The following is a 57,671-nucleotide window of genomic DNA, read 5'->3' as shown; positions in this document are numbered from 1 at the left end:
GGCGGAAATAGGCTTCCCCACAGTCAGTTAGCGACATACCCTGACGGTGGCGCAGGAACAATCTCGCCCCGAGACACTCTTCCAATTCCTGAATCGACTTGGTCAGCGCCGGTTGTGAAATACTCAGCAACCGCGATGCCGCCCGAATACTGCCGTGTCGAGCCACCTCAACAAAGGTACGTAGCTGATTCAGTTTGACCTGCGACGCCATGACATTTCCTGATAACTAAAATCTATCACCAAAAAGATATTCGTATCTTATATGTACCGGTTGGTTTGTGTACATTGAAAAAAACACAGGAGCCGGATAGTGATTTATCCCGATCGTCAGCAGACGGCAGGCTCCCGGACAGGACAATCCTGAGCCCTTTTTGAAACGGCAACGATCGACGCGTCATGGACGTTATTTCTTCCCGTCGCTGGTGTAAGACACCAGCGACGGGAAGCGTAATAATTTTCTGCCAGCCAAGGCTTTATTCTGCTGGTGGCCGGGTTGTTTCTGTTTCAAAGAGAGAATTTATGTTTTTTATCTATCGTCAGTGTCTGCTTTTATTTTCTTTCTCCTTGATCGGATACCCAGGATGTCAGTATCCACGCCTCATGCCGCCATTTTTTAGCGTCCGGCCATTCCCAATGCTTATTTCCCGCTACTTCACATGGGTAGCCAGATGAAAACTGAGAGAACCGCTATGTATTCAGAGTTATCACAACGCGTTAATGAATTAGTCCCTTATTTAACCCGGCAACGTCGTGATCTGCATAAATATGCAGAATCTGGTTGGCTGGAGTTTCGAACCGCCACGTTGGTGGCGGAAGAACTGCATCGACTCGGTTATACCCTGAAGCTTGGCCGCGACGTGATTAAGGCCGAAGCCCGTATGGGACTGCCTTCAGAGCAAGTATTGAAGGAGCAGGAGCAACGAGCGATAGAACAAGGCGCCCTACCACAATGGATAGCGCATTTCTCCGGTGGCTTCACCGGCATCATGGCCGTGTTGGAAACCGGTCGGCCAGGGCCGGTGATGGGGTTCCGCGTAGATATGGATGCGCTGGATTTGAATGAGCAACTGGATGGCGAGCACCGTCCGTTCCGTGAGGGGTTCGCTTCCTGCAACGCCGGTATGATGCACGCCTGTGGTCATGATGGACATACCACCATCGGGTTGGGGCTGGCACAGGTGTTGATGGCCATGCGTGACCAACTGTGTGGCACCATCAAACTGTTATTTCAGCCAGCGGAAGAGGGGACTCGCGGCGGCAAATCAATGGCCGAGTCGGGCATTGTGGATGATGTCGACTATTTTACGGCTATCCATATCGGTATCGGCGTACCTGTCGGACACCTTGTGTGTGGCAATGACACCTTCATGGCTACCACCAAAATGGATGTTACCTATCGTGGTGTGGCCTCTCATGCTGGCGGTAAGCCTGAAGAGGGGCGTAATGCCTTGCTGGCGGCGGCGCAGGCCACCTTGGGACTACACGCTATTCCCCGTCACAGTGGCGGTATCTCCCGCGTTAACGTTGGGGTGTTGCAGGCGGGAACCGGGCGTAATGTCATCGCTTCCCACGCCATGATGAAAGTGGAAACCCGCGGTGCCACCAATCAGGTGAATGAATTTATCTATCAGCAGGCGTTGCAGGTTATTCATGGCGCGGCTGCCATGCATGGCGTGGAAGTCGATGTGGCACTGATGGGGGCGGCACAATCCAGTAAACCCAGTCAGGAATGGGTGACCTATATCCACCGTCAGGCCGAGGGGATTGCGGAACTTACACATATTGTCGATCGCCAGGAGGGTGCTGCCGGTTCCGAGGATGCCACGTATCTGATGGAGCGGGTGAAGGCGCACGGCGGTTTGGCGTCCTATGCTATTTTCGGCACCGAACTGAGTGCGGGTCATCACAATGAAAAATTCGATTTTGACGAAAGCGTTATTCCGGTCGCGGTGAAAACCCTGGCAGCATTAGCGCTGAATATCAAAACGTTCAAGGCATAGCATGAAACAAACACTGGTTGATTTTATCAATGACACGGTAGGTCTGCGACAATCACAGTTGGTCGCTATCGCCGATGATATTTGGGATCACCCTGAGGCCCGATTTGTGGAGAATTATTCAGCGGGGTTGTTGGCGGGGGTGCTCGAAGCTGAAGGTTTTCAGGTCGAACGCGGTATTGCAGGGATTGACACGGCATTTGTCGCCAGCGTTGGCAATGGAAAACCGGTAGTGGCCTTGCTGGGGGAGTTTGACGCACTGGCGGGGTTAAGCCAGCAGGCGGGTTGCACGTTCCAGTCGGCGGTGGAAGACGGCGCCAATGGTCATGGCTGCGGCCACAATCTGCTGGGAACCGCGGCGTTAGGCGGTGTGTTGGCGATAAAAGCCTGGCTGGAACAGCATCCGCAATCTGGCACGATACGCTTTTACGGCTGTCCCGGAGAGGAAGGCGGTTCAGGTAAGACCTTCATGGCCCGTGATGGTGTTTTTGATGATGTGGATGCGGCGCTGACCTGGCATCCCGAAACGTTCAGCGGCATGTTCTGCAATCAGACGCTGGCCAATATTCAGGTCTCATTCAGTTTCAAAGGTATTGCCGCCCATGCCGCCAGCGCGCCACATCTGGGACGTAGTGCACTGGATGCGGTAACGCTGATGAATACCGGTGCCAATTTTCTGCGCGAACACATTATTCCAGAAGCCCGTTTGCATTATGCGGTGACCAACTCGGGGGGCTCATCGCCCAATGTGGTGCAGGCCGATGCCGAGGTGCTGTATCTGATTCGCGCTCCACAGGTGGATGAAGCGCAAGCCATTTACGAACGGGTGGTGAAAATTGCTCAGGGCGCGGCGCTGATGACGGAAACCACATTGACGGTCCGTTTCGACAAAGCCTGTTCCAACTATGTGCCTAATCGCACGCTGGAGCAGACGATGTACGGTTTTGTGCAGGCGTTTGGTGTGCCGGAATATGACGCTCAGGAGCGTATTTTCGCACAGGAAATGTATCGCACGTTCAGTCGTGAAGATATCGCCAGCAATATGGCGAATATGGCACGTACCGGCGGAGAAGCAGGCACAGCATTCTGTCGATCACTGTCCGGAAAAGTGTTGACCGACTGCGTAGCGCCTTATACGCCCAGCCGTGAACTGCTTTCCGGTTCTACCGATGTGGGCGACGTTAGCTGGTTGGTGCCGACGGCGCAATGTTTCAGCCCCTGTTTTGTGGTGGGAACACCGCTGCATACCTGGCAGGCAGTGTCACAAGGGCGGACCTCTATTGCCCATAAAGGCATGTTTCTGGCCGCCAAAGTAATGTCCGCCACTGCGCTGACATTATTTACCGACAGTGGGTTATTACGGCAATGCCAGCAGGAATTGCAGCAACAGCGGCAGGATATTCCTTATCGTTGTCCTATCCCGGCAGAAATAACGCCGTCTGCGTTAAAAGACTGAAAATATTATTTATTGGTAAGGATTAAAGAATAAGAAATATATCCGCTATTTTTCATGTTGCAGGTACGTTGGCTGCCCCCGCTCACCCCAGCCATTTATGGGCGTGAGCGCCAGAGGATTTACCCGGTTGCCGCTTTCCCGCACGTCGAAATCTATCGGATATAAGCGAGTTCGCTCTCTAATGCTGTTCACTTAAGCCTGTTTTCAGAGGAGTACCACCACGGTTGGTTCCAGGAAGAACGTCGAACGTGGTGGTTTCTCGTGTAGCTCGGTTTATTAATTGACAAGCATTACGTTCGTTCTCGCGTTTATTTCTCTCAGGGAAAAGATAATAAAAATAGGTGCCGACACTAACAAGACACTTTATTCCATAAATATAACTTATAGCATGTAGAGGTAAATACTGAATGAGTATTGAAGCAGAAAATCATCAGTCTCAGCCAGTGGGATTTCTTCATTGGGTTGAGCGGGTGGGAAATAAAATTCCTAATCCGTTCCTGTTGTTTGTTTATTTAATCGTGATTTTAATGTTTGCCAGCGCCATTTTTTCCTGGCTGGGAATTACCGCTACCAATCCGGCCAATGGGGAAACCGTCCAGGTAAAAAATTTGCTTAGTGTGGAAGGACTGCAATGGATTTTACCGAACGTTATTAAAAACTTCAGTGGTTTTACCCCACTGGGTGCGATTCTGGCATTGGTATTAGGGGCGGGGCTGGCAGAGCGAGTCGGTCTGCTGCAAGCGCTGATGTATAAAATGGCATCACGAGTGAGTGCCCGCTATGCCAGCTATATGGTGTTGTTTATCGCTTTTTTCAGCCATATATCCTCTGATGCGGCGTTAGTGGTCATGCCACCGTTAGGTGCGTTGATTTTCCTGGCAGTGGGACGAAATCCGATTGCCGGATTACTGGCAGCCATTGCTGGCGTCGGTTCCGGCTTTACAGCCAATCTGCTGATTGTGACAACCGATGTCCTGCTCTCCGGGCTCAGTACCGAGGCGGCTAAAGCCATTAATCCAGCAGTCCATGTCAGTGTTATCGATAACTGGTTTTTTATGGCTGCTTCGGTTGTGGTGCTGACCGTGGTGGGGGCATTGATAACGGATAAGTTTGTCGAGCCCCGTTTGCCGCCGTATCAGGGAGAACGTAACGAAAGTCTGCACCAACTGACGCCAGAACAGCACCGGGGATTAAAAACCAGTGGTATTGCCGCACTGACGTTTCTGATTATTGTCGCCTTGTTGGTGGTGCCGCAATGGGGGCCGTTGCGTGATCCGGTGCACCATACGGTGATGCCATCCCCTTTTATCAAAGGTATTGTGCCGCTGATTATTCTGTTCTTCTTTGCGGTTTCCATTCCGTATGGTGTTGTTACCGGGCAGATCAAATCTCAGAATGACTTGCCGCAACTAATGATTGATCCAATGAAAGGCATGGCTGGATTTATTGTGATGGTGTTCCCGCTGTCACAGTTTGTCGCCTTCTTCAACTGGAGCAATATGGGCAAATTTATGGCGATTGGCCTGACGGATTTGCTGGAAGCATTGGGGATGACCGGAATACCGGCGTTTGTCGGCCTGATTTTCCTATCGGCACTATTGTGTATGTTTATCGCCAGCGGTTCGGCTATCTGGTCGATTCTGGCACCGATATTCGTGCCAATGTTTATGTTGCTAGGTTTCCACCCGGCATTTGCCCAGATTGTGTTCCGTGTCGCCGATTCTTCAGTCATTCCGTTAGCACCGGTATCACCGTTTGTGCCACTATTTTTGGGTTTCTTGCAACGTTACAACAAGGATGCCAAACTGGGGACCTACTATGCATTGATACTCCCCTTTCCGATTGTATTTTTCCTGGTCTGGCTGTTACTGTTGGTGGTGTGGTATCTGCTGGGACTACCGATTGGTCCGGGTATTTATCCGCATTTGCAATAAGTTGCGCTACCTTTTTCTGATGGCGGGGACCTCGTGCTCCCGCTATGGTATGTCGGAATAAAAAAAATCATATTAAATCGTTTGCTATTTAATTTTAAGCTATGTAAATTTGCGGCATGAACAGAAAAGACACCGATACCTTACAACACCCCATGAATGACAGTACTTACCAACTGGATGGTCAACTGTGTTTTGCGTTGTATTCAGCTAACTTGGCGATGAACAAAATCTATCGTCGTCTGTTGTCCGCGCTGAATTTAACCTATCCACAATATCTGGTGATGCTAGTGCTATGGGAGCGTGATGGTATAACGGTCTCTGAGCTGGGTGAACGTCTGTATTTGGATTCAGCCACACTGACGCCGCTACTTAAACGCCTGCAAAGCGCCGGGCTAGTGGTTCGTAATCGTGGTACTGAGGATGAGCGCCAGGTGCTGATTAACCTGACAGTGGCGGGCCGGGAATTACAACAAAAAGCCTACGCTGTGCCTGAAGGGGTATTTTGTGCCGCAGAGTGTGATATCGAGCAGTTACAGTCCATCAAAAAAGATTTGGAAGTGTTACGCACCAACCTGATCAAGCATATCTGACAGGAGGGCAAGAAGGTTTTTTTAGCTAGTTAAATAGCACACGATTTAATATTTCACTATTTAAAAAGCAGCGCGTTGTTTAACCTAAATATCTGGAGTCTATTATGTCTATTGAAAAAGTATTGTACGTTGCTCATGCCCAGGTGACTGGTGGTCGTGATGGTCGCGCAGTTTCTTCTGATAACCAGCTTGATATGAAGCTGACCACACCGCGTGAGCTGGGCGGAGCTGGCGGTGAAGGGACAAACCCTGAACAGCTGTTTGCAGCAGGTTATTCCGCTTGCTTCCTGGGGGCATTGAAGTTTGTGTTCGCTCGTGAAAAAATCGTGTTGCCAGCGGAAACGGCTATTAGTGGGAATGTCGGTATTGGTGCTATTCCCACCGGGTTCGGTATTGAAGTAGAACTGAAGATTTCACTGCCGGGGTTGGATCGGGCTGTAGCGGAAGATCTGGTGCAGAAGGCACATATTGTCTGCCCGTACTCCAACGCGACCCGTGGCAACATCGATGTGACTCTTAGTATCATTTAATGTGATGTGTACCAGTGCGGGTAAATGACATTATTACCCGCTATATGCTGGTAGCATTCGTCTGATCCCTGTCCGGTTATCGACTGGGTGATAAAAGGTATTTCTTACTCAACAAGGTCAACGTCGTTGGCGAGTTTGCCTTCCATGGTTGCAATCATCATTTCAAGTAGGCTGGGGAAATTAAACAGGCTTTCTCTGGAGAAGTCAGAGGAGTCCTGGTTAATTCTGGTTTGTAGCTCCGCTTCATAACCTACCGGATATTGCACCTGTTCAATGGTCGGAAGTGAATGGTAGTTATCAAGTAGGGCTTGCAAAAAATGGGTCTGTTTGCCGGTGTTGCTATATTCCTGACGAGCTTGAGTTACTATCGTTTCCCGCCATGCCTGCTCTTGGTCATAAGCTTCACTCCAGGCGGCACGACGTTCATTCATGGTAAAGGTGCCACTGTCATCGTAAGTGATTAAAGAAAGTTGGGTGTAAGAGAGTCCTTTAAACGGATTACTGTCTTTCCCGTTAATGAAATCAGTCGCCTGTTTAGCGCGGCTCAGTAAGTCCGGGTCTGTCGTATTGGGTGTTTCCGCATCATATTTTTTCTGATTGTAGTAGTACAACATACCGGTTATCTGATTGAGCGATTCATTGGCTTTTTGCTTCAATGCTTTGTGGCTCAGACCGGCATCTCTGGCATCCGCTCTCATTGATGCCTCATTTAACTGATGGGCTAATATGGGTGAGAGATGAAGTCCATTAATAGAGATACTCGTCCCAGAAGATATTGATGGTTCGGTAGTCGATATCGAAAGTGTCTGACCTACATTTTTTATTTCATTGATAGGGGCTGCGTCTATGATAGGTAGATTGATATTTTTTGTACTGAACATAATGGCCCTTATATACCCGTCATCTTTCAAGTTGCAAGTATGTTGTCTACCTTCAATTCCTTAGGCCGCTTACTAAAGTAAGCTCCTGGACGGCGCTCAATTGCCGCTTCTCTACAGCTCGAGATCTATTGGGTATAAATTTGGTTAACTTTTATTTTTCCAATATACAGATAACATTTATAGAAAATAATAAGACAGATGAATAAATAAACCGGGCGATTTAAATGGAATAGCCTCAGGGATGACAGTGGCTTATAACATATTTTATGTATGATTATTCTTGCTTTCAGGGTCTTTCATTAATTTCACCATAAAATTAATATAATTATCATGAGTCACGAATAGTAAATAAAAAATGCTCCCGGGACTCTATAACGGCGAAGTATACCAGTTATTTAATCCTTATTAACGAAATTATTGTGTTTGTTACAATTTTTTTTGAGCTAGAGCAAGTATAAGCAAAAGTGATTATGTTGCTTGGTAATACTAAGCATGAAAATTAATATGATGGGTATCCCATTAAATCGATTTTTATATTCAGCGGGATAGCGTGGCCAATAACATTGATGCCATGAAAATTGAACATGCCGGATGTTGAACATGCCGGATGAAGGTTCATCGAGTAAGCCGAAGATATTGAACAAGGTACTTTTATCTGCGTCCGGTGTTCCTGCCAGGGTGCAATGTTCGTCGTGATGAAGTGTTGGTGAAATATTAGTGAGTACGCATTGAAGATGTTCACCAAAGCCATGTTGGTTGATATTCGCCATGACGATGTGTGGGTACACGGGCAGAGCATCCATGTCACGTTCTCCTTGTCTTTTCTCCGGGAAACGACCTCTCCTGATATACCCATAAATATAACGACCACGACAGCCTATGTCTTTATGCGGTACGTGGAAATATGCCAGATAAAGCATTATTACTTTAATAAGTGCTCTTCTTTTGAACAATCGTAGGTTTTGCCGGGCGATGGTAAAAAATGGCTTGCCATATATATTAAATCAGTCCATAATTGCGCCCATTCCAAACGCCTTAAAGTGTTAAAGCCTTTTTAATCAAAGAGTTAAATGCTTGTAAGTCGTTTGAGAATACAGTTAGTCATGCGGGAATAGCTCAGTTGGTAGAGCACGACCTTGCCAAGGTCGGGGTCGCGAGTTCGAGTCTCGTTTCCCGCTCCAAATCTTCTTTTATATATGCCTAATAGTTTCTATAATTCGTTGATTCAACAGCGTTATGGATTTGTTGAGCATCATCCATCAATTCTGTTGAAAACCGTCATCGACCATCGAGCACGACTTTTAAGCCCGTCAATCCCCAACGTTTTTCGAACACTTGGTATCGGCACGTTAGTGTTGCCGGTGATGAAAACATCACCAACAACCTGGTCAAAACGGCAAGGCCCAAGAGCAAATCCAGCGGACTACCAACTTGATACTGTAGGGTCTGCGTTATCGCGGAATCTCTGGTCGGCCGGCGACACCTTTACCGACTACCGACAAGTGTGAAACCGTTCTAACGGGGAAACTTATCCTACATTTTGGAACCACTGTAGCTGGATGAATGAATCATTGTAGTCATAATCCGTGGCGTCCTCGCTGGCGAAGATATATTTGCCAAAGTAGACCGAGGAACCGCTGGTAATCACATCCTGCGACCACAAGATCTGAGAATAGGACTTTCCTCCGTTCGTCCCGATCCAAATCGAATAACTCCCCGATGTATCCGCCTGAAAAAAACCTGAACCAATTTGTGTTGGTATACCGCCGCTTGAACTCGCACCCTGAACCGTAAAGACGATGTTCGCGTTGCTGTCCTTTAATTGAATGAACTGGTTAGCTGAACTTTGTACCAACGCAGACCAGAACACTATTTTGTTGGCTGGGATACTGATGGCAATACCATTGCCACTTACAGGCCCTATCGTCATTATCTGTTCCTCAACCGATGCTGTTAAACCACGTTAACGTTAGACAAGAGTCATTAAAATCCTGATCTGCGCCGTCTTCGGTAATGAAGTTAAAGCAACTAGAAAATATTTGGCTACCTATAATTAGCGTCATTTCATCCCACATAACTTGTGACCAGGATTGCCCGTTGTTATAGCCGAGGAAAATGGTATAAACGCCAGTCCCCGCTGTAACAAATGAACCTTGACCGATCTGTGTGGGTGAATGCCCTCCGGTAGAAGCGCCGCTCGACTGTATCACCACCGTGTTTGTGGAATCCCGCACCTGGATAAATTGCGAATAAGAGGCCTGAACATCCGCTGTCCAGAATACGGTTTTCCCTACTGGTAAGGTGATGGGTATTCCATTTCCTGAAACGGGTCCGACACTCATAATCCTCTCCTGCTCTGAGCTGGTTTTTGGGGTGATGATAGCCTTGAATGTGATGGTGCCAACAAGGTGGTATTGGTGCCGCTGTCACAGACGAACATAGGTTGTTGTTGTTTTAAAGCAGTGCAGATTTGAGTGGCCATTTCAGTTTGTACCTGCTCTGTAAAGTTGTTGGGAAATGCCTGTGCAGTTGCAAATATGGGTTGAAGCTGCTGGTAATAAGCATTATCGGCAATCAGAGGTTGTTGCCAGAATTGTTGATTGGCAACCAATAGTGTGCGCCACGGGCTACCAGCCGGCAGATCTTTGGATTGTACAATGTAATTCTTCATCGCTACGCTGGTCATCAGTGTGGTAAATGCCTGAGCATCGGCAGCGCAATTGCTGCCTGGTGAGCAAGTTGCTGCACTGGAAACGAAACTGTCTTGAAACAGGAGCGGCTGAGGCTTTTCTCCCCAAGGCGTGGGGGTAACATAAAGCGGATCATGCGTTGACTGATAGAGCCGTATAAAGAAGGACTGTTCTGAAAATCCCATATCGGTACTGGCTTGCCCGGTAGCGAAAACCTGCTCGGTAGTCCCATTTGGGGCATGGTGATAAGTATTATTCGTGCATTTGTTGATACCGTTATGTTCACAGGTATCAGACAGGGTGACTAATTGCTTTACAACGGCCTCATCTGGGGGCATTTGCATCGATTGCTGTAGCGCCTCGAGGCCATAGGTTTGCACATAGGCGTTAATGTAGTCTGAGGGAATACTCCAACTGCCATTATAGCTGCCCACAAGTTCTGGAATGTCCGGTGAACGAGTGCCCAGATAAGTTATCAACTGTGTCAGGCTTTTCTGTGTTGTGATCTCTTGATTGTAATCGTAGATGAAATCCATGCATAACCAGCTTGGTATCCCCCACAACTGATCTTTATAGGTTGAACCGGCGAGAGCAACTGGCCATGGTGCATCACCGGTAATCTGTACGGGGTTAATCAGATGGTTGTCAGCCAGAAACCCAAGGTACAAAACATCAAGTTCTATAACATCAAAACCCTCGTGACCCAGCAATGTAGGCAGTGCGTCAAAGCTATAGATGTCCACCGCCTGGTTGAGTACGGCATTGAGTAAGACTTGTGGATGCTGTGCCTGGTACGTTTGTACAATATAGGCGACCAGATTTTCAAAATCATCGGTCGGCAAGGTTGGCAAGTAGGGGTAAAGCGATACATTGAGAACCCGTGTTTGCTGTCCGTTAAGCACCAGTGTCTGATTAGGACCCGATGGCGTCACAGTCATTGAGCGTGTTTGCAGGTTATTGCAGTTTGCCCAGTTGATAATAGGGGAATTGGGTCGGCTGGTATTCTGACCTACGTAAAAGGACTGGCCTGGTTGTACTTTAATATACCAATCGAAGCTGCTACCTGATGAGATAGTCCAGCCGTCAACAGTGCAAGTAATAGGGTTTGAGGACATATTTTTTAGTATTAACTGTCCGGCAAAAGCGACTGCATTACCGAGTGCTAGTATGCCAATGACGACTGTGTGCACCACTATCCGAGATAGAAAACTCATAGAAATCTCCTCTATGACTGAGGGAAAAAAACGCTATCCAGGCTATCTACCCGAATAAGGATTTTGCATGCTATCATCGAGCTTTATACCTGCCGCCTCTCAAGTCGCAGTCGCGTTAGCATCGTTCACTCACCTGAATCATTTACTGATGTAGGTTCATCGGAATCCATTTTCTCGCTGCCTTCCTGCGTCCTGAAATCTATCGGTGGCAATTAATTACCGCCTTTTTCTTGTTACACATTGTGGATACATTATTGAAGTATGGCGGGTATATACCCGTCATACTTCAAGTTGCAGGTGTGTTGGCTGCGTTCGTTCACCTGAATCACTTACCTGAGTAAGCTCATCGGGATTCGCTCACTTGCCGCCTTCCTGCAACTCGAATTATTTTGGGTATAGACAGGTAACCCTGACTTCAGCAACTTATCTACTGAGAATGTCTTATGGGTTTAATTAATCCGAGGTGGTTTTTGTGGGGCTGAATCAATTACACAGTTAGTTGTTATGATTTTATTTTTGGGTGTCATTCATATTCTACGTTCGAATGAATTCACTGTTTTATTCAAGATAGCATTATCCGTGCATTCTGCAATCGCTGATGTCTCAGATGATATCAGAATGCTGGCATTCCAGTTTTTAGCTGATGATAAATTAGGCTTTATTTTTTACTAAATGAAAAGTTAATTTCTATTTGTTTTTAAATTATTTTATTTTGAATAATTTCATGTTAATGATAATTAGTGTCTGATGTTATCGGGTGACTATCTTAATTTATTAAAAATAATAGAACTGTATATTTTTACTCATATTTGAATACCACCTCTGTGGCGGTGGTCAGCAAGTTGCTCTTCTTGTGTCGGATCTTATTTTACCTGTCCGCTATTTCCATTATTATCATCGTTTCGTTTTTGACTGATTGGTAGCTGATATGACTGCAATTCTCCTGCTTGATTCCCGTGCTGATGAAATTTGTTCTGTACTGCATGCTGTTGATCCTCATCTGGCACTGGTGGAAAGTACTGGCGATCCGCAGCAAGCCGCGCAATGCCCTATCTGGGTGGGAGAACCGGACAAAGCTGCTCATATGCTGGGGCTGGGAGTGAAGCCTCAGTGGTTGCAATCGACCTGGGCAGGATACAAACCGTTGTTGGAGGCCAGATTACCGCAGGATTATCGTCTGAGTCGTGCAGTAGGGGTGTTTGGTCAGCCGATCGCCGAATACATCATCGCCTATCTGTTGCAGCATGAGTTGCGAATGAGTATGCGTCAACAAAGTCAGCAACGATGTGAGTGGGATAAGTCACTACCGGGTTCATTGTATGGTCGTCAGGTATTGATTGTGGGCGCTGGCGATATTGGCCGGGAAGTCGCGGCCTTTTTACAGCCATTCGGTGTCACTTTACACGGTATTGTTAACGTGCCACGTCCTTTGCCGGGATTTGAACGGGTGGCTGGCATAACGGAATTGCCTCAGGCGGTACAGCACGCTGATTATGTTATCAATATTCTGCCTGATACCCCGGCAACAACAGGTATCTACAATGCGGCGCTGTTTGCTGCGATGAAACATTCTTCACTGTTTATCAACGTAGGGCGGGGTAGCGCTGTGGTGGATGACGATTTGCTGGCGGCACTGGCACATCAGCACATTGCGGGAGCGGTGCTGGATGTGTTCAGGCAAGAACCTCTGCCACAAGGTCATCCATTCTGGCGGGTGCCTAATCTTACAGTAACCGCACATATCGCCGGGCCATTGGTCCCGCAACGGTTAGGGCATCTGTTTTTGGAGAATTTACCCCGATTTATGCATGGGTTACCGTTGGTGGGAGAAGTCGATTTTTCTAGCGTTTATTAAGAAGAACCCGAGGATTCATCCGTTGTCCGTTGATTAAAAGTGCTTGCCAACATTATGTGATTGGTTCATAATTTCGCCCTCTTGAGATTTCATAGAAAATAACCAAATATTTCAGTATGTTATTTCTTGTCTTCTTTTGAGGGTCATCCGAGCCAATGTGTGATTTTGTCACAGGATGGAAGGTGATCAGGCATATCCGTGCGGGAATAGCTCAGTTGGTAGAGCACGACCTTGCCAAGGTCGGGGTCGCGAGTTCGAGTCTCGTTTCCCGCTCCAATTCTTCATCTATAGACATTCCTCAAGGTCTATAGTTTCTTGATTCAAAAGGGTTCTATCCCTGGAGAATGTCTGGCAAAAACTGCCATGCCACTGTTAACCATGCCCGAACGGTATATGCAATCCGGGTAGAGGATGTTTTAGCCTTTCCTTCGCTGTTTTTTCTGCATTTTTCGTTCGCAAGTTGATCAGTTGGCCGGTACCTGAATATAGCCGGCTTGCAGCCCTTGCACCTCAATGCCTTGGGCGATAGCCTGGCCCGGCGTGACCCGTATTTTTGACGGCGCTGCGTCAAGCGTAGCGCGATACCGTACATAGGTAGAGCCGTCATCGTCCGTGCCCAGTGCCTGGGGTGGCACCACAATACCCTGCTCGTTGCGGTAGGTGGTGATGGCCAGTCGGGCACTCATGCCCAGCCTGACCTGCTGCGCGGCCTCGGCATGAGGTCTATCGACTGAAATCACTACGTCGTAATGGGCGGCTGCACCAGGCGCGTCTGCTGCGTTGCCTTGTACCGCGATGGTGGCAATCCGGCCGGTCAGTGTTTGTCCGGTAAAACCATCCCCAGTGATTTGTACCGGCATACCTTCGCGCAGTTGGTGCAGATCAGCTTCTTCCACTCGGGTGAGTACCTGAATGCGTTCCAGCCCTATTACGATCAGAAGAGGCGCTCCTTGCATGACCTGTACCCCTGCTTGAGCGATGATGGCTTTGCCGCCCTCAGGCATCGACGGACGTAAAACCACGCCTGAAAACGGCGCTTTGAGAACCTGACGTTCGCTTTGTGCTGTTACGGCCTGATGACGCGCTTGCGCGTTGACTAGTTCCATTTCAGCAATCTTGCGCTCTTCACCCTGGCCGCGTGCTTTGACGGCGAGCAGTTCATCCTGCGCGGAGAGTAAGTCTTGCTGCTGCGTGCGCACTTGTTGCACAAGCGTATCGACTTCCATGCGGGCGACGATACCGCGCTCAAACAGAGCCCGTGTATCGCGCAGGTTTGTTTGCGTAACTTCCAGGGTTGAGCGGGCTGTCTGCACGGCGCGTCGGGCACGGGAAACCTCGGGGCTACTGTCCCAGTTACGTAGTTGATGGACTTCACGCTGAGCTTTGAGCAGTTCTGCCTGCGCCTGGCGTAGCTGGATTTCGATTTGCCCTGGGTCAAGTCGCAGCAGCGTCTGACCCGCTTTAACAGTCTGTCCTTCCTGTACCAACACTTCACGGATAATGCCCTCGAACGGCGCTGACAGGGTTTCTTGCCGGGTAGCCTGAATGCGGCCCATCAGGCCTAACTGCTGTTCGATCAACTGGGGTTGCACCTGCAACCACTGTACTTGCGTGTCCTGCGCCGGGCTGGCGTCGTCGGGTTCCCAGGGTTTCCAGAAAACGGCGGCAGTCACTACCATCAGAAACGCCAATAGCACCGATAAGATCGGGCGGCGACGGATAAGCGTGATCAGTTGGTTCGTCAGGCGGTATCTAGTCATTAAGCGCTATATCCCAGCTTTTCAATGTGGTGCCCAGCGTCTGATCCAGTTCGGCTTGTGCGTTCAGGTAGCTGATCAATGCGTTGAGGCGCGCATTCTCGGCATTACGCAAATCGTTCTCGAAACTCAGCACCTGGAAGTTGCTGGATCGACCCACTGTAAGTTTTTCCCGTTCAATTTCCAGCTTGCGGCGGGTGAGGTTGCGCGCGCGCTGGGCGATTTCGTACTGCCGCCAGCGGGTGCCAATATCGCGTACTGCATTCGTGACATCGCGCTCCAGTTGCTGGTGGGCTTCCGCCAACTTAATCTCCTGGTTGCGCACATTGACCCGGGCCTGTACTTCTGCCTGGCGTGTGCTGAGGTCGCCAATGGGAATTTCGACCTGTATCCCGACATAGTTTTCCCAGGTGCGTGCGGAGCCGCTCAGAGTATTGCGGTCACGTATCTGGCTGGCACCGCCCACAATCGAAACATCCCAGAGACGGTCGTTACGCGCCACCGCGAGATTGATGGCCTCCTGCTCGCTATAGATAACCTGAGAGAGCCAGGCTGGCTGTGATGCTTCGGCTTGGTGTAGTGCCTGGGCTGCATCGACATCCACACGTCGGGCCTGTAGCGCCTCGGTTGCAACAATAGGTGTGTTCAGATTCAAGGCTAGTAGCTGCAACAGGGCAAGCCGTGCCGTGTCCACCTGATTGCGGGCCTCTTCGTAGGCCAGCTCTTGCGAGGCGACTTCGGCTTCTGTCTGCACAATCTCGAACTCGGCCATGCGCCCGGTTGCGATCATGGCTCGGTTGACCTCGATCAGTTGACGGGCGCGCTCCAGCGAGTCCCGAGAGATCTTCAATTGCTCCTGTACCTGCAATAGCGTGCGATAGGACTCGATCACCTGTGTGATGGTCTGCGAGACAGTGGATTTCAGGTTGAGTCGGTTGGTCTGCTCGGTTAGCCGCGCAAGGCGCACCGGCGCTGTCGCAATTTCCTTGCCCGCACCGCGTAGCAACGGCTGGATCAGCGATATATTGGCACCGTCATTGAGTGATAGTCCGGCCTGATCGGCCTGTGTATGACGATACGTCCATCCCAGGCTCACGCGGGTGCCATACGGCGTCAGCAAGGTGGTTGCAGGTGTTACGGAGCTCTGTCGATAACGGTCATCCTGATTCCGATTGGAAAGGTAGCTGCCACTGAGCATCAGCTTCGGCGTGAAGCGGTCTTCGGCCACGCGCAGATCGAACTTCTGGGCTATGCGATCCAGATAGGCGCTGCGGATAGAACGGTTGTCGCGCAGCCCTAGATAGATCGCATCGCTCAGTGTCAGCCCGATGGTCTGGGCATTGAGTGAAATACTGACAGCAGAGGGTGGCGGCTGGCCCTGGCGGGTTGCCTGGGCCGGGCGCAATGGCTCATCAGTTCCCGCTTGGACAGCAATAGGGGCCATCAGCGTGAGTGCGATGAGGATAGGCACATTACACATCGCGCAACGCCTGTTCAGGAGTCAGCCGTGCCGCCGCCATGGCTGGCGACAAGCCAAAAAACAGGCCGGTTGCAATGGCGCTGCCGATACCGAGCGGCAACGCTGCCGACGATAGTGAAAAGGGCGACCAGCCAGAGTAGTAAACGAAAGCCCAAGCCATGGCCAGGCCGACTACTGCGCCGGCCAGCGCGCCCGTAGCGGCCAGCATGATCGCTTCCAGCAGAAAGAGCCTGGCAATGTCTTGGGGCCGGGCGCCGAGCGCCATTCGCACACCGATCTCGCGGCGTCGCTCAGCGACATTCATCACCATGACGTTCATGACGCCGATGCCACCGACCAGTAGGGCGATACCACCCAATCCAGCCAGCAGCCAGGAGAACAGGCGTGATTGCTGGGCCATACCCTCAAGCAGCAGCCGGGGAATTTGCACGTTGACCTCATACCCAGGCATTTTATCTCCCAGCCACTGCTGCAAACGGGGAGAAGTCCATGCCAGCGTAGTGCCGTTAGGGTTGCGGGCCAGTACGCTGGTTATCTGTGGGCTAGGGATGATACGCCGCATACCCTCCAGAGGCAGCAGAATAGCGTCATCCAAGGAGACGGGAAGCAGAGGGTTCTGGCCTTTGGGCTGTAGGATGCCGATGATCTGAAACAGGTAGCCACCAATTTGTACATGGTCGCCGGGCAGGGCATGGATACCTGCGTTTTTCCATTCGGCCGCTATATTTGCACCTAACACCGCATGGGTGCTGTGTGCATCGAACCTGCTCAAGAAGCGCCCTTGTGCCAGTCGGAGATCCAGCACTTTAGGGAGGTCTGCATTACTACCCAGCGTGGTTGTACTCAGCAAGTGGCCTTTAAGTCGGGCATCCGTACTCGTAAGGATCAGGGGGGCTGCCGCTGCAATGTCGGGGACGGCTTTACGAAGCGCGGCGGTATCCAGTGTGGCAATGTTGGGGAGCGCCTCGCTGCGGCCGCCGGTGGGAATTTGCACGTTCGCCACGAGCAGGTCACTGCCCATCCCTTTGAAAACGCTCATGGTTTCTCGTTCGGCGTTGTGCCCGATGTTCAGTAGAGCTACCACAGCCATGCAGCCCACTGCGATCCCCAAGAGGGCCAAGACGGCTCGGCGGCCAAGTTGGCGCAGATTCTCTACCGGTTCGCGCAACTGTTGTAGCCATGAGGGACCGTAGCCATGCGATAAGTCTGAAGCGCTTGCGGTATGACCGGGTTGTCTAGGCATGTCCAGCTTCCTCTACCCGGCCATCGTGGACTTGAATACAGCGCGCCATGCGATCAGCAATCCCGGTGTCGTGAGTCACCACTACCAATGTCGTGCCACATTCGCGGTTCAGGGACAGCAGCAGTTCGATGATGTCCTGCGCGGTCTGGCTATCGAGATTGCCAGTAGGCTCATCGGCCAGCAGTAGCGACGGTTCGCCGACAAGGGCGCGGGCTATTGCAACGCGCTGGCGTTGCCCGCCTGACATATCGGCTGGGCGATGGTGACGGTGATTGGTCAGGCCAACTCGCTCCAGTTGCATCAGAGCGGCTTGTCGGGCTTGTGGCTGGGGTATGCCGCGATACAGCAGAGGTAGTGCTACGTTGTCCAGCGCATTGAGCCGTGGTAGCAGGTTGAAACTCTGGAATACGAAGCCAATAATCCGGTTACGCGCTATAGCGCGTGATTCAGCATCGGCGCTGGTCATGTCTTCACCTGCGAGCAGCACACGGCCCAAAGTGGGTTCGTCCAGTAACCCGATGAGGTTGAGCAGCGTGCTTTTGCCAGATCCAGATGCTCCGACAATGGCGCAGCTTTGGCCCGTAGGGACGGAAAACGACACATTATGCAGAACGGTCTGATTGGACGCGCCCGTAGCGTAAGCGTGCGTAATATTTTCCAGGCGAATCAAATCGGTATCGTGAACCCTCTGCATCCTTTCTCCAGAATATTTGTCGTCCTCTTGACAGTGTTGTTGCCGCCGACTGCTTTTAACTACGCGCCTTATGCTTGCTTGTTACCGCCCACTCGTTGGGCCAGTAGCTCCAGCAAAGATTCCAGTTCGTTTTTGTGCTGGGATGATTCAGCGCTATTTGCCGGTTGTATCCTGGTCTGCAATTGAGTGTCGTAACCCTTTGGCAGTTGGGCTTCCTCGATGGCTGGGAGCGACTGATAGTAGTCCAATATTTCTTGATAGGTTTTCGAGGAAACCTCGGCACTTCGGTTGTATTCGTCCATTATTTTTTGAGAAATGGCTCGGCTCCATGCCTCGTGTTGATCGTAGGCTTCCAGCCATGCGGTCCGGCGTTCATTGATGGTAAATGCGCCACTGTCATCGTAAGTAATCAATGCTAGTTGATCGCGTGACATCCCTTTGAAGGGGTTTACTCCCTTGCCATTGGTAAAATCGGTTGCTTGCCGGGCTTGGGCAAGACGTTGTGGGTCGTCAGAGGCTGGCACTTCCGCATCATAAACAGCCTTGTTGTTCCGATAGCTGTCTCCCAGCAGCTTATTGACGGTAGACTGTGCAATAGCGGCCAACCCGTCGCGGCTGGTGTTGGCATCGCGCGCGGTCGCACGGTTCGCAGCATTACTAAGCAGGTGGGAAAGCGACGAAACCTGCGTTTTGGCGCTGGCCTGTGCGTCGATTGTACCGTTAGTTTTCTCAGATGTTGTAGCGCTGGTCTTGTTGATAGTGCCTTGTGCACTAACCTGTGTTTGTTGCACCGTAGAGGTGCCAAACTGATTGATACCGTTCATACTGGGATTCCGCAATTTCCATATCTACAGAAGAAGTGCGGCCACGCTGTTGGCTTGGGCCGCACTTTGCCAATTACTTCATCGTGAATTCAACGGTCCATGAATAGTTCGACAGATTCTGCGACCTAATGGTGGCGTTGCAGACTGCGCCACCACTGGCAGTTGCGGTTTTGTTCCATTTCGGAACTTTGGTAGGACCGCCAGGAAGCAGACCGCCACCAATGATCTGGTTCACGAAGGTCGTGCCGAAGACGCAGGTCTTTCTGCCCATGGTGTAGCGCACAATTGCTACGTTGGCATCAGGGCTGATCGGGTTCTGTACTGTGTAAGTATTGGTTCCTTGAGGCGCAACAGTCTTTGCAGGTTTGGGACTGGCATTGACGTTGGTACTGACCTCATTATTGGTCACAATCTTATAGGTCGCCTCTTGGGTACCCAGGTTCTTGAATGTGATCTGTACTGGTGGGCCAGCAAATGCCGCGCCAGCAGTGCACATCGTAGCAGCGGCAAGAGTAGCCGACAGTATGGTTTGTTTGATCTTCATACATGATTTCCTTCAATGGTATTGAACAATGTAACCGTGCAGGGCTTGTCTTTGCCCGTCCGGTATTGCAGCACTTCGCTGTGCGATCTCATGCGGCAATTCTGCCTTGTCCAACCTACATTGAAGCAAATCCATGTGGGTGATTCTGTTCAATGCAAGTTGGCAAAATTTGCGTATAAATTCATCTATGGGATAACGGATCGAAACAAGAAAACTTTAGTGGCGTTTGATATATATTTTGTGCAGTCCTGGTTCTTGCTGAATAAGCGGTGCAGAAGGAAGTCCCGCGTGGCAAGCGTCATCGTTCATGGCCGTGCTAGCGAAGGTTCATACGCCGCACAAGGCTGACAGTCGCATCGTTTAGCGCCGTCCCTCTGCGACTTTGCCTGGTTCACGTTTCAGAATGTTGTCGTTGCCCAAACCCAAAGAGGTGCGCTGGTTGCGGTCATGGTCGCGCCATGCTGATGCAGAGTGCATAACGTTCGTGACGTGACAGAACTAACCTGTCCAGGAGCAATAGACCGAGGAAGGAGCGCGTTTCGGAGGATTGAGTCCTATTGATCAAAAAAACACTTGAAGGGATGTCGTGGAAAATCGCTTGCTAAGCTCTTCCAGGTAAGACAGAATACGGTCCCTCAAACAGAAGGGTGTACCAAAAACTTTTGTTGAATCAAGGAAGCAGGTGGGAATCCGTTGTCTCGTTTCCTGTTCCGGATTTTCAACATTTTATCCATTTCTTTCAGGAATTTCCTCCCTCCTTTTTTTGAAAAAATAATTCTTTTGAACAGACTTATCCACAGATAATGCGCTTTAGTTTATATCTGTCAGTTTGTCATCTAAAAAAAAATTTTTTATTTATATATCTGAAATAAAAAGATAAATTTATAATAAAAAACGTTATCAAGATCACTTGTACTTTTTGTTACGATTGATTGACAACGATTTTTTATAATTATCCACAGATAATATAAAGCTTCAATGACAAATTTTTTTTCACCAAATACAATGTCAGCCGTCTCTGGGTAATCCTTTCTCAATAGCTCGAATAAGCCGTTTTTTCTGGGCTGGCAAGATGTCAAGTGCTGACTGTTCCCGGCGGGACAGTTGTTGAGCAATGGCCCATTGGATATGTTCATCCAGCACGTTGTTTTCCCCAAGTCGAGATCGCAAGGCCAGTACGATATGATCTTCATAAGGTGCATTACCCAGGGCGACTGCAATATTGCGTAACCAGCGTAAATGACCAATGCGGCGAATAGATGAACCTTCGGTGATCCGTAGAAATCTGTCTTCATCCCAGCCAAATAGATCTAACAGCTCTGGCGCGTGTAAAGCGGCACGTGGACTGAAATCCACTTCATCCGTCAGTTGCGAGAAACGGTTCCACGGGCAAATTAACTGACAGTCATCACATCCATAGATACGGTTACCTATCAAGGGTCGTAGGGCTTCCGGGATAACGCCTTCCAGTTCGATAGTCAGGTAGGAAATGCAGCGTCGCGCATCAACGGTATAAGGCTCGACAATCGCCCCTGTTGGGCAGATTGTCATGCAGGCGACGCACTTTCCACACGCTTCCTTAACCGGATTATCCAATGGAAGGGGTAAATCAATGAGCAGCTCCCCCAGAAAAAACCAAGATCCCGCAGAACGATTAAGTATCAGTGAGTGTTTGCCAACCCAGCCTAGTCCGGCTTTGGCGGCTAACGGCCTTTCCATAATCGGCGCAGAATCAACGAAGGGGCGGAACTGCAACTTTCCACAGTAGGCCTGAATCATGTCTCCCAGCTTTTTCAAACGCTGGCGCAGTAATTTGTGATAATCGCGGCCCAATGCATAACGACTGACATAACCCAGGCGAGGATTTTTTAAGGTATTAGCAAAAGCCGCCTTAGCAGGAAGATAATTCATGCGTACACTTATAACGCGCAATGTCCCGGGCAACAGTTCGTGTGGGCGGGTTCGCAACATACCATGTCGGGCCATCCATGCCATTTCGCCGTGATATTGCTTATCTAGCCATGCCTGCAACCGGGGTTCTTCGTGAGAAAGGTTGGTATCACAAATTCCCACCTGCTGGAAACCCAGCGATTGACCCCATTGCTTGATAAGTTGTGCTAATTCATTGAGATCGTAGGGGTATGTCATGATGGGCCATAGAAAGAATCAAGTCTCTTCCACTTTACCATATTCTGTATTCAGGGCCGACTGGATCCGTAATGAGGAAGCTGAAGCAGCAGAGATGTCGGGGGTGTCGTTGTATACCCTGATGCAACGTGCCGGTGATGCGGCCTTCAATCTCATCCGACGGTATTACCCAAACGCTCGCCACTGGTTGGTGCTGGCAGGACATGGCAATAATGGTGGTGATGGTTATATTGTCGCCAGTCTGGCTCGACAGGCTGGAATGCAAGTCTCGGTTATTGCCATCCCAGGAACCCGGTCTTTACCCGCAGAAGCAACACAAGCCCGGCAGGCCTGGCTGGAACAGGGTGGTACGGAGCTGGATACTGAAGCTCTGTGGCCGGAGCATATTGATATTATTGTTGATGGTTTGTTAGGTACGGGGCTTTTATCGGCACCCAAAATGCCTTATGACGAGCTGATTGAGCGAGTAAACCATTGCCCGGCACCTGTAATGGCATTAGATATTCCTTCAGGATTAAACGCTGAAACCGGTCATCATGAAGGAGCAGTGATTCAGGCTGACCACACGGTGACTTTTATTGTCCTGAAACCGGGATTACTTACCGGGGCAGCCCGTGACTGCGTTGGTCATCTTCATCTTGATGATCTGGGGCTTTCCGAATGGATAACGCGACAAGTGGCCCCGATACAGCGTCTTACTGCGGCATCGTTGATGCACTGGTTAAAACCACGTCGACCTGTAGCCCATAAGGGCGAGCACGGTAGATTGCTGATTGTTGGTGGTGACGAGGGAACCGGCGGCGCTGTTTTTATGGCTGGCGAGGCCGCATTACGCAGTGGAGCCGGATTGGTGCGAGTGCTTACTAACAAGCAGTATGTTGCAGCGTTGGTGGCCTTTCGTCCTGAGTTGATGGTACAAGAGCTTACTGCGGTAACTCTGCGTCAGGGAATGGAGTGGGCGGATGTCGTTGTGATTGGCCCGGGGTTGGGGCAGCGGGATTGGGGAAAAAATGCACTGCGAATAGCGGAAAATTGTAACAAATCCATGTTATGGGATGCTGATGCTCTCAACCTGCTGGCAATCAATCCGCATAAACGTCAGAATCGCATCCTGACTCCTCATCCTGGTGAGGCGGCCCGGTTGTTAAACTGCCGCGTATCAGATATTGAGAGTGACCGCTTACTAGCTGCTCGGAAACTGGTGAAGCGTTATGGCGGTGTTGTCGTGCTGAAAGGTGCCGGGACAGTGATCGCTAATGAGCAAGAAGAGTTGGCGATAGCCGATGTCGGTAATCCTGGTATGGCAAGTGGCGGTATGGGTGATGTGCTTTCCGGTATTATCGGGGCGTTTCTGGCACAAAAACTGGCATTGTATGATGCTGCCTGTGCGGGATGTGTTGTTCATGGTGCAGCAGCAGATAAGTTGGCGAAGCAACGGGGCACGCGGGGGATGTTGGCAACCGATTTGATGCCAGTGTTGTCGCAATATGTAAATCCTGAGTGGATATCCTTAGAAAAGACAGAATGAAGAAACTCTTGTTACCTCTGCCGAACGAGGCAGCAACCATCGCACTAGGTGCCGCACTGGCCAAGGCGTTTGACTGTGCTGGTATTATTTATCTTTTGGGTGACCTGGGGGCGGGGAAAACCACGTTGAGTCGTGGTTTTCTACAGGCGCTTGGTCATAAGGGAAACGTAAAAAGTCCAACTTATACGTTGGTTGAGCCTTATGAATTGTCACCTCGTCCGGTTTATCACTTTGATCTTTATCGGCTAGCCGACCCTGAAGAACTGGAGTTTATGGGAATCCGTGATTATCTGTCACAAGATGCTATCTGTCTGATTGAGTGGCCGCAGCAGGGTGTCGGGATATTACCTCCGGCCGATATTGAACTGCATTTGCATTATCAGGGTACGGGACGGCAGGCAGAGGTTATCGCGCTGTCGCCAGTGGGAGAAAAATTACTGGTATGTCTGGCCGGATTATTGAGGTTGAAAACGTCATGATAAACCGGTTGATTAAAGTCTTATTCTGCGTGTCATTGATGTTTGTCAACCCGTTATGGGCGGCTAACCTTTCGGATATCAAGGTCAATAATGCCTCAGGGCAGGCGACGGTGAGCCTCAGGTTCAGTGGGCAGCCTATTTATGCTTTTTTCTCGTTACACAATCCGGACCGGGTAGTGATTGATATACGTCAGTCTGGCCTTATTCAAGGGTTGCCGCTGAAATTCAGCGGTCAGAACATGATTTCCCGTATTCGTAGTAGCAAGGCGAAGGATGCGCAAAGTCTCCGGTTGGTGCTTGAATTGACTGGTCGGGCTAAAACGCGAGCGGTTACGCAAAAAACCGGTTCAGACTATACCGTGGTTTTCACCGTGACTGGCGAGAGAAAAGCTGTTGTCAATAATCCAATAACCTCGATATCGCGTAGTGAACCCCAAACTGATCGCAGACGTGTTCCATTCAATGCTAAACCGACGACGACGGCGGACAGGAACACGACGTCGGCCCGGGTTCCTGCCCGTCGTGTGGGCGATGAAAAAATTGTGGTTGCGATTGATGCCGGGCATGGTGGTCAGGATCCAGGTGCGACAGGGCCGGACGGCTTGCATGAAAAAAACGTCACCATAGCGATTGCCCGAAAACTAAAGGCTATCATGGAGAAGGACCCGATGTTTAAACCGGTACTGACTCGTGATGGCGACTACTTTATTTCTGTGATGGGGCGTTCCGAAGTAGCCCGTAAGCAAGGGGCCAACTTGTTGGTGTCTATCCATGCGGATGCGGCGCCAAACCATAATGCTACCGGTGCCTCGGTCTGGGTATTGTCAAACCGACGAGCTAACAGCGAGATGGCCAATTGGCTCGAACAGCATGAAAAACAGTCTGAGCTATTGGGCGGTGCCGGCGATCTATTGGCAAACAGTAAAGCTGATCCCTATCTGAGTCAGGCAGTACTGGATTTGCAGTTTGGTCATTCACAACGTGTTGGCTATGACGTTGCCGTCAAAGTATTGCGTGAATTGCACCGCATTGGCCGTTTGCATAAACAACGTCCGGAATACGCGAGTCTCGGTGTATTACGATCGCCGGATATCCCTTCACTTCTGGTGGAGACCGGTTTTATTTCCAATGCGGCTGAAGAACGATTATTGGGTAGCGATGCCTATCAGGAAAAAATCGCTAATGCCATCTATCGGGGACTGCGCAGTTATTTCCTGGCACATCCATTACAATCGGCTCCAAAGTCGGAAAAACGACCATCCATACTGCCGACAGTGAAGTCTTCCGTTTCTGCGACGTCCGGCAGATACCCCAGCCGCAATACAGTGCGTCATACGGTGTCAAGGGGGGAAACGTTATCCGGGATTGCTGTTCGTTATGGTGTCAGTATGTCGGCGATACGTGATACCAATCACCTGAAGAAAGATGTGGTCTGGGTTGGGCAGCGATTAACAATCCCGGTGGCTGACAGCCGTGTCGCCAATGTAAAGTCTGCCACCAAAAAAGTGGCAACTGTGGTAAAACACAAAGTAGAAAGAGGGGATAGCCTGAGTTCTATCGCCACCCGTTATGGTGTCAGCATGAAAGAAATTCAGCAGGCTAATGATATGGCATCAAACAGGGTATTACTGGGCCAGACGCTAATTATTCCTTCCGTCTGACGTAAACGAAAAGAGGTAAGTTCATGCCGATTCAGGTTCTGCCACCACAATTGGCCAATCAGATCGCCGCCGGAGAGGTAGTGGAGCGACCTGCGTCTGTGGTGAAGGAACTGGTCGAGAATAGCCTGGATGCTGGTGCCACACGCATTGATATTGACATTGAACGGGGAGGATCCAAGTTGATCCGTATCCGAGATAACGGTTCGGGTATCAGCAAAGAGGATCTGACATTGGCACTGGCTCGCCATGCGACCAGTAAAATTGCGACTCTTGACGATCTGGAAGCGATTATCAGTTTGGGATTTCGCGGCGAGGCTTTGGCCAGTATCAGCTCAGTGTCGCGTTTAACGCTGACCTCACGCACTGTGCAGCAGAGTGAAGCATGGCAGGCCTATGCGGAAGGCCGCGATATGGATGTTACGGTAAAACCGGCTGCCCATCCGGTAGGGACGACACTGGAAGTCCTGGATCTGTTTTACAATACACCTGCCCGTCGTAAGTTTATGCGCGCAGAAAAAACCGAATTTACTCATATTGATGAGGTAGTTCGGCGCATTGCGTTAGCCCGGTTCGATATTGCGATCAATCTGAATCATAATGGTAAACTGATCCGTCAATATCGGGCTGTCAGTGATGCCTCGCAATATGAGCGTCGACTAGGTAATATCTGTGGCGCGGCTTTTCTGCAACATGCGCTGGCGGTTTCCTGGCAACATGGCGACCTGAAAATTCATGGCTGGGTGGCGGATCCTGCCGGCGCGCGACAACTGCCGGAAATGCAATACTGCTATGTCAATCAGCGTATGATGCGCGATCGTCTGATTAATCATGCAATCCGTCAGGCATATCAGGATCAGCTCAAAGATGAGCAGCAACCCGCTTATGTCCTTTATCTGGAAGTGGATCCCCATCAGGTGGATGTCAATGTGCATCCTGCCAAACATGAAGTCCGTTTTCATCAGGCTCGGCTGGTACATGATTTTATTTATCAGGCGGTGATGACGGTATTACAGCAGTCGGCGGCACCGATATTGCCCATCACCGAGCCGGGCGTTGAACCTACGCCAGTATGGCAGCAGGAAAACCGTACTGCATCGGGAGGAAATCATTTTGCCCGGACGATTTCTTCATCGGTGGAAAAAGCGGTTCCCGAACCTGACAGCACAACGGCTCGTGAACGTCAGCCCGCGCCTTATCTCAGCGGCTCGGGTTATCAGAAAAAACAAGGAGAGCTGTACCAGAAATTGCTACAGCCGAAACAGCCATTATCAGGTACGCCCGGCTCTTCACCAGTAGAAACGGTGCTGAAGCCTCCGTCACCGGCGGTATCTCAGGTGATGAGTACGGCTCCATTGGCAAGCAACGACCAGGGATTAGGAAGGGTATTAACCGTTTATCCGCCATGCTATGCGTTGGTGGAGTACCAGCAAGGGCTAGCGATATTGTCACTCACTGTTGCAGAGCGCCATCTGAAACAGGCTCAGCTTACTCCCACAACAGTAGGGTTGCGTCCGCAGCCACTACTGATCCCACAGCGCTTGACGCTGGATAAAAAGGAGTTGAGTGTGCTTTCGCAGCATCAGGCACTACTGACGCAATTTGGTATTGATGTCGCGGTTGAACAACAGCGAGCTACACTGCGAGCAGTACCTTTACCATTGAGACAACAAAATTTACAAAACTTGATTTCTTACCTGTTAGGTTATCTGGCCGATTATCCCATGGCAGAGTCTGAACAGATCGCTGTGTGGATGGCACATCAGTTGATCAGTGAGCATGAAAACTGGACACATGCCCAGGCAATACAGTTGTTAACGGAAGTGGAGCGTCTGTGCCCACAGTGGGTGAGAAATCCGCCACCTGAATTTTTATGTGTGATGGATATTGACGCTGCCATCAAGGCTTTGAAGCATGACTGAATTTGAAAAGGAACCGTATCTGCCGGCCATTTTTATCATGGGACCGACAGCGTCCGGAAAAACAGCGTTGGCGATGGCGTTACATCAGCATCTTCCGGTTGAGTTGATCAGCGTCGATTCTGCTCTGGTGTATCGTGGCATGGATATCGGTACAGCAAAGCCCGGTGCGGATGAGCTATCCCAAGTACCACATCGCCTGATCGATATCCGTGACCCGGCTGAATCTTATTCTGCCGCTGATTTTCGCCGTGATGCGCTACAGTCGATGGCAGAAATCAGTGCCGCTGGTCGTATCCCTCTGCTGGTGGGGGGAACTATGCTGTATTTTAAGGCGTTGCTTGAAGGACTTTCTCCTTTGCCATCGGCCGATTCCCTGGTGCGTCGGCAAATAGAAGAAAGGGCACAGAAAGAGGGATGGGAAGCGCTGCATCGCCAGTTATGTGAGATAGATCCAGTTGCGGCGGCTCGGATTCATCCAAATGATCCACAGAGACTGTCGCGGGCACTGGAAGTTTTTTTCGTTTCAGGTAACACTTTAACCGAGCTGACAAAAATATCTGGTGAAGCGTTGCCTTATCGTGTGTATCAGTTTGCTATTGCTCCTGTTACGCGCGAATTGCTTCATCAGCGGATTGCGCTACGTTTTCAGCAGATGTTACAGATGGGTTTTGAAACGGAGGCCAGAGCATTATTTGACCGAACTGATCTACACACCGATTTGCCTTCTATCCGTTGTGTTGGTTATCGCCAGATGTGGTCGTATTTATCTGGCGAAATTGGTTACGATGAAATGGTTTATCGCGGTATTTGTGCTACCCGGCAATTGGCCAAGCGCCAGATGACCTGGTTACGTGGTTGGGACGACGTTTGCTGGTTAGACAGCGACAAGCCGCGGGAAGCGATAGATAAGGTAATACAGGTTGTTAGTGCATAGGTTGGGTGATTGTGTACAATTAGCTGATTCTCAGCACAAAAATTTTATACCGTTATTTTAGGGCCATAGGGTTCTTTGTTACAAACAACAAGCAAATAAGGAAAATATAGAATGGCTAAGGGGCAATCTTTACAAGATCCGTTCTTGAACGCATTGCGTCGCGAACGTGTTCCGGTTTCGATCTATTTGGTGAATGGTATCAAGTTGCAAGGTCAGATTGAGTCTTTTGACCAGTTTGTCATTTTGTTGAAAAATACGGTTAGCCAGATGGTGTATAAGCACGCCATTTCCACGGTGGTCCCATCCCGTCCGGTGTCGCACCATAGTAATACCCCAGGTACTAGCAGTAATCCTGGTACTAACAACTATCATGGTAGTAATCCTGCTGGTCAGCAACAGCCGCAACAGGATAGCGATGACGCTGAATAAGGCTCATTACCGGTTTACCATGGCAGAGAAATGGATGATGTTATCCGTTTTCCCTGCCATGACCGTGTTCGTTTGTTTGAGAGGTTGCTCGGTTGTTTGACCGTTATGAAGCCGGTGAACAGGCGATATTAGTTCATATTTACTTTTCACAAGAGAAAGATACGGAAGATTTACTGGAGTTCGAATCTCTGGTTTCTTCTGCTGGTATTGAGTCGTTGCAGGTTATTACCGGTAGTCGTAAAGCACCGCATCCCAAATATTTTGTGGGTGAGGGTAAAGCGGAAGAAATTGCCCAGGCGGTTAAAGCTACTAATGCTTTTGTTGTGTTGTTTGATCACGCCTTAACACCGGCTCAAGAACGCAACCTTGAACGTTTATGTGAATGTCGGGTGGTTGACCGAATCGGGTTGATTCTTGATATTTTTGCTCAGCGAGCGCGTACCCATGAGGGGAAATTGCAGGTTGAGTTGGCGCAGTTACGCCATCTTGCCACCCGTCTGGTACGTGGTTGGACTCATCTTGAGCGTCAGAAAGGCGGTATTGGGCTGCGAGGTCCGGGTGAGACTCAACTTGAGACTGACCGACGTTTACTTCGTAATCGTATCAGCCTGATTTTATCCCGTTTGACTCGGGTAGAGAAACAGCGTGAACAGGGACGTCGGGCGCGCGTCCGTGCAGATGTCCCCACGGTTTCTCTGGTGGGCTATACCAATGCTGGAAAATCGACCTTATTTAACCAGATGACATCGGCTGGGGTATACGCAGCTGATCAGTTGTTTGCCACCCTGGATCCTACACTGCGCCGCATAGAGGTGGAGGATGTAGGTGATACTGTGCTGGCAGATACCGTGGGTTTTATCCGGCAGTTACCGCATGATCTGGTTGCTGCATTTAAAGCAACATTGCAGGAAACACGTCAGGCTTCGTTATTGTTACACGTAGTGGACGCCGCTGATCCTCGCATGGACGAGAATATTGAAGCGGTAGAAATCGTGCTGGCAGAGATTGAAGCGGATGACATTCCTGTGCTACAGGTTATGAACAAAATCGATATGCTGGAAGACTTTGAACCGCGTATTGACCGTAATGAAGATAACGTGCCAGTCAGAGTTTGGCTTTCTGCCCAGACTGGCGTTGGTATCTCATTATTATTTCGGGCATTAACTGAGCGGCTTTCTGGGGAGATCGTCCATTACTCATTACATCTTCCCCCTCAGGCTGGACGCTTGAGAAGCCGTTTTTATCAGCTTCAGGCAATAGAAAAAGAATGGATTGAAGAGGACGGAAGCGTGGGCTTGACAGTTCGTATGCCTATCGTTGAGTGGCGGCGCCTCTGTAAGCAAGAGCAGGAATTGAAAGATTATATTGTCTGAATTGTGAATATAATCTGATGGACTTCTGGGACAATTAACCCCTAAGAATACCTATCATAATTAATGGAGCTAAAACATGGCGTGGAATCAGCCCGGTAATAACGGACAGGACCGCGACCCGTGGGGGAGCAGCAATAATAATAGCGGCAACTCTGGCGGAAATAATAAAGGTGGTCGAGATCAGGGACCACCCGATCTTGACGATATCTTCCGTAAATTAAGCAAAAAGCTTAGTGAATTGGGAGGTAAAAAAAACTCGGGTTCAGGAAACTCTGGAAATAGTGGTGGTTCATCATTATTGGGCGGGCGTGTTGTCGGTCTGATTGTGGTCGCTGCGGTGGTAGTCTGGGCTGCCAGTGGTTTTTACACTATCAAAGAGGCGGAGCGTGGTGTTGTTACCCGATTTGGTAAATTCAGCCATATAGTCGGTCCGGGGTTGAATTGGAAGCCGACGTTTATTGACGCCGTACGGGCGGTTAACGTGGAGTCTGTCCGTGAACTGGCTACTTCTGGCATCATGCTGACCTCGGATGAAAACGTTGTCCGTGTGGAAATGAACGTACAGTACCGGGTTACTCAGCCTGAACGGTATCTTTTTAGTGTAACGAATGCTGATGATAGTTTGCGTCAGGCGACTGACAGCGCACTGCGTGGCGTTATCGGTAAATACACCATGGACAAGATCCTCACGGAAGGACGTACCATTGTGCGTACGGATACCCAGCGAGTGATAGAGGAAACTATTCGTCCTTATGATATGGGGATTACGTTGCTCGACGTTAACTTCCAGACGGCGCGTCCGCCAGAAGAGGTTAAGGCGGCTTTTGACGATGCTATCGCTGCCCGTGAGAACGAACAGCAATATATTCGTGAAGCAGAGGCTTATGCCAACGAAGTGCAACCGCGGGCTAATGGCCAGGCTCAGCGTATTCTGGAAGAGTCTCGTGCTTATAAAACCCGAGTAGTACTGGAAGCTCAAGGGGAAGTCTCCCGCTTTGCAAGCCTGTTACCGGAATATAAAGCCGCCCCGAAGATTACTCGTGAACGCCTTTATATTGAAACTATGGAGCGAGTGTTGAGCCATAATCGCAAGGTACTGATTGATGATAAAGGCAATAACCTGATGGTACTGCCGCTGGATCGTCTATTGGGTGATCAGAACAGTGGTAATACGACCTCGGATAGTATTACTGGCAGTAAGGTTGCTCCACTGAAGGTATCCAGTTCAGGAGTGAATCACAGTACATCGGATTCCAGTGGTAGCAGTAGCAACATCATGGATCAACGCAAAGCGGATGCTCAGCGTAATGATATCACTCGTGTAGGGAGAGAATAATATGCGTAAGCCTGTACTATTTATTCTGCTCCTTGTGCTGGTGGTGGTCTATTCTTCGCTGTTTATCGTCCAGGAAGGTCAGCGCGGTATAGTGATGCGCTTTGGCAAGGTTCTTCGTGATGATGAAAATAAACCGCTTGTTTATATGCCAGGCCTGCACGTAAAGATCCCATTCCTTGAATCAGTGAAAATGCTGGATGCCCGTATTCAGACGATGGAAAACCAGGCTGATCGCTTTATTACCAAGGAACAAAAGGATTTGATTATTGATTCCTACATCAAATGGCGAATCAGCGACTTCAGCCGGTATTACCTGGCAACGGGTGGCGGTGATACATCCCAGGCAGAAGTGCTGTTGAAACGTAAATTCAGCGACCGTCTGCGTTCTGAAATCGGTCGTCTTGATGTTAGCGGGATCGTAACGGATTCCCGTGGTCAACTGATGTCCGATGTGCGTAACGCATTGAATACCGGTACTGGAGAAACCACTGAAGCGGATAATGCCATTGCTTCCGCTGCGGCACGTGTCGCCCGTGAAACGACGGGTGTGCCGCACGTCAACCCGAACAGTATGGCAGCGCTGGGTATTAAAGTTATTGATGTGCGGATTAAGCAGATCAATCTGCCGACAGAAGTTTCTGATGCCATTTATAAACGTATGCGTGCAGAGCGTGAAGCCGTCGCCCGTCGATATCGTTCACAAGGGAAAGAACAGGCAGAGAAACTAAAAGCAGCTGCGGATTATCAAGTTACCCGTACATTGGCAGAAGCGGAACGCCAAGGACGCATCCTTCGCGGTGAAGGGGATGCTGAAACAGCCAGGTTATTTGCTGCGGCATTCAGTAAAGATCCTGATTTTTATGCGTTCATTCGTAGCCTGAGAGCTTATGAGCATAGTTTTGACAATAATAGTCAGAATGTGTTGGTGTTGAGTCCAGACAGTGATTTCTTCCGCTACATGAAATCACCAGAGAAAACGGTCTCTGCCCATTAATACTGTTTTTTAGTTCAAAAAAGCCCGTATTTACGGGCTTTTTTCTGTCTGGAGTTTTTTTATGAATGCCACTATCTGGTTGTCGCTGAGCCTGGTCCTGGTTGTTGAAGGGCTTGGACCGTTGTTGTTTCCGCGTATTTGGCGTCGGATGATCCTGTCTATGGTGCAGTTGCCGGACAATATTTTACGTCGTTTTGGTGGAGGTATAGTGGTTGCTGGTTGTGTGATCTACTATATGTTGAGTAGCCGTTTAGGTGGCTAAAACTGTTGCTAAAAAATGTGCGCAAACGTGTGCTAAAAGTACTGAAAGCAGAAAGATGAGATGTTAGAATCCTTTTTTAAGCAACCTGGTGATTTTTGAGATGGGTAAGAACGTTGTCGTACTGGGCACCCAATGGGGTGACGAAGGTAAAGGCAAGGTCGTGGACCTGCTGACTGAACGGGCTAAATATGTTGTGCGCTACCAAGGTGGTCACAATGCTGGCCATACTCTGGTTCTCAACGGTGAAAAAACCGTTCTTCATTTAATTCCCTCGGGTATTCTTCGTGAAAATGTCATCAGCATCATCGGTAACGGTGTGGTGTTGGCGCCTGATGCGTTCATGAAGGAAATGACGGAACTTGAAGCGCGTGGCATACCGGTACGAGAACGTCTGCTGCTTTCTGAAGCCTGTCCGTTAATTCTCCCGTATCATGTCGCGCTGGATAACGCGCGCGAAAAAGCACGTGGGGATAAAGCAATTGGTACTACCGGGCGTGGTATTGGGCCTGCCTATGAGGATAAAGTTGCCCGTCGCGGTCTGCGCGTAGGTGATTTGTTTAATAAGCAGAGCTTTGCCGCCAAGCTGAAAGAAATCATTGAATATCATAACTTCCAGCTGGTTAACTACTATAAAGTTGAGCCGGTGGATTATCAGAAAACACTGGATGAAGTATTGGCGATCGCCGATATCCTGACTTCTCTGGTGGTCGATGTTTCTGACTTATTGGATAAAGCCCGTCGACGTGGCGATTTGATTATGTTCGAAGGGGCGCAAGGAACATTGCTGGATATCGATCACGGTACCTATCCATATGTAACCTCCTCTAATACCACTGCGGGTGGCGTGGCCACTGGTTCTGGCCTGGGGCCGCGTTATGTGGACTATGTACTGGGAATTGTTAAAGCATACTCCACACGTGTTGGGGCAGGTCCTTTCCCGACGGAACTGTTTGACGATGTTGGTGAATATCTTTCTCAGAAAGGTAACGAATTCGGTGCCACAACAGGACGCCGTCGTCGTACCGGTTGGCTGGATGCGGTAGCAGTTCGCCGTGCTGTACAGATTAACTCATTGTCCGGTTTCTGCATGACCAAGCTGGATGTACTTGATGGTCTTAAAGAAGTGAAGATCTGTGTAGGCTATCGGATGCCTGATGGCCGTGAAGTGGATGTAACTCCGTTGGCTGCTGAAGGCTGGGATGGTATCGAGCCAATCTATGAAACTATGCCGGGCTGGTCTGAAAGCACTTTTGGTATGACAGATCATAGCAAACTGCCACAGGCGGCACTGAATTACATCAAGCGGGTCGAAGAAGTCACCGGTGTTCCGGTAGATATTATCTCTACGGGACCTGAACGTGAAGAAACCATGATTCTGCGCGATCCGTTTGACGCGTAATAGTTGTCAGATGTTAAAAAAGGACGGACTATCTGTAATGCCGATCAGTTAAGACAAAAATGATCGGTTGAACGATTTGGCAGTTCTGCAAGAATCCGTAATCTCTCAAGGATTACGGATTTTTTATGCTTCTCAGTCAGGTTTTGGACACAATCCACCAATTTACTCCTCAGGAGTTCGCGGCCCTTTCAGACCTCCTTTCTCCTGAACTTATTGATGAGTGCCTTGCCGATACCTGCGTGGTCACATTACGTAAACGCCGACTTTCTATGGAAATGATGGCCTGGGAAGTGATGGGGATGTCACTTTTTCGTTCCCATTCAATGAACCAGCTCGTGTCTCATCTGGATATTCTGCTGCCGGGGAAACGACCCTTTGTCGCGCCCAGTGCCGTTGTTCAGGCTCGCCAGCGACTCGGTGAAGACGTCATCCGATTAATGTTTGAGAAAACTCAGCGCCTGTGGTTTGAGAAAACGCCCCTGTCTCACTGGAACGGGCTGACGCTGATGGCCGTGGATGGCACGCTATGGTGAACGCGCGACACCCCAGAAAATGATGCCGCCTTCGGACGCACTTCCAATGCCGATAAATGCTCCGAGTGGCCACAACGGCGTATGGTGTGCCAGATGGAAGTCACCAACCATCTGTTGTCAGCAGTGGCTTTCGACAGTGTCACCGCATGCGGTGAAGCAGACCTTGCGGCATAACTTATTCCACACACTCCAGACTGTTCGCTGACCCTTTTTGATAAAGGTTTTTACGCACTCGGTCTGCTGCATACCTGGCAGTCGGCCGGAACGGAAAGGCACTGGATGCTGCCACTGCGTAAAGGTGCTCAGTACCGTGTTGTACGCAAGTTATGTGCCGGGCAGGAGCGGGTGGAATTACCGTTATCGCCACAGGCGAAGAAAAAATGGCAGCGCGCGCCGGAGACGCTGACAGCAAGGCTTATCAGCAAAGAGCTCAACGGCAAAATGGTGCAGATACTGACATCCATGTGTGGCCCACTGATGTATCCAAAATCGGACATTGTGGCGCTGTATAGTCATCGCAGGGAAATAGAGCCTGGGTTCAGGGAAATGAAACAACATCTGCTGAATAATGAGCTAACGGTAAGAAGCAAAAAACCGGAGCTGGTGCGCCAGGAACTGTGGGGAGTAGCTCTGTCCTACAATCTTCTGAGGTTCATGATGGCACAGATGGCGTATAGCCTGAAAGGTGTGGAGCCTTATCAGATTAGTTTTAAACAGTCAGCGCTGTATCTGAAAAGTCAGTTGAGCCTGTTACCGGGTGTAGCACCGGGGAAAATCCTGGGAATAATGAAAGAGATAATGGCAATGGCCTCAGGGTTGGTCCTGCCGGAACGAAGAGCACGTCATTACTCCAGAGCGGTAAAAAAGAGGCCGCAACGTTATCCGTTGCGGCCTCCTTCAAAGGCTTAACTAGCAAGCATTATTGACTATCCGTCCTTTTTTATTGCCTATAAAAGACCCCCAGCCAGGCTGAGGGTCCCGTTGCGATATACTTGCCGGCAAGCAGCTTGATCTCAGGCATCAGTGGATGAGATTTGTTTTTTCTCTTTAAGGGCCTTCAGCAGTTTATTGTGAATATTACTGAAACCGCCATTACTCATCACCAGAATATGATCACCCGGTTGAGCCGTTTTAATAATCATCTCTACCAGTGTGTCAATATCCGCACTCCAGTGCGCCGGTTGTACACATGCTTCAGCTACTTCAGCAACCTGCCATGGAATATGCTGTGGCTGAAATATAAAAACTTCATCTGCGCGGCCGAGAGAAGGCGCTAACTCGTTTTTGCACAACCCCATTTTCATGGTGTTGGAACGTGGTTCGAGCACTGCCAGAATACGAGCAGTACCGCCAACTTTGCCACGCAACGCTGCCAGCGTTGCCAGAATAGCCGTTGGGTGATGGGCAAAATCATCGTAAACCGAGACATTATGCTCAGTGCCACGTAACTCCAGACGACGTCGAGCATTAATAAACCCATTTAATGCCCGACAGGCCTCTGCGGGAGGAACACCAACATGACGAGCGGCAGCAATGGCCATTATGCCATTATGCATATTATGTTCACCCACCAGATTCCAATGCACTTCTCCGACCACGTCTCCGTTCAGGTATACCTGAAATATGCTGGCGTCCACGGCCACTTTTTTAGCGTTCCAAGTACCATCTTCACCCACCAGTTCTTGTTCGCTCCAACATCCCATCGTCATAACCTGTTTGAGATGTAAATCGCCGGAAGGCAGGATAATACGACCTTTGCCCGGAACCAGACGTACCAGATGGTGGAATTGTTTCTGGATAGCTTTCAGATCGTCGAAAATGTCTGCGTGATCGAATTCCAGATTATTCAAAACCAGTGTGCGGGGACTGTAGTGAACAAATTTGGAACGTTTATCGAAAAAGGCGCAGTCATATTCGTCGGCTTCCACGACGATGAATGGGCTATCTCCCAGTCGGGCAGAGACAGTGAAGTTACCTGGTACACCGCCGATGACAAAACCTGGTTTATAACCGCAATTTTCCAGAATCCAGGTCACCATCCCTGCTGTGGTGGTTTTACCATGTGTTCCTGCCACTGCAATAACCCAGCGGTTACGTAGTACATGGTCGTGCAGCCACTGCGGGCCGGACACATAAGGGATACTTTGTTCCAGTACGGCCTCAACACAAGGATTGCCGCGTGTCATGGCGTTACCAATGATCACCAGATCCGGAGCAGGATCGAGTTGTGCCGGATCATATCCTTGAATGACGTTAATCCCTTGATCTGAAAGCAAGGTACTCATTGGTGGATAGACGTTAGCATCTGAACCCGTCACCTGATGTCCCAACGAGCGAGCCAACAGCGCCAACCCACCCATAAAGGTGCCACAGATACCTAAAATATGAATACGCATACATTTCCCATCTATATACAGTGAGTCTGCTGTTCTATTCTAACGCCATGAATCCATCATAAGAAATGGATTTGACTAGGTAGTCACTTTCTCTTTGGGCTACACTTGCAAACGCAAACGTTGGCGGTACAAAATTATAACCGCTTTTCATCCGTAGATTCTGGAATAGTGTTATGAAAACGTTAGGCGAATTCATCGTCGAAAAACAGCACGATTTCTCTCATGCCACCGGTGAACTCACCGCGCTGCTGTCAGCCATCAAACTGGGTGCGAAAATCATCCACCGTGATATCAATAAAGCCGGCTTGGTCGATATTCTCGGTACCAGTGGGGTTTCCAATGTTCAGGGCGAAGTACAGATGAAACTTGATCTGTTTGCCAATGAAAAGTTGAAAGCCGCGTTGAAAGCACGTGGTGAAGTGGCAGGTATTGCTTCTGAGGAAGAGGATGAAATTGTAATCTTCGAAGGAGAGCGGGCTGAAAAAGCTAAATATGTGGTATTGATGGATCCACTGGATGGGTCATCCAACATCGATGTTAACGTCTCCGTAGGAACTATTTTTTCTATCTACCGTCGTATCACGCCGTTGGGTCAGTCGGTCACGGAAGATGACTTTCTGCAACCCGGTCATAAGCAGGTTGCAGCAGGCTATATCGTTTATGGATCGTCTACCATGCTGGTGTATACCACTGGCCATGGTGTCCATGCCTTTACCTATGATCCTTCGCTCGGGGTATTTTGCCTCTCTCATGAAAGAGTGCGTTTCCCTGAGAAAGGAAATATGTACTCTATCAACGAAGGGAACTACATCAAATTCCCACAGGGTGTTAAGAAATACATCAAGTACTGTCAGGAGCAGGATGAATCGACACAACGTCCCTATACCTCACGTTATATCGGTTCTCTGGTGGCGGATTTTCACCGTAACCTTCTGAAAGGGGGGATTTATCTTTATCCCAGTACGGCCAGTTATCCTCAAGGCAAACTGCGTTTGCTATATGAATGTAATCCGATGGCTTTCCTGGCTGAACAAGCGGGTGGTAAGGCGAGCGATGGCAAGAACCGTATTTTGGATATCATTCCGAATAAATTGCACCAGCGTGCCCCCTTCTTTGTGGGTACAGAGTCCATGGTGAATGATGTTGAACGCTTCCTGCTAGATTTTCCGGATGAGTAAGCCGTCGTGATATCGGCGGGTAATTCTTAACGAATTATCATGTAGCAAGGCCGCTCGTTTTCTCAACCGAGCGGCCTTGGCGCTTGATCTGGTTCCCCGCAGGAACTGCCACTGGCAACATTTTTCAAAAAAAATTTGATGAAGAGGTCATGCCAGACGACAACGTCCTGTGCCATGAACCGCCAGAAGCAACTGACGGCAGTGAAAAATCGGGCTTACTTCACGCGGGAGACATACTCACCAGAACGGGTATCAACCCTGATGACTTCGCCGATCTGCACGAACAGTGGAACTTTAACTACCGCACCAGTAGTTAAGGTGGCTGGTTTGCCTCCTGTACCCGCAGTATCGCCTTTCAGGCCCGGATCTGTTTCCGTGATTTCCAGTTCAACAAAATTTGGTGGTGTTACTGCGATCGGCTGGCCGTTCCACAGTGTCAGCACACACTCAGCCTGTTCAACCAGCCACTTGTAGCTATCACCTACGGCTTTGGCATCCGCAGCCAACTGCTCGAATGTTTCATTGTTCATGAAGTGCCAGAACTCACCGTCGTTATACAGGTAAGTCAGATTCATATCCATCACGTCTGCCGCTTCCACGGAATCGCCGGATTTGAAGGTTTTTTCCAGCACTTTGCCGGAAATAAGCTTACGGATTTTTACGCGGTTGAATGCCTGGCCTTTGCCCGGCTTAACAAATTCGTTCTCAATGATCGCACACGGCTCACCGTCCTGCATGATTTTAAGACCTGAACGGAATTCATTGGTACTATAAGACGCCATGTTGGTCCTCTTAATACTGGTAATTTAGCCAAAAAATGGCACACATTATAACCCGAAATACCTTATCTGGAGAAGATTGGTTGCAACAACTCGCCGACGTTATCACCGATCCGGACGAATTATTGCACCTTCTGGCGCTCAGTCATCACTCAGAACTGCTCAAAGGGCGTGATGCACGCAAACTTTTTCCATTACGGGTGCCGAGGTCGTTCGTTGCCCGGATGCAACCGGGCGATCCACTGGATCCATTGTTATTGCAGGTGATGACCGCGCAGGAAGAGTTTGCTGCCGCGCCCGGTTTCAGTCTCGATCCGCTCGATGAACAGCATAGCGTTGTCCCTGGGGTGTTGCACAAATATCGCAACCGCGCTTTGTTGTTGGTCAAAGGCGGTTGTGCGGTAAATTGTCGCTACTGTTTCCGTCGCCATTTCCCATATCACGATAACCAAGGCAACAAAGCCAACTGGCGGCAAGCGATCAGCTATATCCAACAACATCCGGAGCTGGATGAAATCATCTTTTCCGGCGGTGATCCGCTAATGGCCAAAGACCATGAGCTGGACTGGCTGATGACCGAGCTGGAAACCATTCCGCACCTGAAACGCTTGCGTATCCACAGTCGTCTGCCTGTGGTGATTCCGTCCCGCATTACGGAAACGTTATGTCAGCGTTTCTCTTTGTCACCTTTGCAGATTGTGCTAGTGACGCATATTAACCATGCCAATGAGATCAATACTGATTTAGCACAAAGTATGGCACGGTTGCGCCAGGCTGGCGTCACGTTGCTGAACCAAAGCGTATTGCTGCGTGGCGTCAATGATTCGGTTGCAACGCTGACGATGTTAAGTAATGCGCTGTTTGATGTTGGTATCCTGCCTTACTACCTGCATGTCCTGGACAAAGTGCAAGGGGCGGCACATTTTCTGGTGCCTGATGATGAAGCGCGAACGTTGGTTCGAGGTTTGATGAAACAGGTTTCTGGTTATCTAGTGCCGCGTCTGGCACGGGAAATTGGCGGAGAGGCGAGCAAAACGCCACTGGATTTGGGGATGCGGCAACATCAGGGTGACATTGTTGCAGAATAAGACAAACCGGCGAGCATTTGCCGGTTTGTCTTCAGCATGTTAACGGCACTTGTAAACCTGTCCTTGCATTTTGCTGTCCAACGGGGCAAAACTGGACAAGAAGTTCTGGCTTGGTGTGGAAATGCCATAAATCACGTTCCCTCCCATTGCCGCCGCTTTGTTACGCAAATCGTTGGCTGCTCCACGCATGGAACTGCCTTCATTACCGCCGGAAAACCAGTTTGACTGTGTACCGGTCACGCTGCCCAGCAACTGACACTCATTACCCGGTTTGGTCTGAGTAAACTGCACTGCCTGGCCTGCTGCACTGAGCTCATTGGTGGTGCTACAGCCTGCTAGCAGAGTAGCGGCAGCCAAACCAATCAGTATACGAGTCCGCATGCTTCCCTCCATGATGAACAATAAATCGGTCATTCGCGGGATAAGAATACTCCCATGAACGTTGATAATAGCCTGTTTCAGCGACAAAAAAAGGTAGGTTGCGCTAATTTATGCCAGATAAGAAACATGGGATGTCCGTGGCAACCATGAAGATGAGGCGCCCATTGAGGACGCCCCTCACTTTGTTTATTTTGACTACGGGTTCACTCGATCCACATTATGGAGTGCTTCATCTTGTGGTCTAATTTATTTTCCACGCCACTGTTTGAAGCGGTTAATCAATCCATTGGTGGAGCTGTCGTGGCTACCGACGCTGCTGCCATCCTGTAATTCCGGCAAAATGCGATTGGCGAGTTGCTTCCCTAACTCCACACCCCACTGGTCGAAAGTGAAGATATTCAGGATCACACCCTGTGTGAAGATCTTGTGTTCATACAGCGCAATCAGCGCACCCAGGCTATACGGTGTCATTTCCCGTAATAGAATGGAGTTGGTCGGGCGGTTTCCTTCAAACACTTTGAATGGTGCCACATGTTCAACCTCCTTCGGCGATTTCCCCGCTGCGGCGAATTCTGCTTCCACCACGTCACGGGATTTACCAAACGCTAGTGCCTCGGTTTGGGCAAAGAAGTTCGACAACAGTTTGTTGTGGTGATCACTTAACGGATTGTGGCTGATGGCTGGCGCGATAAAGTCACAGGGAACCAGTTTAGTGCCTTGATGAATCAGCTGATAGAACGCATGCTGACCGTTGGTGCCGGGCTCGCCCCAAATTATTGGGCCAGTCTGGTAAGTTACCGGGTTGCCATTGCGGTCAACATATTTACCGTTGGATTCCATGTTGCCCTGCTGGAAGTAGGCAGCAAAGCGATGCATGTACTGATCGTACGGTAGAATTGCTTCAGTTTCCGCACCAAAAAAATTGTTGTACCAGATGCCGATCAGCGCTAGCAGTACCGGCAGGTTTTTCTCTGCGGGCGTGGTGGAAAAATGCTTATCCATGGCATGGGCGCCACTGAGCAATTTTTCGAAATTGTCAAAACCCAATGACAGTACGATGGATAAACCAATCGCCGACCACAGAGAGTAGCGGCCACCTACCCAGTCCCAGAATTCGAACATATTGTCGGTATCAATACCGAACTCACCTACTGCTTTGGCGTTGGTGGACAGTGCCACAAAATGCTTCGCCACATGTTTTTCATCTGATGCTGTTTTCAGGAACCAGTCACGGGCGCTATGGGCGTTGGTCATGGTTTCCTGCGTGGTGAAGGTTTTAGATGCGACCAGGAACAGCGTTGTTTCCGGGTTTAGTGGCTTCAGCGCCTCGGCAATATGTGTTCCGTCCACGTTGGAAACAAAATGCATATTCAGGTGATTTTTATAGGGCCTCAGCGCTTCTGTCACCATGTAAGGCCCGAGATCGGATCCGCCGATACCAATATTCACCACGTCGGTAATGGTCTTGCCGGTGTAGCCTTTCCAGTCACCGCCAATTACTCGCTCGCTGAACAACTTCATTTTTTGCAGTACAGCATTTACCTCCGGCATCACATCTTTACCATCCACCACAATCGGCGTGTTGCTACGGTTGCGCAATGCGACATGCAGTACAGCACGGTCTTCAGTTCGGTTAATCTTTTCACCGGAAAACATGGAGTTAATGGCGCCAGCCAGATCAGTTTCACGTGCCAGGGCCTGAAGTTTTTCCAGCGTTTCTTCCGTAATGCGATTTTTGGCGTAATCCACCAACATCAGGTCGTCAAATGTAGCGGAAAAGCGGGAGAAGCGGGTATCATCCTGGGCAAAAAGATCACTGATCTTGACATCCTTCATCACGGTGAAATGCTGCTGTAATGCTTGCCAGGCGGCGGTTTGAGTGGGATTGATATTTTTCATAACAACGCTCTTATCTCTGAGAATGAATCGATAATAATTTCTCGATTGTATCCCGTAAAGCCGCACTTTAGATCCCTTTTCTTGCTAAATGAAATTCCCTCACTCATTGTTGATTGACAGTGGCCGTATTACCCGTTATTTCTAAAAGCCTACTTGTGCATTGTTGTGCAAGCCAGAAGAGGAGCATCGCCCAGGTAAGGTATCGGAGGAGCCGTAATCCGCTGAAGATACTTAAGGGGGAGCGATGCCGAGACGAAATACAGTGCGGCTGTATTTTGCCGACCGCAGGGGCTGAATCCTCTGGGTTGTCACCAGCATCGTTCTGCAAGGGCAGAGCGTTTAGCAAGGTGGAGCGCTTCTGGGTGTATCGTAGCTTTTTCCTCTACGTCTGCTCCCTGTTTATCGCTCTTTCCCTGTGCCAAGGCTGATTTATGAACTGTTATTGTCAATGATGACCATAACGCCCCTGACACGAGGTTTTTTGAATGCCCTCAATAATTGATAGTTCTCTTGTTATTGCCAAATTTGGTGGTACCAGCGTCGCCGATTTTAATGCCATGAATCGCAGTGCGGATATCGTGATTTCCAACCCACAGGTGAGAGTGGTGGTCTTGTCGGCGTCAGCTGGCATCACCAATCTGCTCGTGGCGCTGGCGGAAGGTCAATCCCAGGAAGAGCGCGAGTCTTATATCGAGAAGATTCGTCAAATACAGTATGCCATTATTGACCGACTGAATAATCCGGCAGTGATTCGTGAAGAAGTCGATCGCATGCTGGATAATATCACCAGACTGTCTGAAGCTGCGGCATTGGCTACATCCAATGCGCTGACGGATGAATTGGTCAGCCATGGCGAGTTGATGTCTACCTTACTGTTCGTCGAAGTTCTGCGTGAACGTAATGTGGTTTCTGAATGGTTTGATGTGCGTAAAATCATGCGTACTGACGATCATTTTGGTCGTGCCGAACCTGATTGCACGGCACTGATGACGTTGACCCGTAGTCAGTTGATGCCGCGTCTGTCAAATGGGTTGATCATTACTCAAGGCTTTATTGGCAGTGAAGCCAAAGGACGTACCACGACACTAGGCCGTGGTGGCAGTGACTATACAGCTGCGCTGCTGGGTGAAGCACTGAATGCCAACCGTATCGATATCTGGACCGATGTTCCCGGTATTTATACCACCGACCCACGGGTAGTTCCGGCAGCGCGTCGTATTGATAAAATTACTTTTGAGGAAGCAGCGGAAATGGCAACCTTCGGTGCCAAAGTGCTGCATCCTGCTACTCTGTTGCCGGCGGTACGCAGTGACATTCCGGTTTTTGTCGGTTCCAGTAAGGAGCCGGTCGCCGGGGGTACGCTGGTCTGTAATCGAACCGACGCGCCACCATTATTTCGCGCACTGGCCTTGCGCCGTAAACAAACTCTGCTGACATTGCACAGTTTGAATATGCTACACGCACACGGCTTTTTGGCAGAAGTATTCAGTATTCTAGCCCGTCACAGCATCTCCGTGGATCTGATCACTACCTCGGAAGTCAATGTCGCTCTGACACTAGATACCACTGGTTCAACGTCAACCGGTGATAGTTTGCTGTCCAGTGCGTTACTGACTGAACTGTCTTCACTGTGTCGGGTTGAAGTGGAAGAGAATCTGTCATTGGTGGCACTGATCGGTAACAAGCTTTCACAAGCCTGTGGTGTGGGCAAAGAGGTGTTCGGTGTGTTGGAACCATTTAATATCCGGCTGATTTGCTATGGCGCCAGTACACATAATCTATGCTTCCTGGTGCCTACCGGGGATGCGGAGCAGGTGGTACAAACGCTGCATCACAATTTGTTTGAATAACAGCGGTATTCACTATTGGCTGGCTGGCAGAAATCACCTTGCCTGTGGGTGGACAAGTGGTTTCTGTCATCAGGCATGCAGAGAGGCATCCGGCCTGGGCGAAAAAATAGGGTGTAGGGTAGTGATCCTGGCGTCCCGGTGCTTGTTACACTTGCTGTCCAAACCAGCTTTCGAGAATGATGACAGCGGAAGCCGCATCTACACTGCCTTTATCCAGCGCTCGGAATCCACCTTGTTCAAATAGGCTGGATCGGGCTTCTACCGTACTCAAACGTTCATCTTGTAAGGCGATTTGCACGCCAAAGCGGCCATGCAGGCGTTGAGCAAATTTGCGTGCCCTGGCGGTTAGTGGTTGCTCGGTGCCATCCATATTCAATGGCAAACCCACTACCAGCAGATCAGGTTGCCATTCTTGCAGAAGCTTTTTCACTTGCTGCCAGTCAGGCGTGCCATCCTGTGCCTTGAAGGCGGTAAGAGGGCGGGCTGTACGGGTAATATCCTGACCAATAGCAACACCAATGCTGCGAGTGCCAAAATCAAACGCCATGATAGTGCGGTTGACCATCAGGAATGCCCTGCTTCAGCTACGATATTATGAATATCCACCCCAATTTTTTTGGCTGCTGCTCGCCAGCGTTCTGCTATTGGTGTATGGAACAGAATTTCTTTATCCGCCGGCGTGGTCAGCCAGGCATTATCCAGTAATTCGTTTTCCAACTGCCCGCCTTCCCATGCGGTATATCCGAGGGCAACCAGTGTTTCTTCTGGCTGAACGGGTGTCCCCAGGGTTTCCAGCACATCTTTTGACGTCGTGATCATTGTGTCTTCGGAAATGCCAATACTGGAAGAGAAGCCAGGACGTGGTGTATGGAGGATAAAACCGCGATCGTCAGCCAGTGGCCCGCCAGAGAACACGGGTTTGTCCAGACGAATGGACGGATCACGTGGCGTCGGTTCAATGCTCAGCTTTTTCAGCACGCTTTCCACTGTAAATTGTTCCATAGGTTTATTAATGATTAACCCCATGGCTCCATCTTCATTGTGCTCGCAAATATAAACCACCGAACGCTTAAACGTCGGGTCTTGCAGCGCAGGCATGGCAATAAGAAAATGATGCTGTAAATTCATCGTATGTACTTATCGTTTTTTGTCAGGGTTGATGTGGGTTCGCCAGCACAAAAACGGGCGAACCGAGCGGTTATGCATCATCGACTGAGAACCGGATCAGCCATGACGTTGGCTTAGCCGGCGCGCAATGGCATCCATCAGCATGCCAGTAATGGAGACATCTGGATAGGCTGTTTCAATCTCACGGGCACACGTCGGGCTGGTAACGTTAATTTCAGTCAGACGATCGCCAATGATATCCAGACCGACAAATATCAATCCTTTCTGTTTCAGTACCGGGGCGACCTTTCGTGCTATCTGCCAATCGCTTTCGCTCAGCGGACGTGCTTCACCACGGCCACCGGCAGCCAGATTGCCACGAGTTTCACCACTTTTCGGAATACGGGCCAGGCAGTAAGGCACTGGCTCGCCATCCACGACCAGCACACGCTTGTCGCCATCTTTAATGGCAGGTAGGTAGGTTTGAGCCATACAATAACGGCTACCATATTCAGTCAGGGTTTCAATGATGACCGAAATGTTAGCATCGTCTGGTTTTAAACGAAAAATAGATGTTCCACCCATCCCGTCTAGCGGTTTAAGAATGATATCGCTGTGATGTTGATGAAATTGGCGCAACTTGTCTGCACTACGGGTTACCAGTGTATCCGGTGTCAGTTCCGGGAACCAGGCGGTGAACAGCTTTTCATTACAATCACGCAGGCTCTTGGGTTTGTTGACAATCAGCGTGCCTTTCTCTTCCGCACGTTCAAGAATATAGGTAGCGTAGATAAATTCGGTATCAAACGGTGGGTCTTTACGCATTAATACCACATCCAGTTCATGCAGGGCGATATCCTGCGTGGCACCGAAATCATACCAACCATTATAGTCGTACTGGACGCTCAGAATTCGGGTGGTTGCCCGTGCTTCGCCGACGTGCAGATAGAGATCGCCCATCTCCATATAATGCAGTTCCCAGCCACGGCGCTGCGCTTCCAGCAGCATGGCAAAGCTGGTGTCTTTCTTGATATTGATGGCTGCAATCGGATCCATCACGATTCCGAGTTTGATCATTATTTTCTCCTTTACCCCAGATCGCCGAATCGTACCTGTAAGGCTGTGATTGCGGTGAGAGCTGTAGTTTCTGTACGCAGAATGCGTGGCCCCAGTAGGATATCGGTAAATCCATATTCTGCGGTCATCGCAATTTCATCGGAAGAGAGCCCACCTTCCGGACCAATCAACAACCGAACACGTTTCACGGGCAGTGGTAGTGTATTAATACTTTGCGTTGCGCGCGGATGAAGATTCAGTTTTAACGTATTGTCCTGTTCCGCGCACCAGCTTTCCAGTGGCATGGCAGGGCGAATTTCCGGAATGCGGTTTCGACCGCACTGCTCGCAGGCAGCAATAATAATTTTTTTCCACTGGGCGATCTTTTTATCCAGGCGGTCGCTATCCAGTTTGACACCACAGCGTTCGGAAAATAGTGGGGTAATAACATTGACGCCCAGCTCAATGGATTTCTGGATAGTGAACTCCATTTTCTCACCCCGGGACATCACCTGACCTAAATGCAGGTACAGTGGTGATTCACAGTCCTCCAGCCGACCTTCGGTATAGCGCACACGCACATTTTTTTTACCTGCCAGCACAATCTCAGCATCGAAAATAAAATTGCTGCCATCCAGCAGTTGTAGTGACTGACCAGGCTGCATGCGCAGAACGCGGCCAATATGGTTGGCAGCATCGTCGCTCAGTTCAGTTTCACCCCCGGTTGGTGAGAGTGTCTCCGGGTGAAAAATGCGCGGTATTCGCATTGATATCTGGCCTTAATATCGTTATTTATCTGAATGGGCAGCCGCCCCATACGCAACAAACCACCGCCAGAGTAACGGTGGTTCAGAGGACTGATAGCTATAGTAGGTAGACGGGCTATTACTGGCAAGCTTGTTGCACGTATGGGTTATGATTCCCTTGCACCTGCGCGATGCGTTTATCACGGGTACATTCCCACCCGGTTACCGGATGAAGCGTGTTCCAGGCTTCAAACAACTGGGTTTGCTGGCGGGACAGATTCAGATTATAGCGATCGCGCATATAGAAATAGGTACGGGCAATCGCTCCACGTGCACGTTCTGGTGGTTCGGCCAGATGATTTTTAAAATCCGCCTTCATTTCGCACTGGCCATACTGTTTTCCCCCGCCGTTCCACTGACCGTACATAAAGTTACCGCGGTCGCCATTCACTTCACCAATCGCCGGTTGCAGGTTGTGCAAATCGGTTTCTATCTGTCGGTAGACTGGGTCTTTATTGCAATTTTTGCGACCGCCATTTTGCCAGCATTGGCGTAGATGGCCAAACTGCCAGGCGGGGACGACGTGTTCCCATTCAATGCGGTTGGCGCGATTGGCATTTTTTCGGACCTGATAACCGCAGGATGCCAAATCTGGAATACCTTTTTTACCCTGCCAGGTAATTTTACAACCACAATAAAAGGTGCCGGGCGCATCCTGATTTATTTTCACTGCGGCAGCTTTTGCCTGAGTAAAGCTATTGATTCCCCGGCTTAGGGTGGCGGTGGAGATCAAACTTAAACCTAACAATGCGATAAAAAAATTTTGCGAAGCATGTTCCAACATAACCTTCAGACGGGAAAGTTGGCAGCGTACCGGAAGTGTTCCATGCAAGCAAATGCTAAAAAAATAGCATTAAAACCCGTAATTTTTATTTTAAAAAGGATTTGTTACGAGAGGACGTAATGTTTCGCCACAATAGCGACAGCGGTATTCCGTCTCTCCTCGTACGACCCGATTATGGCGGCGCAGCGTTAAATCGTGTTGACGGCAGGCACACTGATAAGGGAAGGTTTTCCCTTGTACGGAGGTGATTTCAAAGCGATGGGTGCGTCGGGCCGGGACGTTTAGCACCTCTTCCATCATCCAGCGCCACTCTTTACCGTGTGGCGATGTTCTGCCAAAACGGGAAAACACCAGTAAATGCGCTAGTTCGTGCGGTATTACCTCGTCAATAAAGGTTTGTTGGTTCTCCTTGAGCAGGATTGGGTTTAAGCGGATTTCCCAGGTTTTCAGCCAGGCGCTACCTGCGGTTAACCCCCGCTGGTAATAATTGACGGTTGGTTCAGGATAGTGACTATCAAGTACGGCGTTGGCGTGCCGCAGTTTCTCTCGCAGACAGCGGATTACCGCTTGCTGTAAGGCAATGGGAATGCGTGGTGTGTGCATGCGGGTAGCTTAACGTTGGCAATGACAATGCTCAAGTGTATGCCGCCCTGAAATAAGGGGGAAATAAAAAACGGCGAAGGTTATTCGCCGTTTGAAAATCATGGCAATCGCAAGGTTTTTATTACAGCCCAGCGGAATAGCGCAGTTTTTCTGCCAGATCGGTTTTTTCCCACGGGAAGTGCTCGCGGCCGAAGTGGCCGTAGGCTGCTGTTTCCTGATAGATCGGGTGCAGCAGATCCAGCATCTGAATCAGACCATATGGACGCAGATCGAAGAACTGACGTACCAATTGAGCCAGGCGGTCGGCCGAGATTTTCTCAGTACCAAAGGTTTCAATCATGATAGAGGTCGGTTCGGCTATGCCGATAGCATAGGAAATCTGGATTTCGCAACGATCAGCCAGACCGGCTGCAACGATATTCTTCGCCACATAACGGGCCGCATAGGCTGCTGAACGGTCAACCTTTGACGGATCTTTACCAGAGAACGCGCCACCACCGTGGCGAGCCGCGCCACCGTAAGTATCCACGATGATCTTACGGCCTGTCAGACCACAGTCACCCATTGGACCACCAATCACGAAACGCCCCGTCGGGTTAATGAAATATTTGGTATCGGCGGACAGCCATTCGGCTGGCAGAACGGGTTTGATGATCTCTTCCATCACTGCTTCATGCAGGTCTCTTTGGTGGATATCTTCAGAGTGTTGGGTGGAAAGTACCACTGCATCAATACCGGCGATTTTTCCGTCGTCATACAGGAAGGTTACCTGGCTTTTTGCATCCGGACGTAACCACGGCAGTGTGCCGTTTTTACGTACTTCAGACTGACGTTGAACCAGACGGTGAGCATAGGTAATTGGGGCGGGCATGAGTACGTCGGTTTCATTGGTGGCATAACCGAACATCAGCCCCTGATCACCCGCACCTTGTTCCAGTGGATTACTGCGGTCAACACCCTGATTAATATCCGGAGACTGTTTGCCAATGGCGCTCAACACCGCGCAAGAATTGGCATCAAAGCCCATTTCAGAATTAACGTAGCCGATTTCGCGTATTGTCCGACGGGTGATCTCTTCGATATCGACCCAGGCGCTGGTCGTGATTTCACCCCCGACTAGTACCATACCGGTTTTTACGTAAGTCTCACAGGCAACGCGCGCTTTCGGATCCTGCTCCAAAATAGCGTCAAGGACGGCGTCAGAAATCTGGTCGGCGATTTTATCAGGATGCCCTTCAGAGACAGACTCGGACGTAAAAAGGTGTTTAGCCATGAATTCTTTACCTTTCAAGCAAAGCCGTTAAGCAATTTATCGGTTAATCAGTATAGATGGATTAACATCTGGATGGCTATTCTAGGCCAGCTTTTGGCCCCATTACCAGCAATTTTTTGGTACGACCAGACCATTGGATTACGTCATCGACGTTTTTACGGGGAAAAGAAGAAGATATTTACCATTTTCATTTTGCTTTTCCGGTATCAGATCGGTATAAACGCGCGTGCGGTTTGTTGTCCGTGGTATGATACTTTTAACGATTTCCGTGATGGCCTGACCGCATACCTGTGCGGCGCGCGTGGAGGTGATAGGATTAATGATCCGTTGTTTGCTGAGTGAGTTGCGTTCGCAGCGCTTTCCTTTTGACGCCATGGCGTCACTGACTCAACCCTTTCTGTTATTTTCCCGAAGTTGCCTTTCCCGAAGCGCGACGCAGGACTCCCGAGCGGGCTAACCTGCATTTTCCCCGAGCAGATGAACGATAAACGTTCTTCTGGTGATAGTTTTCCTTTGGTTTTCACCGATCCGTATCTCGGAGTTCGACATCGTGTTTTACACTCATAAAGGTCATAAAACGACGGCATACTACAGCCTGTCAGGTTTCCCACTGTTAACGCAGTATGCAGTGGATGTATTGCCACTTATTTTTGCGGGCACAGAGGCGATGGTTGATAAAAAAGTAAACGAAGGTGGGTGCCATGTCTGACGATATGATTCATCCGCACTTATCGACGACGGGTAAACATGAAACTTTACGCTCTATGCAGGAGGTGGCCATGAACGATCGCGATGCCAGCGAAATGCTCCGTACCTATAATATTGCCTGGTGGGGTAATAATTACTACGACGTTAATGAGCTGGGGCATATCAGTGTTTGCCCGGATCCTGATGTTCCTGAAGCTCGCGTTGATTTGGCCGAATTGGTCAAGGAACGACAAAAAGATAACCAGCGTCTGCCAGCCTTGTTCTGTTTTCCACAGATTTTACAGCACCGGCTGCGTTCGATTAACGCAGCGTTTAAACGCGCTCGTGAATCTTTTGGTTACGAAGGTGGCTATTTTCTGGTGTATCCCATCAAGGTTAATCAGCATCGCCGAGTGATCGAGTCACTGGTGAATTCTGGCGAGCCACTGGGACTGGAGGCGGGTTCCAAAGCGGAATTAATGGCTGTATTGGGCCATGCCGGTATGACCCGCACCGTTATCGTCTGTAATGGTTACAAAGATCGCGAATATATTCGTTTGGCGCTGATCGGTGAAAAACTGGGTCATAAGATCTACCTGGTTATCGAAAAGATGTCGGAAATCAAGCTGGTGCTGGAAGAAGCCGAGCGCCTGAATGTCGTGCCACGTCTTGGTGTGCGTGCCCGTCTGGCTTCCCAGGGCTCTGGCAAATGGCAGTCCAGCGGTGGCGAGAAATCCAAGTTCGGCCTGGCGGCGATGCAGGTATTGCAACTGGTTGAAATGCTCCGGGAAGCGAACCGCCTGGATAGCCTACAACTGTTGCATTTCCATCTTGGTTCTCAGTTGTCCAACATTCGTGATATTGCCACTGGTGTCCGTGAGTCAGCGCGTTTTTATGTTGAATTGCATAAACTGGGTGTGAATATCCAGTGTTTTGATGTTGGTGGTGGTCTGGGGGTGGACTATGAAGGTACTCGTTCCCAGTCTGATTGTTCGGTGAATTATGGCTTGAATGAATATGCCAACAATGTCATCTGGGGTATCGGCGATGCCTGTAACGAATATGGTTTGCCACATCCGATGGTGATTACCGAATCCGGACGAGCGGTAACTGCACACCATACCGTCTTGGTTTCCAACATCATCGGTGTTGAACGCAACGAATTCAGTGAGCCGGAAGCTCCAGATGAAGATGCACCACGTGCGCTGGAAAGTCTGTGGTCAACCTGGAAAGAAATTACCCAGCCAGGTAATCGGCGCTCCCTGCGTGAATGGCTGCACGACAGCCAGATGGATTTGCATGACGTGCACACACAATACACGCATGGCATGTTGGATCTGACGCAGCGTGCCAAGGCAGAACAGCTTTATCTCGGTATCTGCCAGCAGATCCAGCAACGGTTGGATCCAAGTAACCGTGCACACCGTCCGGTTATTGATGAACTGCAAGAGCGCATGGCCGATAAGCTGTATGTGAACTTTTCGCTGTTCCAGTCTATGCCTGATGCCTGGGGGATCGACCAGTTGTTCCCTGTCATGCCATTGGAAGGGTTGGACAAGCCACCACAGCGTCGTGCGGTCCTGTTGGATATCACCTGTGATTCTGACGGTACTATTGATCATTATGTGGACGGTGATGGGATCGCAACCACCATGCCGATGCCACCTTATGATCCGGAAAACCCACCGCTTCTGGGCTTCTTTATGGTCGGTGCTTATCAGGAAATTTTGGGCAATATGCACAACTTGTTCGGTGATACTTCAACCGTTGACGTGTATGTATTTCCGGATGGTACGGTTGAAGTGGATGAGTCTGATGAAGGCAATACCGTGGCGGATATGCTGGAGTATGTGCAGCTCGATCCGAAAGTGCTGATGTCTCGCTTCCGTGATCAGGTGAAGGAAACCGATCTGGACCCGGATCTTCAGGCGCAGTTCCTTGCCGAGTTTGAATCCGGACTGTACGGCTATACGTATCTGGAAGATGAGTAAATTTTCGGACAGATAAAAAAGGATGCCCTGGATGCCATTGGCATCCTTTTTTTTGGATGCTCCAAAAGGTTATTGGTTCCCGACTATTTATTCTCCGATGTTTTGTATCGAAAGAGTCCAGGTACTGTATCCATCTTGATCATATTTCAGTTATTAATGCGTAAGGGACTAAGGATAAGTGACGCCTGCCCGGTGTTGAAAGATGTCACTTGCCACAAAACTGAAATGTCAGCAGGCGAATCCTGCTTTTCTGCTCACTGTTCCATGTGCAATCAATTATGTTTTCATGTACATTTGTAGCTATCTTTTCTTTGTCTTTCCTGGCTAACACGTTGATTAATCTATCGTATGTCTGGCAAGACATTCGTTCAATCCGATCTGGAGTAAAGCATGTCCTCTCGTAAAGAACTTGCCAATGCTATCCGTGCACTGAGCATGGATGGCGTGCAAAAGGCCAAATCCGGTCATCCTGGTGCCCCAATGGGCATGGCGGATATCGCCGAAGTCCTGTGGCGTGATTACCTGAGCCACAACCCTTCCAATCCGCATTGGGCTAACCGCGACCGCTTTGTGCTGTCTAACGGTCATGCTTCCATGCTGATTTATAGCCTGTTGCACCTTACTGGCTATGACCTGCCGATTGAAGAGTTGAAAAATTTCCGTCAGCTTCACTCCAAAACACCGGGTCACCCGGAAGTGGGCCACACGGTAGGCGTGGAAACTACCACCGGTCCGTTGGGGCAGGGGATTGCCAACGCCGTAGGGATGGCGATCGCCGAGCGCACCATGGCGGCGCAGTTCAACCGTCCTGGCCATGAGATTGTCGATCACCACACCTATGTCTTCATGGGTGATGGCTGCATGATGGAAGGGATCTCCCACGAAGTCTGCTCGCTGGCGGGTACGCTGAAGCTGGGTAAGCTGGTGGCATTCTATGATGACAACGGTATTTCTATTGACGGTCACGTTGATGGCTGGTTCACCGACGATACGGCAGCCCGTTTTGAATCCTACGACTGGCACGTGATCCGTGGTATCGATGGTCACGATGCAGAGGCTATCAAGCGCGCTATTGTTGAAGCACAACAGGTTTCTGATAAACCGTCGCTGTTGATGTGCAAAACCGTGATTGGTTTCGGTTCGCCAAACAAGGCCGGTACTCATGATTCACACGGTGCGCCGCTGGGCGATGCTGAAGTGGCCGCGACCCGCGAACAACTGGGCTGGAAATACGGACCGTTTGAAATTCCGGCAGAAATGTATGCCGAATGGGATGCGCGTGAAGCGGGTCAGTGTAAAGAGTCTGCCTGGAATAAGGCGTTTGACGCTTATGCCCGTGCTTATCCTGATCTGGCAGCCGAATTTACCCGCCGAATGAACGGTGAACTGCCGGCGAACTGGCAGGCAGAATCAGCGAAAGTGGTTGAACAGTGGCAGGCGAATCCTGCCAAGATTGCCAGCCGTAAAGCCTCACAGAATGCACTGGAAGCGTATGGAAAACTGTTGCCGGAATTCCTGGGGGGCTCTGCCGATTTGGCCCCGAGCAACCTGACCATCTGGTCTGGTTCGAAAGCGTTGAATGAAGATGCAGCCGGTAACTACATCCACTATGGCGTGCGCGAATTTGGTATGACCGCGATTGCTAACGGCATCTCGCTGCACGGTGGTTTTGTGCCGTATACCGCGACGTTCCTGATGTTTGTGGAATACGCCCGCAATGCGGTGCGTATGGCGGCGCTGATGAAAATACGCAGCATCTATGTGTATACCCATGATTCGATTGGTCTGGGTGAAGATGGACCGACGCATCAGCCGGTAGAGCAACTGGCCAGTTTGCGGGTGACGCCGAACATGAGTACCTGGCGGCCGGCAGACCAGGTAGAAACTGCGGTAGCCTGGAAATATGCCATTGAACGTAAAGATGGCCCGACAGCCTTGATTCTGTCTCGTCAGAATCTTGTTCAGCAGGAACGTTCGGCACAGCAGTTGGCCGATGTGGCGAAAGGGGCTTACGTGCTGAAAGACAGTAATGGTCAGCCGGACGTCATCCTGATAGCCACCGGTTCAGAAGTTGACCTGGCGGTCTGTGCGTATAAGAAACTGACGGAAGAGGGCATCAAGGCCCGCGTGGTATCGATGCCCTCTACGGATGCGTTTGACAAGCAGGATGCGGCCTACCGTGAAGCGGTGCTGCCGAAAGGGGTGTCGGCGCGAGTGGCGATTGAAGCGGGGATTGCGGATTACTGGTACAAGTATGTGGGTCTGAACGGCGCGATAGTGGGAATGACGAGCTTCGGTGAATCAGCCCCGGCCGAACTGCTGTTTGAAGAGTTTGGTTTCACCACTGAGAACGTGGTTGCCAAAGCGAAGGCGCTGTTGAAGTAATTCCGATGTGTTGTTCCTGTCATGCTTGCTTGTGCGGGCATGACAGGTGAGTGTTTGCCGTCTGTTTATCTGTTATCTGAGACCGGAGTGCTCCGGTCTTTTTTTATTCTGTCTGATCGCATTATTTTTCAGTTTGCAGCTCTCTGTGGCAAAGTGTGCGATTATTTTTTGACATGTGTCACTCTTCTGGAACAGTTAGGTTGGGAATATTCCCTTTGCCTATTAATTCGTTTATGCTAGCTGAAGCGTTTCAGTTATCGATTTTACGGCCATCACAGTGAGGATTGATCCCCAGGATCAAATGACGGTCAGTGGAGATCGACGCATAACGTAATCAACGGTTTATTCCTGATGGCGTACTGATTATTCTATAAGAATGGCAGGTTTATCATTACTCAGGGAATTCCATGACAATCCGTATTGCGATAAACGGTTTTGGCCGGGTTGGCCGTAGTGTATTACGGGCGTTGTATGAATCAGGACGTCGGGCCGAAATCACCGTAGTGGCGATAAATGAACTGGCAGATGCGGCGGGGATCGCCCATTTACTCAAATATGATACCAGTCATGGTCGTTTTGCGTGGGATGTCCGTCAGGAGTGTGATCAGTTGTATGTCGGGGACGATACTATCCGATTACTGCATCAGCCCGATATTCAGGACTTGCCCTGGAAAGAATTAGGGGTAGACATCGTTTTGGATTGCAGCGGTGTGTATGGTAGTCGGGCGGACGGCGAAGCCCATCTGGCCGCCGGCGCCAGGAAAGTCCTGTTTTCACATCCGGGCGCTGCGGATTTGGATGCGACGATCGTGTTTGGCGTCAATCATCAGGAACTAAAGGCAGAACACCGTCTGGTTTCCAATGCGTCCTGTACCACTAACTGCATCATCCCCATAATCAAGCTGCTGGATGATGCTTTCGGTATTGAAAGTGGTACTGTGACAACGATCCACTCTTCGATGAATGACCAGCCAGTGATTGATGCTTATCATCGTGATTTGCGTCGTACACGGGCCGCCAGTCAGTCAATCATCCCGGTGGATACTAAACTGGCGATAGGAATTACGCGTTTTTTTCCGAAATTTATGGATCGCTTTGAAGCGATTTCAGTGCGAGTGCCGACGATCAACGTTACCGCGATCGATTTAAGTGTTAGCGTGAAACGTGTAGTAAATGTTAATGAAATCAATGCTATTTTGCAAAAATCAGCGTGTAGTACATTTCGTGGTATAGTTGACTATACAGAATTGCCGCTGGTTTCTGCTGATTTTAACCACGATCCGCACAGCGCAATTGTTGACGGTACACAGACCCGGGTTAGTGGGCAGCATCTGATTAAAACACTGGTCTGGTGCGATAACGAATGGGGTTTTGCCAACCGGATGTTGGATACAACACGGGCGATGGCAACCTGCGGTTTCTAGTACGTGATATCGGGAAATCTGGTATCTCGCTCAAGCAACTTTAGAGAGAATCAACAAGAGGATTCACCATGGCTGTAATTAAGATGACCGATCTGGATCTGGCCGGTAAGCGTGTATTTATCCGTTCGGATCTGAATGTGCCGGTAAAAGATGGCAAAGTGACGTCTGATGCGCGTATCCGCGCTTCTCTGCCGACCATAGAAATTGCCCTGAAACAGGGTGCGCGCGTAATGGTAACCTCTCACCTGGGACGTCCCACTGAAGGCGAATACACCGAAGAGTTTTCCCTGCTGCCCGTAGTTAACTACCTGAAGGATAATCTGTCCTTCCCGGTACGTCTGGCAAAAGAGTACCTGGACGGCGTCGATGTCGCTGAAGGCGAGTTGGTTGTGCTGGAAAACGTCCGTTTTAACAAAGGTGAAAAGAAAGACGATGAAGTGTTGTCCAAAAAATATGCCGCACTGTGCGACGTATTTGTTATGGACGCATTTGGCACTGCACATCGTGCTCAGGCATCTACTCACGGCGTTGGCAGGTTTGCGCCAATCGCTTGTGCTGGCCCGTTACTGTCCAACGAACTGGAAGCACTGGGTAAAGCATTAGGTAACCCGGCTCGCCCGATGGTGGCTATCGTTGGCGGTTCCAAGGTATCTACCAAACTGACCGTACTGGGGGCCTTGTCAAAAATCGCTGATCAGCTGATTGTTGGTGGCGGTATTGCCAACACCTTCATTGCTGCTCAGGGTCATAACGTAGGTAAATCCCTGTACGAAGCGGATCTGATTCCTGAAGCGAAGAAATTGCTGGAAACCTGCGATATTCCGGTACCGAGTGATGTACGCGTAGCCACTGAGTTTTCTGAAACTGCTACCGCTACTTTGAAGTCAGTCGCGGCCATTAAAGACGATGAGCAGATTCTGGATCTGGGAGACGTTTCGGCTGAGCGCCTGGCTGAAATTCTGAAAAACGCCAAAACTATTCTGTGGAATGGTCCGGTTGGTGTTTTTGAATTCCCTAACTTCCGCAAAGGAACTGAAGTGGTCGCCCGTGCTATCGCTGACAGTGATGCATTTTCCATCGCTGGCGGCGGCGATACGCTGGCTGCCATTGATTTGTTCGGCATTGCGGACAAAATTTCCTATATTTCTACTGGTGGTGGTGCCTTCCTGGAGTTCGTTGAAGGTAAAAAACTGCCAGCAGTAGTGATGCTGGAAGAACGCGGCAAACAGTAATTTTTGAACAGGAGAAAATCTCCTGTCTGCGGTTGCCCCGGTGTGATGCCGGGGTGACTATCGATGTA

The 57,671-nt window shown here is 49.8% G+C and carries 49 protein-coding genes, 2 tRNA genes, 1 pseudogene and 1 riboswitch (1 of these 53 running past the window's edge); of the genes and pseudogenes, 28 read left to right on the top strand and 24 right to left on the bottom strand.

Features of this window, described 5'->3' with window-relative positions:
* A protein-coding gene (locus PCO85_20115; GenBank protein ID WJV53434.1) for a LysR family transcriptional regulator crosses the window boundary here: on the bottom strand, window positions 1-211 show its start. It extends 686 nt beyond the left edge of the window; the window shows 211 of its 897 coding nt (coding positions 1-211); its start codon is at window positions 209-211; its stop codon lies off the left edge, out of view.
* A 478-nt stretch (window positions 212-689) separates the two neighbouring features.
* On the opposite strand from PCO85_20115, the gene PCO85_20110 reads away from it, so the two are divergent.
* The 5 genes from PCO85_20110 to PCO85_20090 all read left to right on the top strand — a co-directional run bounded on the left by PCO85_20110 (window position 690) and on the right by PCO85_20090 (window position 6,507).
* On the top strand, window positions 690-2,000 hold the full coding sequence (locus PCO85_20110) for a M20 family metallo-hydrolase (GenBank protein WJV56152.1): 1,311 nt from the start codon (window positions 690-692) through the stop codon (window positions 1,998-2,000).
* A 1-nt stretch (window position 2,001) separates the two neighbouring features.
* On the top strand, window positions 2,002-3,453 hold the full coding sequence (locus PCO85_20105) for a M20 family metallopeptidase (GenBank protein WJV53433.1): 1,452 nt from the start codon (window positions 2,002-2,004) through the stop codon (window positions 3,451-3,453).
* A 407-nt stretch (window positions 3,454-3,860) separates the two neighbouring features.
* Window positions 3,861-5,387 carry a p-aminobenzoyl-glutamate transporter gene (gene abgT / locus PCO85_20100; GenBank protein WJV53432.1) on the top strand — a complete coding sequence of 509 codons (1,527 nt, stop codon included), beginning with the start codon at window positions 3,861-3,863 and terminating at the stop codon, window positions 5,385-5,387.
* 116 nt (window positions 5,388-5,503) lie between these two features.
* Window positions 5,504-5,977: a MarR family transcriptional regulator gene (locus PCO85_20095; protein ID WJV53431.1), complete on the top strand. Its 474-nt coding sequence runs from the start codon at window positions 5,504-5,506 to the stop codon at window positions 5,975-5,977.
* A gap of 104 nt (window positions 5,978-6,081) precedes the next feature.
* The gene (locus tag PCO85_20090; protein ID WJV53430.1) at window positions 6,082-6,507 is read left to right on the top strand and encodes an organic hydroperoxide resistance protein; all 426 of its coding nucleotides are present in this window, start codon (window positions 6,082-6,084) and stop codon (window positions 6,505-6,507) included.
* A 104-nt stretch (window positions 6,508-6,611) separates the two neighbouring features.
* Here PCO85_20090 and PCO85_20085 read toward each other — a convergent pair whose 3' ends face one another.
* Both PCO85_20085 and PCO85_20080 read right to left on the bottom strand, forming a co-directional pair.
* Entirely contained in the window at window positions 6,612-7,205 is a 594-nt protein-coding gene (locus PCO85_20085) for a hypothetical protein (protein WJV53429.1), read from the bottom strand.
* Between the two features lie 626 nt (window positions 7,206-7,831).
* Complete coding sequence (locus PCO85_20080) at window positions 7,832-8,191, bottom strand: hypothetical protein (GenBank protein WJV53428.1); 360 nt, start codon at window positions 8,189-8,191, stop codon at window positions 7,832-7,834.
* 302 nt (window positions 8,192-8,493) lie between these two features.
* Between PCO85_20080 and PCO85_20075 the strand changes: the two genes are divergently transcribed.
* Window positions 8,494-8,569: transfer RNA gene (locus PCO85_20075), tRNA-Gly, on the top strand.
* Between the two features lie 347 nt (window positions 8,570-8,916).
* On the opposite strand, the gene PCO85_20070 is transcribed toward PCO85_20075, so the two are convergent.
* The 3 genes from PCO85_20070 to PCO85_20060 are packed head-to-tail and all read right to left on the bottom strand — an operon-like array spanning window position 8,917 to window position 11,292.
* Window positions 8,917-9,318, bottom strand: coding sequence for a fucose-binding lectin II (locus tag PCO85_20070; protein WJV53427.1), 402 nt, complete (start codon window positions 9,316-9,318; stop codon window positions 8,917-8,919).
* A gap of 10 nt (window positions 9,319-9,328) precedes the next feature.
* The gene (locus tag PCO85_20065) at window positions 9,329-9,730 is read right to left on the bottom strand and encodes a hypothetical protein (protein WJV53426.1); all 402 of its coding nucleotides are present in this window, start codon (window positions 9,728-9,730) and stop codon (window positions 9,329-9,331) included.
* Window positions 9,727-11,292 (bottom strand): hypothetical protein, encoded by a 1,566-nt coding sequence (locus PCO85_20060; protein WJV53425.1) that lies wholly within the window; start codon window positions 11,290-11,292, stop codon window positions 9,727-9,729. The genes PCO85_20065 and PCO85_20060 overlap by 4 nt, the downstream gene beginning before the upstream one ends.
* A 928-nt stretch (window positions 11,293-12,220) precedes the next feature.
* Between PCO85_20060 and PCO85_20055 the strand changes: the two genes are divergently transcribed.
* Window positions 12,221-13,147, top strand: coding sequence for a D-2-hydroxyacid dehydrogenase (locus PCO85_20055; protein WJV53424.1), 927 nt, complete (start codon window positions 12,221-12,223; stop codon window positions 13,145-13,147).
* Window positions 13,148-13,347: 200 nt separating this feature from the next.
* Window positions 13,348-13,423, top strand: a tRNA-Gly gene (locus PCO85_20050).
* Window positions 13,424-13,611: 188 nt separating this feature from the next.
* Here the strand turns inward: PCO85_20050 and PCO85_20045 are convergent.
* From PCO85_20045 to queG, 7 genes are all read right to left on the bottom strand, one after another.
* A complete protein-coding gene (locus PCO85_20045; GenBank protein ID WJV53423.1) occupies window positions 13,612-14,907 on the bottom strand; it encodes an HlyD family efflux transporter periplasmic adaptor subunit in 1,296 nt (431 codons plus the stop codon).
* The gene (locus tag PCO85_20040; GenBank protein ID WJV53422.1) at window positions 14,900-16,384 is read right to left on the bottom strand and encodes a TolC family protein; all 1,485 of its coding nucleotides are present in this window, start codon (window positions 16,382-16,384) and stop codon (window positions 14,900-14,902) included. The genes PCO85_20045 and PCO85_20040 overlap by 8 nt, the downstream gene beginning before the upstream one ends.
* Window positions 16,377-17,627: an ABC transporter permease gene (locus PCO85_20035; GenBank protein WJV53421.1), complete on the bottom strand. Its 1,251-nt coding sequence runs from the start codon at window positions 17,625-17,627 to the stop codon at window positions 16,377-16,379. Before PCO85_20035 ends, PCO85_20040 begins: the two co-directional genes overlap by 8 nt.
* A complete protein-coding gene (locus tag PCO85_20030) occupies window positions 17,620-18,321 on the bottom strand; it encodes an ABC transporter ATP-binding protein (GenBank protein WJV53420.1) in 702 nt (233 codons plus the stop codon). The genes PCO85_20035 and PCO85_20030 overlap by 8 nt, the downstream gene beginning before the upstream one ends.
* A 68-nt stretch (window positions 18,322-18,389) precedes the next feature.
* Window positions 18,390-19,145 (bottom strand): hypothetical protein, encoded by a 756-nt coding sequence (locus tag PCO85_20025; GenBank protein WJV53419.1) that lies wholly within the window; start codon window positions 19,143-19,145, stop codon window positions 18,390-18,392.
* 73 nt (window positions 19,146-19,218) lie between these two features.
* Window positions 19,219-19,689 carry a hypothetical protein gene (locus PCO85_20020; protein WJV53418.1) on the bottom strand — a complete coding sequence of 157 codons (471 nt, stop codon included), beginning with the start codon at window positions 19,687-19,689 and terminating at the stop codon, window positions 19,219-19,221.
* 1,008 nt (window positions 19,690-20,697) lie between these two features.
* Window positions 20,698-21,837 carry a tRNA epoxyqueuosine(34) reductase QueG gene (queG, locus tag PCO85_20015; protein WJV53417.1) on the bottom strand — a complete coding sequence of 380 codons (1,140 nt, stop codon included), beginning with the start codon at window positions 21,835-21,837 and terminating at the stop codon, window positions 20,698-20,700.
* Between queG and nnr the strand changes: the two genes are divergently transcribed.
* From nnr to PCO85_19955, 12 genes and pseudogenes are all read left to right on the top strand, one after another.
* A complete protein-coding gene (gene nnr / locus PCO85_20010) occupies window positions 21,836-23,365 on the top strand; it encodes a bifunctional ADP-dependent NAD(P)H-hydrate dehydratase/NAD(P)H-hydrate epimerase (protein WJV53416.1) in 1,530 nt (509 codons plus the stop codon). The genes queG and nnr overlap by 2 nt on opposite strands.
* Window positions 23,362-23,844: a tRNA (adenosine(37)-N6)-threonylcarbamoyltransferase complex ATPase subunit type 1 TsaE gene (gene tsaE / locus PCO85_20005; protein WJV53415.1), complete on the top strand. Its 483-nt coding sequence runs from the start codon at window positions 23,362-23,364 to the stop codon at window positions 23,842-23,844. The genes nnr and tsaE overlap by 4 nt, the downstream gene beginning before the upstream one ends.
* Entirely contained in the window at window positions 23,841-25,505 is a 1,665-nt protein-coding gene (gene amiB / locus PCO85_20000) for an N-acetylmuramoyl-L-alanine amidase AmiB (GenBank protein WJV56151.1), read from the top strand. The genes tsaE and amiB overlap by 4 nt, the downstream gene beginning before the upstream one ends.
* Before the next feature lie 23 nt (window positions 25,506-25,528).
* A complete protein-coding gene (gene mutL, locus PCO85_19995; GenBank protein ID WJV53414.1) occupies window positions 25,529-27,424 on the top strand; it encodes a DNA mismatch repair endonuclease MutL in 1,896 nt (631 codons plus the stop codon).
* On the top strand, window positions 27,417-28,358 hold the full coding sequence (miaA, locus tag PCO85_19990) for a tRNA (adenosine(37)-N6)-dimethylallyltransferase MiaA (GenBank protein WJV53413.1): 942 nt from the start codon (window positions 27,417-27,419) through the stop codon (window positions 28,356-28,358). Before mutL ends, miaA begins: the two co-directional genes overlap by 8 nt.
* 111 nt (window positions 28,359-28,469) lie before the next feature.
* A complete protein-coding gene (hfq, locus tag PCO85_19985) occupies window positions 28,470-28,787 on the top strand; it encodes an RNA chaperone Hfq (protein ID WJV53412.1) in 318 nt (105 codons plus the stop codon).
* A 92-nt stretch (window positions 28,788-28,879) separates the two neighbouring features.
* Window positions 28,880-30,160, top strand: coding sequence for a GTPase HflX (gene hflX / locus PCO85_19980; protein ID WJV53411.1), 1,281 nt, complete (start codon window positions 28,880-28,882; stop codon window positions 30,158-30,160).
* Window positions 30,161-30,236: 76 nt separating this feature from the next.
* A complete protein-coding gene (gene hflK / locus PCO85_19975) occupies window positions 30,237-31,496 on the top strand; it encodes an FtsH protease activity modulator HflK (protein ID WJV53410.1) in 1,260 nt (419 codons plus the stop codon).
* 1 nt (window position 31,497) lies between these two features.
* Window positions 31,498-32,490: a protease modulator HflC gene (gene hflC / locus PCO85_19970; protein WJV53409.1), complete on the top strand. Its 993-nt coding sequence runs from the start codon at window positions 31,498-31,500 to the stop codon at window positions 32,488-32,490.
* Window positions 32,491-32,551: 61 nt separating this feature from the next.
* Window positions 32,552-32,752: a DUF2065 domain-containing protein gene (locus PCO85_19965; protein WJV53408.1), complete on the top strand. Its 201-nt coding sequence runs from the start codon at window positions 32,552-32,554 to the stop codon at window positions 32,750-32,752.
* 100 nt (window positions 32,753-32,852) lie between these two features.
* A complete protein-coding gene (locus PCO85_19960) occupies window positions 32,853-34,151 on the top strand; it encodes an adenylosuccinate synthase (protein WJV53407.1) in 1,299 nt (432 codons plus the stop codon).
* A 125-nt stretch (window positions 34,152-34,276) separates the two neighbouring features.
* Window positions 34,277-35,593: pseudogene (locus tag PCO85_19955) on the top strand (IS4 family transposase).
* Between the two features lie 104 nt (window positions 35,594-35,697).
* On the opposite strand, the gene mpl reads toward PCO85_19955, so the two are convergent.
* A complete protein-coding gene (gene mpl / locus PCO85_19950) occupies window positions 35,698-37,080 on the bottom strand; it encodes a UDP-N-acetylmuramate:L-alanyl-gamma-D-glutamyl-meso-diaminopimelate ligase (GenBank protein WJV53406.1) in 1,383 nt (460 codons plus the stop codon).
* Between the two features lie 173 nt (window positions 37,081-37,253).
* Between mpl and fbp the strand changes: the two genes are divergently transcribed.
* The gene (gene fbp / locus PCO85_19945) at window positions 37,254-38,258 is read left to right on the top strand and encodes a class 1 fructose-bisphosphatase (GenBank protein ID WJV53405.1); all 1,005 of its coding nucleotides are present in this window, start codon (window positions 37,254-37,256) and stop codon (window positions 38,256-38,258) included.
* Window positions 38,259-38,473: 215 nt separating this feature from the next.
* Here the strand turns inward: fbp and efp are convergent, their stop codons facing one another.
* Window positions 38,474-39,040 carry an elongation factor P gene (gene efp / locus PCO85_19940; protein ID WJV53404.1) on the bottom strand — a complete coding sequence of 189 codons (567 nt, stop codon included), beginning with the start codon at window positions 39,038-39,040 and terminating at the stop codon, window positions 38,474-38,476.
* Between the two features lie 35 nt (window positions 39,041-39,075).
* On the opposite strand from efp, the gene epmB reads away from it, so the two are divergent.
* Window positions 39,076-40,125, top strand: coding sequence for an EF-P beta-lysylation protein EpmB (gene epmB / locus PCO85_19935; protein WJV53403.1), 1,050 nt, complete (start codon window positions 39,076-39,078; stop codon window positions 40,123-40,125).
* A gap of 39 nt (window positions 40,126-40,164) precedes the next feature.
* Here epmB and PCO85_19930 read toward each other — a convergent pair whose 3' ends face one another.
* Together PCO85_19930 and pgi are read right to left on the bottom strand one after the other, a co-directional pair.
* Window positions 40,165-40,506 carry a DUF4156 domain-containing protein gene (locus PCO85_19930; protein ID WJV53402.1) on the bottom strand — a complete coding sequence of 114 codons (342 nt, stop codon included), beginning with the start codon at window positions 40,504-40,506 and terminating at the stop codon, window positions 40,165-40,167.
* A gap of 246 nt (window positions 40,507-40,752) precedes the next feature.
* Window positions 40,753-42,405, bottom strand: a complete 1,653-nt coding sequence (pgi, locus tag PCO85_19925) for a glucose-6-phosphate isomerase (GenBank protein ID WJV53401.1) — start codon at window positions 42,403-42,405, stop codon at window positions 40,753-40,755.
* A gap of 168 nt (window positions 42,406-42,573) precedes the next feature.
* Window positions 42,574-42,771: riboswitch (Lysine riboswitch) on the top strand.
* Window positions 42,772-42,890: 119 nt separating this feature from the next.
* On the opposite strand from pgi, the gene lysC reads away from it, so the two are divergent.
* Window positions 42,891-44,255 carry a lysine-sensitive aspartokinase 3 gene (gene lysC / locus PCO85_19920; protein ID WJV53400.1) on the top strand — a complete coding sequence of 455 codons (1,365 nt, stop codon included), beginning with the start codon at window positions 42,891-42,893 and terminating at the stop codon, window positions 44,253-44,255.
* Window positions 44,256-44,400: 145 nt separating this feature from the next.
* Here lysC and ruvX read toward each other — a convergent pair whose 3' ends face one another.
* The 7 genes from ruvX to metK form a co-directional block, all read right to left on the bottom strand.
* Complete coding sequence (ruvX, locus tag PCO85_19915; protein ID WJV53399.1) at window positions 44,401-44,820, bottom strand: Holliday junction resolvase RuvX; 420 nt, start codon at window positions 44,818-44,820, stop codon at window positions 44,401-44,403.
* Window positions 44,820-45,383 carry a YqgE/AlgH family protein gene (locus PCO85_19910; GenBank protein ID WJV53398.1) on the bottom strand — a complete coding sequence of 188 codons (564 nt, stop codon included), beginning with the start codon at window positions 45,381-45,383 and terminating at the stop codon, window positions 44,820-44,822. Before PCO85_19910 ends, ruvX begins: the two co-directional genes overlap by 1 nt.
* Before the next feature lie 96 nt (window positions 45,384-45,479).
* Window positions 45,480-46,439 carry a glutathione synthase gene (gshB, locus tag PCO85_19905; protein ID WJV53397.1) on the bottom strand — a complete coding sequence of 320 codons (960 nt, stop codon included), beginning with the start codon at window positions 46,437-46,439 and terminating at the stop codon, window positions 45,480-45,482.
* Between the two features lie 11 nt (window positions 46,440-46,450).
* On the bottom strand, window positions 46,451-47,185 hold the full coding sequence (gene rsmE / locus PCO85_19900; protein WJV53396.1) for a 16S rRNA (uracil(1498)-N(3))-methyltransferase: 735 nt from the start codon (window positions 47,183-47,185) through the stop codon (window positions 46,451-46,453).
* Between the two features lie 118 nt (window positions 47,186-47,303).
* Window positions 47,304-48,008, bottom strand: a complete 705-nt coding sequence (gene endA, locus PCO85_19895) for a deoxyribonuclease I (GenBank protein WJV53395.1) — start codon at window positions 48,006-48,008, stop codon at window positions 47,304-47,306.
* A gap of 90 nt (window positions 48,009-48,098) precedes the next feature.
* Window positions 48,099-48,611 carry a SprT family zinc-dependent metalloprotease gene (locus tag PCO85_19890; GenBank protein ID WJV53394.1) on the bottom strand — a complete coding sequence of 171 codons (513 nt, stop codon included), beginning with the start codon at window positions 48,609-48,611 and terminating at the stop codon, window positions 48,099-48,101.
* 121 nt (window positions 48,612-48,732) lie between these two features.
* Window positions 48,733-49,884, bottom strand: a complete 1,152-nt coding sequence (metK, locus tag PCO85_19885) for a methionine adenosyltransferase (GenBank protein WJV53393.1) — start codon at window positions 49,882-49,884, stop codon at window positions 48,733-48,735.
* A gap of 72 nt (window positions 49,885-49,956) precedes the next feature.
* Between metK and PCO85_19880 the strand changes: the two genes are divergently transcribed.
* The 5 genes from PCO85_19880 (at window position 49,957) to pgk (ending at window position 57,603) form a co-directional block, all read left to right on the top strand.
* Window positions 49,957-50,226 (top strand): hypothetical protein, encoded by a 270-nt coding sequence (locus PCO85_19880; GenBank protein ID WJV53392.1) that lies wholly within the window; start codon window positions 49,957-49,959, stop codon window positions 50,224-50,226.
* A gap of 359 nt (window positions 50,227-50,585) precedes the next feature.
* Window positions 50,586-52,562 (top strand): biosynthetic arginine decarboxylase, encoded by a 1,977-nt coding sequence (gene speA, locus PCO85_19875; protein WJV53391.1) that lies wholly within the window; start codon window positions 50,586-50,588, stop codon window positions 52,560-52,562.
* A gap of 390 nt (window positions 52,563-52,952) precedes the next feature.
* On the top strand, window positions 52,953-54,947 hold the full coding sequence (gene tkt, locus PCO85_19870) for a transketolase (GenBank protein WJV53390.1): 1,995 nt from the start codon (window positions 52,953-52,955) through the stop codon (window positions 54,945-54,947).
* Window positions 54,948-55,354: 407 nt separating this feature from the next.
* Window positions 55,355-56,371: an erythrose-4-phosphate dehydrogenase gene (epd, locus tag PCO85_19865; GenBank protein ID WJV53389.1), complete on the top strand. Its 1,017-nt coding sequence runs from the start codon at window positions 55,355-55,357 to the stop codon at window positions 56,369-56,371.
* 68 nt (window positions 56,372-56,439) lie between these two features.
* Window positions 56,440-57,603: a phosphoglycerate kinase gene (pgk, locus tag PCO85_19860; protein WJV53388.1), complete on the top strand. Its 1,164-nt coding sequence runs from the start codon at window positions 56,440-56,442 to the stop codon at window positions 57,601-57,603.
* Window positions 57,604-57,671 lie beyond the last annotated feature (68 nt).

It is taken from the genome of Prodigiosinella aquatilis (genome assembly GCA_030388725.1).
Taxonomy (GTDB): domain Bacteria; phylum Pseudomonadota; class Gammaproteobacteria; order Enterobacterales; family Enterobacteriaceae; genus Prodigiosinella; species Prodigiosinella aquatilis.
Note: the sequence above shows the minus strand (reverse complement) of the source record. Positions and strands in the feature narration are given on the sequence as shown.

Excerpts from the sequence above, each read along its gene's own strand:
- PCO85_20110 (WJV56152.1), top strand. The coding sequence starts at position 690 with ATGTATTCAGAGTTATCACAACGCGTTAATGAATTAGTCCCTTATTTA.
- PCO85_20105 (WJV53433.1), top strand. The coding sequence starts at position 2,002 with ATGAAACAAACACTGGTTGATTTTATCAATGACACGGTAGGTCTGCGA.
- abgT (WJV53432.1), top strand. The coding sequence starts at position 3,861 with ATGAGTATTGAAGCAGAAAATCATCAGTCTCAGCCAGTGGGATTTCTT.
- PCO85_20095 (WJV53431.1), top strand. The coding sequence starts at position 5,504 with ATGAACAGAAAAGACACCGATACCTTACAACACCCCATGAATGACAGT.
- PCO85_20090 (WJV53430.1), top strand. The coding sequence starts at position 6,082 with ATGTCTATTGAAAAAGTATTGTACGTTGCTCATGCCCAGGTGACTGGT.
- PCO85_20085 (WJV53429.1), bottom strand. The coding sequence starts at position 7,205 with ATGAGAGCGGATGCCAGAGATGCCGGTCTGAGCCACAAAGCATTGAAG.
- PCO85_20080 (WJV53428.1), bottom strand. The coding sequence starts at position 8,191 with ATGGATGCTCTGCCCGTGTACCCACACATCGTCATGGCGAATATCAAC.
- PCO85_20070 (WJV53427.1), bottom strand. The coding sequence starts at position 9,318 with ATGACGATAGGGCCTGTAAGTGGCAATGGTATTGCCATCAGTATCCCA.
- PCO85_20065 (WJV53426.1), bottom strand. The coding sequence starts at position 9,730 with ATGAGTGTCGGACCCGTTTCAGGAAATGGAATACCCATCACCTTACCA.
- PCO85_20060 (WJV53425.1), bottom strand. The coding sequence starts at position 11,292 with ATGAGTTTTCTATCTCGGATAGTGGTGCACACAGTCGTCATTGGCATA.
- PCO85_20055 (WJV53424.1), top strand. The coding sequence starts at position 12,221 with ATGACTGCAATTCTCCTGCTTGATTCCCGTGCTGATGAAATTTGTTCT.
- PCO85_20045 (WJV53423.1), bottom strand. The coding sequence starts at position 14,907 with ATGACTAGATACCGCCTGACGAACCAACTGATCACGCTTATCCGTCGC.
- PCO85_20040 (WJV53422.1), bottom strand. The coding sequence starts at position 16,384 with ATGTGTAATGTGCCTATCCTCATCGCACTCACGCTGATGGCCCCTATT.
- PCO85_20035 (WJV53421.1), bottom strand. The coding sequence starts at position 17,627 with ATGCCTAGACAACCCGGTCATACCGCAAGCGCTTCAGACTTATCGCAT.
- PCO85_20030 (WJV53420.1), bottom strand. The coding sequence starts at position 18,321 with ATGCAGAGGGTTCACGATACCGATTTGATTCGCCTGGAAAATATTACG.
- PCO85_20025 (WJV53419.1), bottom strand. The coding sequence starts at position 19,145 with ATGAACGGTATCAATCAGTTTGGCACCTCTACGGTGCAACAAACACAG.
- PCO85_20020 (WJV53418.1), bottom strand. The coding sequence starts at position 19,689 with ATGAAGATCAAACAAACCATACTGTCGGCTACTCTTGCCGCTGCTACG.
- nnr (WJV53416.1), top strand. The coding sequence starts at position 21,836 with ATGATGGGCCATAGAAAGAATCAAGTCTCTTCCACTTTACCATATTCT.
- queG (WJV53417.1), bottom strand. The coding sequence starts at position 21,837 with ATGACATACCCCTACGATCTCAATGAATTAGCACAACTTATCAAGCAA.
- tsaE (WJV53415.1), top strand. The coding sequence starts at position 23,362 with ATGAAGAAACTCTTGTTACCTCTGCCGAACGAGGCAGCAACCATCGCA.
- amiB (WJV56151.1), top strand. The coding sequence starts at position 23,841 with ATGATAAACCGGTTGATTAAAGTCTTATTCTGCGTGTCATTGATGTTT.
- mutL (WJV53414.1), top strand. The coding sequence starts at position 25,529 with ATGCCGATTCAGGTTCTGCCACCACAATTGGCCAATCAGATCGCCGCC.
- miaA (WJV53413.1), top strand. The coding sequence starts at position 27,417 with ATGACTGAATTTGAAAAGGAACCGTATCTGCCGGCCATTTTTATCATG.
- hfq (WJV53412.1), top strand. The coding sequence starts at position 28,470 with ATGGCTAAGGGGCAATCTTTACAAGATCCGTTCTTGAACGCATTGCGT.
- hflK (WJV53410.1), top strand. The coding sequence starts at position 30,237 with ATGGCGTGGAATCAGCCCGGTAATAACGGACAGGACCGCGACCCGTGG.
- hflC (WJV53409.1), top strand. The coding sequence starts at position 31,498 with ATGCGTAAGCCTGTACTATTTATTCTGCTCCTTGTGCTGGTGGTGGTC.
- PCO85_19965 (WJV53408.1), top strand. The coding sequence starts at position 32,552 with ATGAATGCCACTATCTGGTTGTCGCTGAGCCTGGTCCTGGTTGTTGAA.
- PCO85_19960 (WJV53407.1), top strand. The coding sequence starts at position 32,853 with ATGGGTAAGAACGTTGTCGTACTGGGCACCCAATGGGGTGACGAAGGT.
- mpl (WJV53406.1), bottom strand. The coding sequence starts at position 37,080 with ATGCGTATTCATATTTTAGGTATCTGTGGCACCTTTATGGGTGGGTTG.
- fbp (WJV53405.1), top strand. The coding sequence starts at position 37,254 with ATGAAAACGTTAGGCGAATTCATCGTCGAAAAACAGCACGATTTCTCT.
- efp (WJV53404.1), bottom strand. The coding sequence starts at position 39,040 with ATGGCGTCTTATAGTACCAATGAATTCCGTTCAGGTCTTAAAATCATG.
- epmB (WJV53403.1), top strand. The coding sequence starts at position 39,076 with ATGGCACACATTATAACCCGAAATACCTTATCTGGAGAAGATTGGTTG.
- PCO85_19930 (WJV53402.1), bottom strand. The coding sequence starts at position 40,506 with ATGCGGACTCGTATACTGATTGGTTTGGCTGCCGCTACTCTGCTAGCA.
- pgi (WJV53401.1), bottom strand. The coding sequence starts at position 42,405 with ATGAAAAATATCAATCCCACTCAAACCGCCGCCTGGCAAGCATTACAG.
- lysC (WJV53400.1), top strand. The coding sequence starts at position 42,891 with ATGCCCTCAATAATTGATAGTTCTCTTGTTATTGCCAAATTTGGTGGT.
- ruvX (WJV53399.1), bottom strand. The coding sequence starts at position 44,820 with ATGGTCAACCGCACTATCATGGCGTTTGATTTTGGCACTCGCAGCATT.
- PCO85_19910 (WJV53398.1), bottom strand. The coding sequence starts at position 45,383 with ATGAATTTACAGCATCATTTTCTTATTGCCATGCCTGCGCTGCAAGAC.
- gshB (WJV53397.1), bottom strand. The coding sequence starts at position 46,439 with ATGATCAAACTCGGAATCGTGATGGATCCGATTGCAGCCATCAATATC.
- rsmE (WJV53396.1), bottom strand. The coding sequence starts at position 47,185 with ATGCGAATACCGCGCATTTTTCACCCGGAGACACTCTCACCAACCGGG.
- endA (WJV53395.1), bottom strand. The coding sequence starts at position 48,008 with ATGTTGGAACATGCTTCGCAAAATTTTTTTATCGCATTGTTAGGTTTA.
- PCO85_19890 (WJV53394.1), bottom strand. The coding sequence starts at position 48,611 with ATGCACACACCACGCATTCCCATTGCCTTACAGCAAGCGGTAATCCGC.
- metK (WJV53393.1), bottom strand. The coding sequence starts at position 49,884 with ATGGCTAAACACCTTTTTACGTCCGAGTCTGTCTCTGAAGGGCATCCT.
- PCO85_19880 (WJV53392.1), top strand. The coding sequence starts at position 49,957 with ATGGCTATTCTAGGCCAGCTTTTGGCCCCATTACCAGCAATTTTTTGG.
- speA (WJV53391.1), top strand. The coding sequence starts at position 50,586 with ATGTCTGACGATATGATTCATCCGCACTTATCGACGACGGGTAAACAT.
- tkt (WJV53390.1), top strand. The coding sequence starts at position 52,953 with ATGTCCTCTCGTAAAGAACTTGCCAATGCTATCCGTGCACTGAGCATG.
- epd (WJV53389.1), top strand. The coding sequence starts at position 55,355 with ATGACAATCCGTATTGCGATAAACGGTTTTGGCCGGGTTGGCCGTAGT.
- pgk (WJV53388.1), top strand. The coding sequence starts at position 56,440 with ATGGCTGTAATTAAGATGACCGATCTGGATCTGGCCGGTAAGCGTGTA.